The 55,407-nt window shown below is 43.6% G+C and carries 48 protein-coding genes, 3 tRNA genes and 3 pseudogenes; 42 read left to right on the forward strand and 12 right to left on the reverse strand.

Annotation, left to right across the window (positions count from 1 at the left end; genetic code table 11):
- Positions 1 to 95 precede the first annotated feature (95 nt).
- The 6 genes from ACQRBN_RS11300 to ACQRBN_RS11325 all read left to right on the forward strand — a co-directional run bounded on the left by ACQRBN_RS11300 (position 96) and on the right by ACQRBN_RS11325 (position 4,738).
- Positions 96 to 167 (forward strand) — tRNA-Asn (locus ACQRBN_RS11300).
- Positions 168 to 250: 83 nt separating this feature from the next.
- Positions 251 to 1,480, forward strand: a complete 1,230-nt coding sequence (locus ACQRBN_RS11305; protein ID WP_427739100.1) for an MFS transporter — start codon at positions 251 to 253, stop codon at positions 1,478 to 1,480.
- Positions 1,481 to 1,583: 103 nt separating this feature from the next.
- Positions 1,584 to 2,834: a DUF1015 domain-containing protein gene (locus ACQRBN_RS11310; RefSeq protein ID WP_427739101.1), complete on the forward strand. Its 1,251-nt coding sequence runs from the start codon at positions 1,584 to 1,586 to the stop codon at positions 2,832 to 2,834.
- 152 nt (positions 2,835 to 2,986) lie between these two features.
- Positions 2,987 to 3,310, forward strand: a complete 324-nt coding sequence (locus ACQRBN_RS11315; protein WP_427739102.1) for a PadR family transcriptional regulator — start codon at positions 2,987 to 2,989, stop codon at positions 3,308 to 3,310.
- A 5-nt stretch (positions 3,311 to 3,315) separates the two neighbouring features.
- Positions 3,316 to 4,080, forward strand: a complete 765-nt coding sequence (locus tag ACQRBN_RS11320) for a permease prefix domain 1-containing protein (RefSeq protein WP_427739103.1) — start codon at positions 3,316 to 3,318, stop codon at positions 4,078 to 4,080.
- Positions 4,081 to 4,186: 106 nt separating this feature from the next.
- Positions 4,187 to 4,738: a helix-turn-helix domain-containing protein gene (locus tag ACQRBN_RS11325; protein ID WP_427739104.1), complete on the forward strand. Its 552-nt coding sequence runs from the start codon at positions 4,187 to 4,189 to the stop codon at positions 4,736 to 4,738.
- Positions 4,739 to 4,975: 237 nt separating this feature from the next.
- On the opposite strand, the gene ACQRBN_RS11330 is transcribed toward ACQRBN_RS11325, so the two are convergent.
- Both ACQRBN_RS11330 and ACQRBN_RS11335 read right to left on the reverse strand, forming a co-directional pair.
- Entirely contained in the window at positions 4,976 to 5,560 is a 585-nt protein-coding gene (locus tag ACQRBN_RS11330; protein ID WP_427739105.1) for an AAA family ATPase, read from the reverse strand.
- Positions 5,557 to 7,032: an MATE family efflux transporter gene (locus ACQRBN_RS11335; RefSeq protein ID WP_427739106.1), complete on the reverse strand. Its 1,476-nt coding sequence runs from the start codon at positions 7,030 to 7,032 to the stop codon at positions 5,557 to 5,559. The genes ACQRBN_RS11330 and ACQRBN_RS11335 overlap by 4 nt, the downstream gene beginning before the upstream one ends.
- Before the next feature lie 378 nt (positions 7,033 to 7,410).
- Here ACQRBN_RS11335 and ACQRBN_RS11340 point away from each other — a divergent pair, with 378 nt between their 5' ends.
- From ACQRBN_RS11340 to ACQRBN_RS11350, 3 genes are all read left to right on the forward strand, one after another.
- Complete coding sequence (locus ACQRBN_RS11340; protein ID WP_427739107.1) at positions 7,411 to 8,595, forward strand: DUF3810 domain-containing protein; 1,185 nt, start codon at positions 7,411 to 7,413, stop codon at positions 8,593 to 8,595.
- Positions 8,596 to 8,673: 78 nt separating this feature from the next.
- Complete coding sequence (locus ACQRBN_RS11345; protein ID WP_427739108.1) at positions 8,674 to 9,429, forward strand: hypothetical protein; 756 nt, start codon at positions 8,674 to 8,676, stop codon at positions 9,427 to 9,429.
- A 45-nt stretch (positions 9,430 to 9,474) separates the two neighbouring features.
- On the forward strand, positions 9,475 to 10,101 hold the full coding sequence (locus ACQRBN_RS11350) for a DUF1847 domain-containing protein (RefSeq protein WP_427739109.1): 627 nt from the start codon (positions 9,475 to 9,477) through the stop codon (positions 10,099 to 10,101).
- A gap of 37 nt (positions 10,102 to 10,138) precedes the next feature.
- On the opposite strand, the gene ACQRBN_RS11355 is transcribed toward ACQRBN_RS11350, so the two are convergent.
- From ACQRBN_RS11355 to ACQRBN_RS11365, 3 genes are all read right to left on the reverse strand, one after another.
- The gene (locus tag ACQRBN_RS11355) at positions 10,139 to 10,693 is read right to left on the reverse strand and encodes a hypothetical protein (RefSeq protein WP_427739110.1); all 555 of its coding nucleotides are present in this window, start codon (positions 10,691 to 10,693) and stop codon (positions 10,139 to 10,141) included.
- A 281-nt stretch (positions 10,694 to 10,974) separates the two neighbouring features.
- Complete coding sequence (locus ACQRBN_RS11360; RefSeq protein ID WP_427739111.1) at positions 10,975 to 13,173, reverse strand: DNA topoisomerase III; 2,199 nt, start codon at positions 13,171 to 13,173, stop codon at positions 10,975 to 10,977.
- On the reverse strand, positions 13,170 to 14,504 hold the full coding sequence (locus ACQRBN_RS11365) for an MATE family efflux transporter (RefSeq protein ID WP_427739112.1): 1,335 nt from the start codon (positions 14,502 to 14,504) through the stop codon (positions 13,170 to 13,172). The genes ACQRBN_RS11360 and ACQRBN_RS11365 overlap by 4 nt, the downstream gene beginning before the upstream one ends.
- Before the next feature lie 163 nt (positions 14,505 to 14,667).
- Here ACQRBN_RS11365 and ACQRBN_RS11370 point away from each other — a divergent pair.
- From ACQRBN_RS11370 to ACQRBN_RS11420, 11 genes and pseudogenes are all read left to right on the forward strand, one after another.
- Positions 14,668 to 14,739, forward strand: a tRNA-Glu gene (locus tag ACQRBN_RS11370).
- A gap of 63 nt (positions 14,740 to 14,802) precedes the next feature.
- Positions 14,803 to 14,873, forward strand: a tRNA-Cys gene (locus ACQRBN_RS11375).
- Positions 14,874 to 15,688: 815 nt separating this feature from the next.
- Entirely contained in the window at positions 15,689 to 15,937 is a 249-nt protein-coding gene (locus ACQRBN_RS11380; RefSeq protein ID WP_427739113.1) for a TetR family transcriptional regulator, read from the forward strand.
- 167 nt (positions 15,938 to 16,104) lie between these two features.
- A pseudogene (locus ACQRBN_RS11385) lies at positions 16,105 to 16,403 on the forward strand (NAD(P)-binding protein); the annotation flags it as partial.
- A 15-nt stretch (positions 16,404 to 16,418) separates the two neighbouring features.
- Positions 16,419 to 16,580 (forward strand): annotated as a pseudogene (locus ACQRBN_RS11390) (NADH-quinone oxidoreductase subunit L); the annotation flags it as partial.
- Positions 16,575 to 16,820, forward strand: a complete 246-nt coding sequence (locus ACQRBN_RS11395) for a 4Fe-4S dicluster domain-containing protein (RefSeq protein WP_427739145.1) — start codon at positions 16,575 to 16,577, stop codon at positions 16,818 to 16,820. The pseudogene ACQRBN_RS11390 and the gene ACQRBN_RS11395, both read left to right, overlap by 6 nt.
- A gap of 307 nt (positions 16,821 to 17,127) precedes the next feature.
- Complete coding sequence (locus ACQRBN_RS11400; RefSeq protein ID WP_427739114.1) at positions 17,128 to 18,135, forward strand: LacI family DNA-binding transcriptional regulator; 1,008 nt, start codon at positions 17,128 to 17,130, stop codon at positions 18,133 to 18,135.
- A gap of 13 nt (positions 18,136 to 18,148) precedes the next feature.
- Positions 18,149 to 22,465 carry a carboxypeptidase regulatory-like domain-containing protein gene (locus ACQRBN_RS11405; protein WP_427739115.1) on the forward strand — a complete coding sequence of 1,439 codons (4,317 nt, stop codon included), beginning with the start codon at positions 18,149 to 18,151 and terminating at the stop codon, positions 22,463 to 22,465.
- A 204-nt stretch (positions 22,466 to 22,669) separates the two neighbouring features.
- On the forward strand, positions 22,670 to 23,707 hold the full coding sequence (locus ACQRBN_RS11410; RefSeq protein ID WP_427739116.1) for an XdhC family protein: 1,038 nt from the start codon (positions 22,670 to 22,672) through the stop codon (positions 23,705 to 23,707).
- A gap of 133 nt (positions 23,708 to 23,840) precedes the next feature.
- The gene (locus ACQRBN_RS11415; RefSeq protein ID WP_427739117.1) at positions 23,841 to 25,160 is read left to right on the forward strand and encodes a Na+/H+ antiporter NhaC family protein; all 1,320 of its coding nucleotides are present in this window, start codon (positions 23,841 to 23,843) and stop codon (positions 25,158 to 25,160) included.
- A 60-nt stretch (positions 25,161 to 25,220) separates the two neighbouring features.
- Positions 25,221 to 26,045 carry a purine-nucleoside phosphorylase gene (locus ACQRBN_RS11420; RefSeq protein WP_427739118.1) on the forward strand — a complete coding sequence of 275 codons (825 nt, stop codon included), beginning with the start codon at positions 25,221 to 25,223 and terminating at the stop codon, positions 26,043 to 26,045.
- A gap of 132 nt (positions 26,046 to 26,177) precedes the next feature.
- Here ACQRBN_RS11420 and ACQRBN_RS11425 read toward each other — a convergent pair whose 3' ends face one another.
- Positions 26,178 to 27,551 carry an NAD(P)/FAD-dependent oxidoreductase gene (locus tag ACQRBN_RS11425; protein WP_427739146.1) on the reverse strand — a complete coding sequence of 458 codons (1,374 nt, stop codon included), beginning with the start codon at positions 27,549 to 27,551 and terminating at the stop codon, positions 26,178 to 26,180.
- 254 nt (positions 27,552 to 27,805) lie between these two features.
- Here ACQRBN_RS11425 and ACQRBN_RS11430 point away from each other — a divergent pair, with 254 nt between their 5' ends.
- Complete coding sequence (locus ACQRBN_RS11430) at positions 27,806 to 28,291, forward strand: MGMT family protein (RefSeq protein WP_427739119.1); 486 nt, start codon at positions 27,806 to 27,808, stop codon at positions 28,289 to 28,291.
- A gap of 242 nt (positions 28,292 to 28,533) precedes the next feature.
- On the opposite strand, the gene ACQRBN_RS11435 is transcribed toward ACQRBN_RS11430, so the two are convergent.
- Positions 28,534 to 28,668 carry a putative holin-like toxin gene (locus ACQRBN_RS11435; protein WP_427739147.1) on the reverse strand — a complete coding sequence of 45 codons (135 nt, stop codon included), beginning with the start codon at positions 28,666 to 28,668 and terminating at the stop codon, positions 28,534 to 28,536.
- A 111-nt stretch (positions 28,669 to 28,779) separates the two neighbouring features.
- Between ACQRBN_RS11435 and ACQRBN_RS11440 the strand changes: the two genes are divergently transcribed.
- The 6 genes from ACQRBN_RS11440 to ACQRBN_RS11465 all read left to right on the forward strand — a co-directional run bounded on the left by ACQRBN_RS11440 (position 28,780) and on the right by ACQRBN_RS11465 (position 35,087).
- Positions 28,780 to 29,232 carry a LytTR family DNA-binding domain-containing protein gene (locus ACQRBN_RS11440; protein WP_427739120.1) on the forward strand — a complete coding sequence of 151 codons (453 nt, stop codon included), beginning with the start codon at positions 28,780 to 28,782 and terminating at the stop codon, positions 29,230 to 29,232.
- Positions 29,222 to 29,692, forward strand: coding sequence for a DUF3021 family protein (locus ACQRBN_RS11445; protein WP_427739121.1), 471 nt, complete (start codon positions 29,222 to 29,224; stop codon positions 29,690 to 29,692). Before ACQRBN_RS11440 ends, ACQRBN_RS11445 begins: the two co-directional genes overlap by 11 nt.
- Complete coding sequence (locus tag ACQRBN_RS11450) at positions 29,670 to 30,548, forward strand: ATP-binding cassette domain-containing protein (protein ID WP_427739122.1); 879 nt, start codon at positions 29,670 to 29,672, stop codon at positions 30,546 to 30,548. The genes ACQRBN_RS11445 and ACQRBN_RS11450 overlap by 23 nt, the downstream gene beginning before the upstream one ends.
- Positions 30,549 to 30,569: 21 nt before the next feature.
- The gene (locus ACQRBN_RS11455; protein ID WP_427739123.1) at positions 30,570 to 31,358 is read left to right on the forward strand and encodes an ABC transporter permease subunit; all 789 of its coding nucleotides are present in this window, start codon (positions 30,570 to 30,572) and stop codon (positions 31,356 to 31,358) included.
- A 266-nt stretch (positions 31,359 to 31,624) separates the two neighbouring features.
- On the forward strand, positions 31,625 to 32,923 hold the full coding sequence (locus ACQRBN_RS11460; protein ID WP_427739124.1) for a DUF6070 family protein: 1,299 nt from the start codon (positions 31,625 to 31,627) through the stop codon (positions 32,921 to 32,923).
- 37 nt (positions 32,924 to 32,960) lie between these two features.
- Positions 32,961 to 35,087, forward strand: coding sequence for a penicillin-binding transpeptidase domain-containing protein (locus ACQRBN_RS11465; RefSeq protein ID WP_427739125.1), 2,127 nt, complete (start codon positions 32,961 to 32,963; stop codon positions 35,085 to 35,087).
- 56 nt (positions 35,088 to 35,143) lie between these two features.
- Here ACQRBN_RS11465 and ACQRBN_RS11470 read toward each other — a convergent pair whose 3' ends face one another.
- The 3 genes from ACQRBN_RS11470 to ACQRBN_RS11480 are packed head-to-tail and all read right to left on the reverse strand — an operon-like array spanning position 35,144 to position 37,635.
- Positions 35,144 to 35,422 (reverse strand): hypothetical protein, encoded by a 279-nt coding sequence (locus ACQRBN_RS11470; protein ID WP_427739126.1) that lies wholly within the window; start codon positions 35,420 to 35,422, stop codon positions 35,144 to 35,146.
- Complete coding sequence (locus ACQRBN_RS11475; protein WP_427739127.1) at positions 35,409 to 37,253, reverse strand: BlaR1 family beta-lactam sensor/signal transducer; 1,845 nt, start codon at positions 37,251 to 37,253, stop codon at positions 35,409 to 35,411. Before ACQRBN_RS11475 ends, ACQRBN_RS11470 begins: the two co-directional genes overlap by 14 nt.
- A gap of 1 nt (position 37,254) precedes the next feature.
- Positions 37,255 to 37,635, reverse strand: coding sequence for a BlaI/MecI/CopY family transcriptional regulator (locus ACQRBN_RS11480; protein WP_427739128.1), 381 nt, complete (start codon positions 37,633 to 37,635; stop codon positions 37,255 to 37,257).
- A 65-nt stretch (positions 37,636 to 37,700) separates the two neighbouring features.
- On the opposite strand from ACQRBN_RS11480, the gene ACQRBN_RS11485 reads away from it, so the two are divergent.
- The 5 genes and pseudogenes from ACQRBN_RS11485 to ACQRBN_RS11505 all read left to right on the forward strand — a co-directional run bounded on the left by ACQRBN_RS11485 (position 37,701) and on the right by ACQRBN_RS11505 (position 43,386).
- Positions 37,701 to 37,856 carry a hypothetical protein gene (locus ACQRBN_RS11485; protein WP_427739129.1) on the forward strand — a complete coding sequence of 52 codons (156 nt, stop codon included), beginning with the start codon at positions 37,701 to 37,703 and terminating at the stop codon, positions 37,854 to 37,856.
- A gap of 11 nt (positions 37,857 to 37,867) precedes the next feature.
- Positions 37,868 to 38,872: pseudogene (locus ACQRBN_RS11490) on the forward strand (ABC-F family ATP-binding cassette domain-containing protein); the annotation flags it as partial.
- Between the two features lie 417 nt (positions 38,873 to 39,289).
- Positions 39,290 to 41,821 (forward strand): glycoside hydrolase family 3 protein, encoded by a 2,532-nt coding sequence (locus ACQRBN_RS11495; protein ID WP_427739130.1) that lies wholly within the window; start codon positions 39,290 to 39,292, stop codon positions 41,819 to 41,821.
- 126 nt (positions 41,822 to 41,947) lie between these two features.
- A complete protein-coding gene (locus tag ACQRBN_RS11500; RefSeq protein ID WP_427739131.1) occupies positions 41,948 to 42,229 on the forward strand; it encodes a hypothetical protein in 282 nt (93 codons plus the stop codon).
- A 113-nt stretch (positions 42,230 to 42,342) separates the two neighbouring features.
- Positions 42,343 to 43,386, forward strand: coding sequence for a helix-turn-helix domain-containing protein (locus ACQRBN_RS11505; RefSeq protein WP_427739132.1), 1,044 nt, complete (start codon positions 42,343 to 42,345; stop codon positions 43,384 to 43,386).
- Between the two features lie 113 nt (positions 43,387 to 43,499).
- On the opposite strand, the gene ACQRBN_RS11510 is transcribed toward ACQRBN_RS11505, so the two are convergent.
- The gene (locus ACQRBN_RS11510) at positions 43,500 to 44,150 is read right to left on the reverse strand and encodes an SdpI family protein (RefSeq protein WP_427739133.1); all 651 of its coding nucleotides are present in this window, start codon (positions 44,148 to 44,150) and stop codon (positions 43,500 to 43,502) included.
- On the reverse strand, positions 44,147 to 44,419 hold the full coding sequence (locus tag ACQRBN_RS11515) for an autorepressor SdpR family transcription factor (RefSeq protein WP_427739134.1): 273 nt from the start codon (positions 44,417 to 44,419) through the stop codon (positions 44,147 to 44,149). Before ACQRBN_RS11515 ends, ACQRBN_RS11510 begins: the two co-directional genes overlap by 4 nt.
- A 486-nt stretch (positions 44,420 to 44,905) precedes the next feature.
- Between ACQRBN_RS11515 and ACQRBN_RS11520 the strand changes: the two genes are divergently transcribed.
- The 10 genes from ACQRBN_RS11520 to ACQRBN_RS11565 all read left to right on the forward strand — a co-directional run.
- A complete protein-coding gene (locus tag ACQRBN_RS11520) occupies positions 44,906 to 46,078 on the forward strand; it encodes a tyrosine-type recombinase/integrase (RefSeq protein WP_427739135.1) in 1,173 nt (390 codons plus the stop codon).
- Positions 46,079 to 46,149: 71 nt separating this feature from the next.
- A complete protein-coding gene (locus tag ACQRBN_RS11525) occupies positions 46,150 to 46,314 on the forward strand; it encodes a hypothetical protein (protein WP_427739136.1) in 165 nt (54 codons plus the stop codon).
- 78 nt (positions 46,315 to 46,392) lie between these two features.
- Entirely contained in the window at positions 46,393 to 49,038 is a 2,646-nt protein-coding gene (locus tag ACQRBN_RS11530; RefSeq protein ID WP_427739137.1) for an InlB B-repeat-containing protein, read from the forward strand.
- Positions 49,039 to 49,057: 19 nt separating this feature from the next.
- A complete protein-coding gene (locus ACQRBN_RS11535; RefSeq protein WP_427739138.1) occupies positions 49,058 to 49,246 on the forward strand; it encodes a hypothetical protein in 189 nt (62 codons plus the stop codon).
- Between the two features lies 1 nt (position 49,247).
- The gene (locus ACQRBN_RS11540) at positions 49,248 to 49,988 is read left to right on the forward strand and encodes a hypothetical protein (protein WP_427739139.1); all 741 of its coding nucleotides are present in this window, start codon (positions 49,248 to 49,250) and stop codon (positions 49,986 to 49,988) included.
- Positions 49,985 to 50,275: a PqqD family protein gene (locus ACQRBN_RS11545; protein WP_427739140.1), complete on the forward strand. Its 291-nt coding sequence runs from the start codon at positions 49,985 to 49,987 to the stop codon at positions 50,273 to 50,275. Before ACQRBN_RS11540 ends, ACQRBN_RS11545 begins: the two co-directional genes overlap by 4 nt.
- 153 nt (positions 50,276 to 50,428) lie before the next feature.
- Positions 50,429 to 51,097, forward strand: coding sequence for a response regulator transcription factor (locus tag ACQRBN_RS11550; RefSeq protein ID WP_427739141.1), 669 nt, complete (start codon positions 50,429 to 50,431; stop codon positions 51,095 to 51,097).
- Positions 51,085 to 52,095, forward strand: coding sequence for a sensor histidine kinase (locus ACQRBN_RS11555; RefSeq protein WP_427739142.1), 1,011 nt, complete (start codon positions 51,085 to 51,087; stop codon positions 52,093 to 52,095). The genes ACQRBN_RS11550 and ACQRBN_RS11555 overlap by 13 nt, the downstream gene beginning before the upstream one ends.
- 129 nt (positions 52,096 to 52,224) lie before the next feature.
- Positions 52,225 to 52,935 (forward strand): ABC transporter ATP-binding protein, encoded by a 711-nt coding sequence (locus ACQRBN_RS11560; RefSeq protein WP_427739143.1) that lies wholly within the window; start codon positions 52,225 to 52,227, stop codon positions 52,933 to 52,935.
- Positions 52,922 to 55,407, forward strand: a 2,486-nt coding sequence (locus ACQRBN_RS11565; protein ID WP_427739144.1) for an FtsX-like permease family protein, incomplete at its 3' end; no start/stop codon positions are given. The genes ACQRBN_RS11560 and ACQRBN_RS11565, both read left to right, overlap by 14 nt.

The raw sequence follows: 55,407 nt of genomic DNA on the forward strand, positions 1-55,407 counted from the left end.
ATGGATGAAGAGTATTTCTTATATGCAGTTTTCAGGGTACATGGAAAAAGTCCTTGCAAAAGCATTTGTAAAGGACTATAATTGAATAGTGGTATTCCTCGATAGCTCAATGGTAGAGCACACGGCTGTTAACCGTGGGGTTGTTGGTTCGAGCCCAACTCGGGGAGTTGAAAGAAGACCTGTAGACTTGATTGTTTACAGGTTTTATTTTGCCTATATGTTTAGTGCGGAAAATAAGGAGGACGATGACATGATTCAATTATTACTTGTGATTATTTATCTTGCTTTTATCAGCCTTGGGCTTCCGGATTCGCTGCTGGGTTCCGCGTGGCCGACCATGTATGGGGAGTTAGGGGTTCCGGTATCTTATGCAGGAGTGATTTCTATGATTATCTGTATAGGGACGATCATATCCAGTTTGCAGAGTGACCGTCTGACGAAGAGGCTTGGTGCAGGGAAAGTGACTGCGATCAGCGTTGGTACGACGGCGGTGGCATTATTCGGCTTTTCAATCAGCCATTCTTTCCTGGCATTGTGTTTATGGGCGATTCCATATGGGTTTGGTGCAGGAAGTGTGGATGCGGCGCTTAATAACTATGTAGCGCTTCATTATGCAAGCCGGCATATGAGTTGGCTGCATTGTATGTGGGGCGTGGGGACGACGATTGGACCATATATTATGGGTGTTGCACTGACTGGCGGTTATAGTTGGAATGTGGGGTATCGGTGTATCTCTGTTATGCAGGTTGCTCTTACATTTGTATTGGTGATGAGTCTGCCATTGTGGAACCGGAAGGATGCGGCTGATGCAAAAGAGTCTAAGGAACAGGCATTATCGTCTGGAAAGGGGATCTCGTCTGGAAAAGAAAATGGAGATGCCAAGAAGAATTCCGCTAAAGAAGAGCCGCTTTCTTTGAGTCAGATTGTAAGGATTCAGGGCGCAAAAGAAGTAATGTTTACTTTCTTCTGCTATTGTGCATTGGAATCAACTGCGGGGCTATGGGCGAGCAGTTATCTTGTGCTGCAGTGTGGTCTATCCACAGAAAAGGCGGCAGGTCTGGCAAGTATGTTCTACATAGGGATCACAGTAGGGCGCGGGATTAATGGCTTTCTTACATTTGGCTTGAGTGATACATCTCTGATCCGGCTTGGACAGGGAATTATTGCGTTGGGGATGCTGGCGGTGCTGGTTCCGGGTGGAACTACATTAACTTTGATTGGGCTGGTATTGATCGGATTAGGATGTGCGCCCATCTATCCATGCATCATTCATTCTACGCCTGTGCATTTTGGTGCGGATAAATCGCAGGCAATCATTGGGGTGCAGATGGCAAGTGCATATGTTGGAAGCTGCCTGATGCCGCCGTTGTTCGGGCTGATTGCGAATCATATCAGTGTGAGACTTTTTCCGGTATATTTGCTTGTGATCTTAGTTGTGATGATGCTAATGCATGAGCGGTTGATTAGGAAGACTCAGTAGACTTCTGGATAAGCAGATTAAAAGGTATTTGATATATAAGCTTGTCTTGGTTTATAATGGTCATAGAACTATTCAGAAGATGTGAAGGGAGAAAGAGTTAGCCATGAGTACATTTATGCCAGCTGATATATTGCTGCCACAGGTAGATTCGATGGAGAGATGGTCTGTGATTGCATGCGACCAATTTACATCACAGCCAGAATACTGGGAAGAGGTGCGTGAATATGTCGGTGATGTGCCGTCTACGCTTAATATTATCCTGCCGGAAGTACAATTAAGTGGTGATTATAGTAACCGTGTAGAGGAAATCAATCATACTATGCGGCAGTATCTGCAGAATCGTATTTTTAAGGAGTATAGCGATGCTTACATATATGTAGAAAGAACCTTGGTGGATGGTTCGATCCGTAAGGGCGTAGTAGGTGCAGTAGATCTGGAGGAATATGATTATAATATTGGTGCGGATTCCAGCATACGTGCAACAGAGAAGACCGTTATAGAGCGGATTCCGCCTAGAAAGAAGATTCGCCAGAATGCGCCGCTTGAGCTGCCGCATATATTACTTCTCTGTGATGATGAGAAGAAGATGCTGATTGAATCGGTTACAGAGAGCAAAGAATGCCTGCCTAAGGTGTATGATTTTGTTCTGATGGAGGATGGTGGGCGCATATCCGGATGGCTGTTACAGGGAGAGGCTGTGGAAGCGTTCAACCAGAGGCTGAAAGAGTATGAGGAAAATATGCGGGACAAATACAGGAATCTGGGTGACAGTGCGCTATTGTATGCGGTTGGCGACGGCAATCATTCTCTTGCTACGGCGAAGGCATGCTATGAGGAGTTAAAGACCAAGTATTCGAATGATGAAGTACGGGAACATCCGGCAAGATATGCATTGGTTGAACTGGAGAATATTCATGACAGTGCGCAGCAGTTTGAGGCGATCCACCGGATTATCAAAGGGACAGAACCGGAGAAGATGCTGCAGTGTATGCAGAAGGAGATCTGTGCAGAAGACGGATATCCGGTTACCTGGTATGCAGGGAAAGACAGTGGGACTATCTGTCTGGATAGAAACAAAGGGGAGATGGCGGTTGCGGTATTGCAGTCATTTCTTGATTCATATCTGAGCAGCCATGTCGGTGAGATTGATTATATTCACGGTGATGAGGTGTTGCGAGGGCTGGCGGATGAAGAAGGTGCGATTGGATTCTTGCTTCCGGTTATGGAGAAGGGACAATTATTTCGTGGGGTGATTACGGATGGAGTGCTGCCAAGGAAGACGTTCTCTATGGGGGATGCGAAGGAGAAGCGGTATTATCTGGAGGCAAGGAAGATTGTAGAAGTTAGGTTGTAGTATTGCTAAAAAGGGAAATCATGTGCTATTGTGTGATTTATTTCATGCAATAGCATTTTTAGGTTGACAACTATCGATAACCGATATATATTGAGATATGATATATATCAATATATATCAATATATGAAAAAAAGAAGAAGGGGATGATTGTATGACGATTGGAAGAAATTTTACTTCAGGTAACAATGCCATGTTGATATTGCAGTTGCTGTCGGAAAAAGATATGTATGGCTATGAGATGATCGAAACCTTATCAAAACGTTCTAATAATGTATTTGAACTGAAGGTGGGGACGCTCTATCCGCTGCTGCACAGCCTGGTAAGCGCAGGATATCTGGAGGACTATAGTAAAGAGGTGAACGGGAAACTTCGCAAATATTATAAGATTACTGCAAGCGGAAGATCATATCTGGAGAAAATGGTTAAGGAGTGGATCATCTATGCAGATGCTGTATCTGGTCTGGTAAGGGGGTAGAGGTTATGAACGAAGAGAAATATTTGTTACAACTGACCAAGCAGATTCATGATACCGAAATGAGGAATGCGATTCAAGAAGAGTATGCGGCGCATATTGAAGATTATAAGGAGGTTCTCATTGAGGGTGGCATGGATGAGTTAAAAGCAGAGGAAGAAGCAGTAAGGCAGATGGGAGATCCGGTGGCAGCAGGGAGAGACATTGACCGGATCTACAGGAAGACGATTGACTGGGGAATGATCAAATGGTTTATCTTTCTTAGTGTGGTAGTGGTGTTGGCGAAATTATTCTTGCCGTTGGAAAACGGATTCATATTCAAGGGAATTCCGGCGGTAGTTAACAACGCTATCGGAGGTTTTCTGGTGATATATGGGCTGATCTTGTCCTGGGTAGAGAAGTACAATGATTGGGATTTGTTCTATTCTTATGGAAGGGACTGGTATGGAGGTTATGTTACGAATAGCGGTCTTATCCTGGCGATAGGTGTCTGGTTCCTAGGGAGAGGCGTGCAGATTACAGTGTTCTGGATCGTATTGCTGTTCGTTGTGCAGACAGTAGAGCGTGCCTGTGTGACATTGTGCAGGCATAAGAAAGAGACGGAACTGCTGTGGGAGATTGGGTTTGCGGATACGCCAATCACATATAAGGGGAAAGGTACGATTCGGAATAAGAAGATGAAGGTTGCGACGAAAGCAGAGGAGATTCCTCAGGGAGCGCCGATTATGGTGGTAGGGCTGGAGGGATTTAAGCCGATTGTGGTGCAGGTATAGGAAAGAATACGGAAACAGGGCAGGGAAACTTGTCCTGTTTTTATCTTGCAAATATACGCAAATATGCGTATAATAGTTAAAACAGTTTTATTTTGGAGACACTTTAATGAAGGAAAATAGAATGCCAGATATAAAAAAAATACGGGAAGCAAAAGGTCTGTCCAGAAGGGAAGTGGCAGATGTCAGTGGAATTAATCTAAGATCATTGCAAGATTATGAACAAGGGCATAAAGATATCACAAGTGCGAAAGCCGAGACAGTGTATCGGCTGAGCCTGGCACTGGGCTGCACGATGGAGGAACTAATGGGAATTAGACCGGCTTTGCCTGAGAGTGAGGGGAGATGGACTCGTAAGGGGAAAAGCCGATTATATGCGTATTCTGTTGAATTCCTAAAGTTACAGGATCGAATGAAAGCACAAGAGATCTATTCTTCAAGGCATCATGTACATGGCAGATGGGAGATTCATGGAGAGGAGTGTATTCTTGCATTCTGTTTCCGGGGTGAGATTGTAAGGATTCCTTTTGAGGCGGTATTTTCAGAGAAGACATTACCGTGGCTGGTTGATGTGGCAGAGATGAGGATGGATCATTATATTGAAGAATTATTGTTTCAGGAAAAGTATGGCAGAGGGGGAGGGAAACTTTGGGATGAATAGTGTAAGAGCATATTATCTTATGCATCGGCATTTTAATAATTTTGGTGTACTTAGAAATTGTTGATGGAGGATATTGATTATAACAATCGTGGAGAAGATGTATTGGTCGGATATGGGAAGAAGATAGAATTGTTAGAAAGATTCCAGGAAGGGGAACGGCTTTGGCAAAGATAGCGGTGGATTAATACCGCCCGCTATCTTTGGTCTATACAGTTAGCCTAAAAGATACACAAAAGTCTAATATAATCCTGCGATAATCTCCACGCATTTTTCAATCCCCAGAACTCCGCTGTTCAGCGTAATATGATAGTTCTGTATCGCACCCCATTTGTGATCGGTATAGAATTGATAGTAAGCGGCACGTCTCTTATCCTTGTCTTTCAGACGTTTCTCAGGAGTAACATCGCTTTCTCCATACTGTTTTACGATACGTTCAGCACGTTTATCAAGGTCGGAATGGATGAATACATTCAGGCAGTTGGCAGAATCCTTAAGGATATAATCTGCACATCGCCCTACGATTACGCAGGATTCTTTTTCTGCGAGTTCGAGGATTACCTTGCGCTGTGCGAACCACAGGTCATCTTGTGTGGAATGCCCGTTGAAATCCCGGTCAGAGAATGCGCTGGCAAGCCAGCCTCTGTGGGAGGAGTATTCACCGCGTTCTTTGATGTATTCTGCAGCGAAGCCGCTTTCTTCGGCAATCTTTTCAATCAGTTCGTGGTCATAGCATGGAATACCAAGTTTCGCGGCAACTTCTTTGCCGATGGTTCTTCCGCCGCTGCCGAATTCACGGCTGATGGTTATAATTCTGTGTGTCATCTTGCTCCCTCCTTGTTAAGTCTGGTTGATGTGTTTATTATTGATGTGTCGGCAGTTGTCTCAGCAGCAGATGCTTCCTGGTCTGTGCTTAGTGTCTTATATGTGTATGCAATTACGATTGCAGAGATGATGAAGGTCAACATGTCTGATACCGGCATGGAGTACAGTACGCCATTCAGCCCGAAGAAACGTGGCAGCAGCAAAGCGAATCCAACACCGAATAATACCTCACGCACCATAGAAAGCATTGTTGAGAGGAATGCTTTTCCGATGGACTGAAGATAGATGAAGGCAGCCTTGTTGACGGTAGCCAGGACCATCATGCACAGGTAGATACGGAAGCATCTGATCGCGAATTCGGTGTAGTAACTGCTTTCGTTAGCGGCACCGAAGATACCGATCAACTGTTTTGGCAGCAGTTCTACAATCAGAAGTGCTACAGCGCCGACGAACGCTTCTGCGATCAGAAGACGGGTCAGCAGACCTTTGGCACGGTCTTTTCTTCCGGCACCGATATTATATCCAACGATTGGGATACAGCCGGCTGCCATACCTACGGAGATGGAGATGACAATCTGGAAGAATTTCATTACGATTCCAAGGACGGCCATTGGAATCTGGGCATATTCAGTCTGGCCGAATATCGGATCTTTTGCACCGTATTTTAACGTCATATTCTGGATTGCAGCCATGGCAGCAACTAGGGAGATCTGTGACAGGAAACTACAGATACCCAGCGGAATGTATTTCTTTACGAGTCTGCCGTGGATGCCGAAACTGCTCTTTTCAAGCTGGATTGCCTTCATGTGGCACAGGTACCAGATAGACAGTACGGCAGTCAGTATCTGACCTGCTACGGTAGCCACAGCGGCGCCCATCATCCCCCATTTGAAGATGAAGATAAAGATAGGGTCCAGGATGATGTTGGTAAATGCACCTGCAAGTGTAGAGATCATGGCGAATTTCGGGCTTCCGTCGGAACGGATAATCGGATTCATCGCCTGACCGAACATATAGAACGGTACGCCAACAGTGATCCAGAAGAAATATTCTTTGGCATGATGAAAAGTCTCATCATTGACACGTCCGCCGAATACGGTCAGGATCTGTTCCTGGAAGATCAGATAGATTGCAGTCAGTATCAGGCTTAAGATCACACATAAAAGCACAGCGCTTCCGATACTCTTATGGGCATCTTCTTTTTTGTTGGCTCCAAGGCTGATACTTACGAAAGCACAGCATCCGTCGCCAATCATAACGGCGATCGCCAGAGCAACAACGGTCAGTGGGAAGACGACGGTATTAGCGGCATTTCCGTAGGAACCGAGATAACTTGCGTTTGCGATGAAGATCTGGTCTACGATGTTGTAAAGGGCTGCTACCAGCAGCGAGATGATACAGGGCACTGCATATTTTTTCATCAATGCCCCAATAGGTTCTGTTTCCAAAAAAGTGTTTGATTTTTGGTTCATTGGTTTTTCCTCCTTAAAATTTGAACAAATTCCTGCAATAAATAAACAGCGTGACGCCAAAGAAGCTGGATTTATGCACTTTGGCTACACGCTGTTTTGTTCAGAGTCATGATCCTGGAGGGAATATGCCTCTGTAATGGTATATGATTGCAATAAAAAAAGCGTGTGGTGTCAACTGGATTTACGCAGTTAATGCTACACGCTGTATTAGTATAATAGCAGTTTTGGCGGGGAGAGTCAAAGGGTTTTTTATAAAAATATGGGTGCTGTATGGTTCGTGGTTGTGCAGTGGACGCAGTTCTGACCAAGCGCGAAGTGTAATGCATGTGGTAGTAAATCCATATTTTGTATGGTAGAATGGAAGGGGAGTGAATTAGGATGGGGCAGAAAAAAGTGGAGAAGGAAGAGATAGAGAGGGAAGAGATAGAGAAGGAAGAGATAGAGAAGGAAGAGATGGGGAAGAAAAAGATGGAGCAGATGAGGAAGTGGGAGAGGGGAAGAATCGTGGTGAGTGGGGGCTTGATTGCCTGGGCGGTGGTGCTGAGCCTGGTTGCCAGGGTGTCGCAGGGGTTTGCTCAGTGGTATAGTGTACATCTGTACTCGGTGTGGGTGGAGACTGTTGGGAGGTTTGCGGGGCTGGTTCCTTTTTCAGTGTCGGAGGTTCTGCTGTATGTGTTGATATTGGGGATTTTTGTGACGGGTGTAAGGCTTGTTATCAGAGGTGTCAGGAAGAGGGCTGGAAGACGGGAAGTGTATCACTGGTGTTTGAATCTGGTGTTGATTGCGGGGATCTTGTTCTTTTTGTATGTGGTGAATTGTGGGATTAATTATCACCGGGTGTCTTTTGCGGAAGGCGCGGGAATCCGGGTAGAGGAATATTCGGCAGAGGAATTGAAAGAAGTGTGTCAGTGGCTTACGGAACAGGTGAATTCATATAGTGGCCAGGTAGAGCGGGATGGGGATGGAGTGATGGTTCTGGACGTGCCGCTTCAGGAGAATACAGTAAAGGCTATGGAGGGACTGCAAGAAGAGTATCCGCAGCTTAAAGGATATTATCCGCGACCGAAGGGACTGATGAATTCATGGATACTTTCGATTCAGAATCTGACGGGGATCTATCTGCCATTTACCATAGAAGCCAATTATAATCAGGAGATAACGGATTACAATATCCCATTTACTGCCTGCCATGAGTTGTCTCATCTGAGGGGATTCATGCAGGAACAGGAGGCGAATTTTATTGCGTTTCTTGCCAGTAGCAGTTATGAAGAAGAGGCATTCAGATATAGCGGGTATCTGATGGGATGGATTCAGTGTATGAATGTATTGTATAAGATAGATTATGATGCCTGGGAAGAAGTAAGAAGTGGGTTATCAACGGAAGTAGAACCGGATCTTAATGCGAACCGGGAATTCTGGGCGAGATATGATGGCGCTGTGGCAGAGGTTTCTAACAAAGTGAATGATACATATCTTAAGGCGAATGGGCAGGCAGATGGCGTGAAGAGTTATAACCGGATGGTGGATCTGATTGTGGCATGTTATATAGAAGGAAGATTTTGATAAGACACTGGAAGAAAAAAGACATTAGAAGAGAAACTACGCATAGAAGTTACACTGGAAGAAAAGGAACTGAGGAATATGGAGAAGAAAAATACATTGAAAGAATGGGTGGAAGGGTTCATTGTAAAGTATATCGAGGAATATCCGGATAGGAACTTTGGTCCGAAGATATGGCGGACGCCGCTGGTCGGATATGCAGATGCGAATCATCCGTATATTAGGCGACTGCCGGAGATTGTTATGCCGGAGCATAGTCTGCCGGAGGATTTCCTGGAGAATCCCAGGATTATTATCTCGTATTTTGTTCCATTTACAAAAGAACTGGCACAGACGAATGTCCAGGTGGCGGGGAATGCCGCATCTAAGGAATGGTCGGAGGCATACAGTTATACGAATCATATGATGGGAGAATTGAACGAACAGTTGGCAGAGGAACTTCGGAATATGGGGTATCGTGCCGCAGTTCCGAAGTGGGAGACGAATCGTACGCTGCTTAAGAGTAACTGGTCTCAGAGGCATATTGCTTATGTGGCGGGATTAGGCACATTCGGGATCAATAATATGCTGATTTCCAGAAAGGGATGCTGTGGACGTTATAATTCGATCGTAACCGATATACCCGTTGAGGCAGATGTGCCTCTGGAAGAAGAAAACTGCCTGTATAAGAGTAGAGGAATCTGCAAGAAATGTATCCGAAATTGCTTCTCCGGGGCTTTGACGGTGGAGGGATTCGACAGAAGGAAATGCCGGGAGACCTGCAGCAAGAACCCGGAAGGCGTGTGTGGAAAATGTGATACCAATATCCCTTGTGCATTTACAGCACCGGGGAAATGACAAACGAAATCATTGTTATAGGAAAATAAAAGGAGGAAGAATCGTATGGAAGAAATGAGACGATCATGTATTGATTGTGCAACACAGAACTGCAATAAGATGGACAAGACTTATCCGTCTTTCTGTCTGACGACAGGCATGGATGAGGAAGTGCTCCAAGAGGCAATGGAGTGCTATCAGGAAGAGCCGAATCATAAGGCGATGGTGGCAGCAGCGGAGGTAGAGTTCGAACATTATTGCCAGTACACAAGGGTGGAAGAGATTATGGAATTCGCACGTAAGATTGGCGCGAAGAAAATCGGGATTGCAACCTGCGTGGGACTTCTGAGAGAAAGCCGGACGCTGGCGGCTATTTTTAGAAAACATGGTTTCGAAGTGTTCGGAATCGGGTGCAAAGCAGGAACTCAGAAGAAGACTTCTGTGGGAATCCCGGAGAAATGCAATGGTGTGGGAGAAAATATGTGCAATCCGATTCTGCAGGCGAAGATGCTGAACAAGGAGAAGACAGATCTGAATGTGGTGGTTGGACTGTGCGTAGGGCATGACAGCCTATTCTATAAGTATTCGGATGCGCTGGTAACCACAGCAGTGACAAAGGATCGGGTACTGGGGCATAATCCGGTGGCAGCGTTGTATACGGCAGATTCTTATTATTCGAAGTTAAAGGAATAGTTATTTACCTGGGATGACGCATTAATGCGGCATCCCTTTATTCCAGAATCTCCAGGACACGCTGTTCCGGAATATTACATTGCTTTGCGATATCACATAGGGGAGAACCGGCGGCTGAGAGTTTGAATATTGTCTTGGCAAGATTGATGCCCGCAAGTTCGCCTTTTTTGATGCCCGTAAGTTCGCCCTTTTTGATGCCCGCAAGTTCGCCTTTTTTGATGCCCGTAAGTTCGCCGACCTTCATACCCTCTTTGATTCCAAGTTCTTTCGATTCTTTTAATTCATCAGCAAGTAATTCAAGTAATGCATCACACATCTTATTTACCTCCTCCATTTGCTCCCAGTTTGCACGTGTAATCAGATCCATAACGGTCTGATGATAAAGGGAAGATTTATTAGGTTCATAGTGTTTTATCAATTCCTGTATTATATTCTGTTCTTTTTTTACAATCAGTATATCCATGAGCAGAGGTTTTTTGCTGAGCGGGTATTCATCTCTGATATCAAGCGTATCCAACTCTTTCCCGAACTCAATACGAAGTGCGGCACCGAAAGCCGGATGCCACTGTAACTTTGCGGTGTGTGTCGGCATGAAGTGGTGGATTTCTCCTTTCAGTATAATATGTGATGTAATTTCGTACAACCAGGTATAAACTTTGATAATCATGCTTGAAAACCCTCTGATAAAGAGGAAGATTCATGATGAATAATGGATTCTGAAATGTTGAAAATACGAATCCAGATATTAAGATGATAGCATATCCTCTACTTTCGATTCCTTCAAAAATCAGTATAAGAGTCGACAGTAGAGGATATACGTTGCTAAAGAGCCCGGAGAAAGCATTCGGACGCAGATCCTGTAAGTAGAAAAAATTACAGTTTTATCCCAGACAATGCATCCGCAAATGCCGTATTAATCGGTTCTTCTTTCTGTTTCTTCAGATATTTCTGTACATCTTTTTTAGAGACTCCTGCCCCCTCTTTTTCTCGTCTTGCCTTGAAAGCAGAGAGTTTCTCTTTATAGCCGCATCCACATACGAAGGTCTCTTCGTCACCCTTTTTGATAAGTTCCATTTTCTTATGGCAGTTTGGACAGCGGGCGTTGCTTAGTCTTGCGATGGTCTCGCGATAGCCGCAGTCACGGTCCTGACAGACTAGAAGCCGGGCATTCTTTCCGTTGACGGCGAGCATCCGTTTGCCGCATCTTGGACATTTGGTGTTGGTCAGGTTGTCGTGGCGGAAGGTGCCATCGGCGGAGCGAATCTCGTCAATGAGTTCTTGGGTGTAGCCTTGGATCTCCTGGATGAAGACGGATTCTGTGTGTGTGCCTTTGGCGATATCGGATAACTGCATCTCCCATTTTGCAGTGAGTTCCGGCTTTTTCAGATATTCAGGAACTAACTCCAGAAGTTGCTTGCCTTTGGAGGTAATCAGAATCTCATTGCCCTTTTTCTCAATTAAGAAAGAATGGAAGAGTTTCTCTATGATATCGGCCCTTGTGGCAACGGTTCCAAGGCCTCCGGTCTCGCCCAGCGTTTTTCTTGCTTTGGCATCTCCTGATTCCATGTATTTTACCGGATTCTCCATGGCAGTCAGCAAGGTGGCTTCAGTGAATCTTGCGGGCGGTTTGGTCTTGCCTGTAGTAACGGTGCTGTTAAGGATCGGGAATTTCTCACTCTTCTTTAAGGATGGAAGTGGCTGCTCGGCAGTTTTCATATAGGTTCCATCATCGGAAATGTCCTCATCGCTGTCGGTATCGAATCCTCCGTCATATACGGTCTTCCAGCCCGGGGAGAGGATGATCTTACCCTTGGCAAGGAAGTTCTGTCCGGCAGCAGTGGCTTTCATGGTGGTCTGCTCATATTCAAAAGCAGGATAGAGGACGCTGATAAAACGACGTACAACCAGGTCGTAGATCTTGCGTTCTTCGTTACTCATATGGTCCAACTGGACGAACTCTTCCGTCGGGATGATTGCATGGTGGTCGCTGACCTTCTTATCATCGACAAAGGATTTGCTAGTCTTAATCGGAGCCTTTAACAGTTCTGGGATGTATTTCTTATAAGGACCGGTATTGCAGGCTTTCAGGCGCTCTTTGATGGTTGGAACGATGTCTGTTCCGATATAGCGGGAGTCGGTTCTTGGGTAGGTCAGAACCTTATGGTTCTCGTACAGGCGCTGCATAATGTTCAGTGTTTCTTTGGCGGAGAAGCCGAAGCGTTTATTCGCATCACGCTGAAGTTCTGTCAGGTCGTATAGACCCGGGGAATAAGTCTTTTTCGCGGACTTTTGAACGTCTGTGATCGTAAGAGACTGTCCCTTAAGGCTGGACTCAAGATCAGTGATAAACGCCTTCTGGAAGGAACGCATGTGTCCATTCTTCGTATGCTGCCAGGTCCATTTTACCGATCCGGCTGTTAAGGTAAGCCCATAATATTCTTCCGGCTTGAAGGAACGGATCTCTTCTTCCCGGCGGGCGATGATAGCAAGGGTAGGCGTCTGTACGCGTCCGCAGGATAACTGTGCGTTATACTTGCAGGTGAGCGCGCGGGTGGCGTTGATTCCGACCAGCCAGTCAGCCTCGGCGCGACTTTTTGCCGCATGATACAGGGCATTATACTGGCGTCCGTCTTTTAGGTGGGTGAAGCCTTCACGGATAGCTTTGTCCGTTACGGAGGAGATCCAGAGCCTTTTGATCGGCTTATGGCAGCCGGATTTGTCCAAAATCCAGCGTGCGACTAATTCTCCTTCACGTCCGGCATCGGTAGCAATGATGATCTCGGATACATCTTTTCGGAATAACTGAGTTTTTACATTATGATATTGTTTTGAAGTCTGTTTGATGACGACCAATTCCCATTTCTTAGGAACCATAGGAAGATAAGACATGTTCCATTCCTTGAACTTCTTATCGTATTCTTCTGGGTCTGCCAGGGTTACAAGGTGTCCCAGCGCCCAGGTAACGATATACTGGCTTCCTTCGATGGCTCCGGGGAGGTTCTTATGACAGCCAAGGACTCTGGCGATATCCCGGGCAACGGATGGTTTTTCTGCTAAAACTAATGATTTCATTTCGTCAAATTTCCTTTCTGTAGAAAATGATATGCTGTAATACAAAAAACAGATGAGAACAGCGAACCTGCCGGGGAGGCAAGTCCCATGGCATACAGTGTGGACGGGAAGAACACGGAAGCCAGATAAGCCCCCGGAACCCGGATTAATACAGCAGAAAGCAGGTTCTGTATAAATGAGATGAATGCTTTGCCGTAAGCACAGAAGTATCCGCAGAAGCAGAAATGTATCCCGGCAAATGCGCAGTCGAAGATATAGGTCTTCAGATACTGACTTCCCATCTCGATAACAGATGCATCTCTGGAAAAGAGCCGCAAGATTGGTACTGCCCATATCTGGCAGATGAATGCAACTATGAGACCGAAGGAAAAGCAGATTCCGATTCCATAGCGCAGAACCTTCTTACTTTGCTCGTGCTGTCCTGCTCCGGCATTCTGGGCAGCGATTGCAGATACGGAGGACAGCATGGCAGAAGGAACCAGAAAGAAAAAGCCGATTAATTTCTCAACGATTCCAACGCTGGCGGCGACAATGATTCCGCGATGATTGGCAATTGCTGTAATAATCAGGAAAGAGATCTGTATCACCCCGTCCTGAATGGAAATAGGAATTCCTACTTTCAAGATAGATAATAAGGTTGCTTTCTCAAGGTGCAATTCATGTCTGGTAAATGGAATGCCAAGGTTCATCTTGCGCAGGGCAATCAATGAACTGATCACGCTGATTGCCTGGGCGATAATCGTTGCAAGCGCAGCGCCTGCTGCACTCATATGAAATGGCCCGATGAATAGGATATCCAGAAGGACGTTAACTACTCCGGCTATGGCAACGAAATACATCGGGCTTTTGGAGTCTCCCAGACCACGAAAGATGCTGCTGATTACATTGTAAGCTGTAATAAAGGGAACGCCGGCAAAGCAGATCAGAAGATATTGTCTGGTCTGGCCGACGGCTTCCTGAGGGGTAGAGAGAATCAGGATGATTCCATTTACCGACAGGATAAGAATTGTAGTTGCAGCGACAGCGAATCCGGCGAATAACAGAATGGTGTTGCCGATTCCTTTTGCCGCGAGGTTGGAATCTTTTGATCCTATGGCTCTGCTGATATTGACGGTTGTTCCCATGGCCAGTCCTACGATGATAACGGTCAGCATATGTGTAACCTGACTTCCGATGGATACCGCGGAGATTGCATCCGCACCATTATACTGCCCGGTAATGAATAAGTCTGCCAGACCATAAAAGGTCTGTAGAAAACAGGACAGAAGATAGGGCAGGGAAAAAGATATCAAGTTACGCAGCATATTTCCTTCAGTTAGATTTCTTTGCATTGTGTAGCCTCCATGAATGTGGATTTATCGATTCTTCGTAATGAAGTTCTTGTATCATAACAGGTACTATTATAACATTGGGAAAATCAAGAAAAAAGGGCTTGCAAAAATATCTTAACTATGATAATATAAATCTCGGTCACGCGTAAGAAGTGTTTCATATGGCTCCGTGGTCAAGCGGTTAAGACATCGCCCTTTCACGGCGGTAACACGGGTTCGATTCCCGTCGGAGTCACTCGAGCCAGATGGCTCTTTATATAGAAGCAATCAGATCTGCAAAACAGATTTGGTTAAATATGGCGCCATAGCCAAGTGGTAAGGCAAAGGTCTGCAACACCTCTATCACCAGTTCAAATCTGGTTGGCGCCTCTTGAAAAAGCCCAGAAAATCAAGGTTTCTGAGGCTTTTTTTACTTTCAAAATTATAAAAAATCAACTCTGAAAAATAAGGTGGCAGATGTTTATACAATCAGTGCATCTACCGGATTTGCATTCTTTTCGCTGTCTGTATGGAAATAATAATGTTTTGTAACGGAACGGAAAAGAGACGGTACTATTTTGTGGATTTAAAACCCTCTTCTGCGAAAAAAATTATACATGAGAATATTTTTTACTTACCCAAGGGAAATTACCGTAGTATAGAACAAACAAAGTGGAATATTGATAATGCGCCAAAGTTGTTTGAAGATTTATTTGCGATTTCTTATGATAAGATTATTCTGAACATAGTAAATACATATGATTTTCAACGACCAACCTATACATTAAGTTGTTTGTTGCCTCCAGAAGTGTAGAGTACTTATCATGGTTGGGGTGGGGCTGTATTGAATCATAGATGGGGATATTCCCCGCAAGATCTGATGCCCTCAGTAAACGAATATGGTCAATAAGACAATAGCATCTACTTTGGCGAGGGGATGCTATTTCTTATTATGTCGATTATCTATGTAGGTCAAAGCCGCAAAAATTACCAATAGTAAAGTCAGAACTTCCATTGTATTTATGGGCATCACCCTCTTTCTAAAAAATAGAGGGCAAAATCGAAATGCATCCATCCTTCTGATTCAATGATACCTGTTTAGTATAGCACGAGGCGTTTTGGGAGCAATAAGTTCAAAAAGTACCTCCACAATTATTTCGGAACAGTGGTACATGAAAACGAACCGATTGCGATGGAGGAGAAGAATGTCACAAGCACCATTGACCAAGAAAGCATTAGCAGATAGTCTGAAAGTACTGCTACGTGCGACATTATTTGATAAAATATCTGTTTCGGATATTTGTGAAAATGCTGGCACGAGCAGACGGAACTTTTATTGGCATTTTCCGGATAAATACGCACTTCTGGTTTGGATCTATGATGAAGATTTTTGTTCTATTAATCCCCATTATGATGAATGGGTGCTGCAAGACTATTTTTTTTGGTATCTGTGATTTTTTGTATCGTGATAGGAAATCACTACAGTAAAGCCTTTTTAGTGGCTGGGCAAAACTCTTTCAGAGAATTGTATCAAAGAATAATAGAATATCGGAAGAAAATGAGGAAATATGGGATATCAAAAAACTACAAAAGAAGAATTAGAAGCTTTTAAATAACTCAGAGAGGCACTTGCGATCATGCAGTCTCTATCGATGCAGTGAAGAAGTTTATTACACAGCAGGATTTAGTGGCGGCCCGGCTGGTCTTTCCTGTGCATTCTATCTAGCGGAGATGGGATATTATCCTACAGTATTTGAAAAGAATGAGAAGCCTGGTGGAATGATGATTTATGGAATTCCATCATTTAAGTTGGAAAAGGATGTGGTAGAGGCCGAGATCGATATTTTGCGCGAGATGGGAGTAGAATTCCAGTGCGGTATGAATGTTGGTACTGATATTACTGTGGAAGAGTTACGCGCATAGGGATTTAATACAGGCCTTAAATGGAGCGGTGCATACAAAGTTGATTCTGAAGAGAAATACGTTGTGTGTAATACAGATGAGGGCGAATCAGGTACCTATAAAGATAGAACCATTATGGAGAATGACCCCCACACGGTATTAGAAGGTGTTCTGATCTGTGCGTATGCGATAGGTGCAAAAGAATGTAATGGATGTGGAGTGTGTGCAGAAGTCTGTCCGGTAAATAATATTACAATAAAAGAAGGAAAGGCGATACATGGGAATCAGTGTGCTGCCTGCTATGCCTGCCTGCATTGGTGCCCACAAAAAACTACAAAATTGAAAGTACCTACATTAGGAAATAGACTGCAATACCATCATCCGGAAATTACGCTACAGGATATAAAGCGAATAAAGGGGGAAGAACTCCGATGAATTGCAACTGACAAATGAAGAAGCAGAACAGATGACGGGGTGAGCAAAGAATATGACGGGCTGGAGAATTATAGGGTGTTGAAACTCTGAAACAGAACTTGATCGAAAAGCAGATGGTTTTATACTGGAATTAAAAGTCGATCACACTATTGCGCAATTGTTGCGCATATAATAGCCTTTTATATAAAATGTGTAAAAATTAAGTGATAAAATATTGTTTATTATAAAGAATTGACGGAAAAAGATTATAATATTAGAATTTATATGAAGTGAGTTAGTAAATATAAAGGGAGAAGAACTGTTAAGTGTGGGAAATGATAAGGTTACAATAGACAGCATAGCACAGGCATTGGGGTGTTCAAAAACTACTGTATCAAGAGCCATATCGGGAAAGGGAAGAGTAAGCAAGGAGACTAGAAAGCGTGTGCTGGATTACTGTCGAGAATATGGCTACAGATCAGGCAGTGTGTCCAAAGCGTTTGATTGTTCCAGAACATATAATCTTGCTGCTGTTCTGCCTGCGGATCAGGAACTTCAAGAGATACCCTTTTTTCCAACTTGTTTGTTTGGAATTTGTGAATGGGCAGCAAAGCAAGATTATAATGTATTTGTTGTGTCAATAGAAAAGAATAGATTGACACAGCTTCAGAAGATTATTGAAAAACGCAAGATTGATGGAGTGATTCTAATGCGGGCGCTGGTAGAGGACTCTGCGGTGGAATACTTACTTCGGAATAAAATACCGTTTGTTCAGATCGGGGATACAAAAAATGCATCTACTATTCATGTGGATCACGACAGTGTGCGAGCCTGTAAGGAAATGACCGAATTTTTACTAGAGAGAGAGATTCAAAGAATTGCATTGATTGGGGGTGACATGGGAAATATTGTTACACAAAAAAGGCTGGCTGGTTTTTATGCTGGGTTTACACTTTTTCATAAAGTTCCGAAAGATAAGCTGATTTATCTGAATTGTGATACAAATGCGAAGGTGTATGAGGCCGTTGAGCAGATTGTGGAGAACTGTGCAGAATGTATTGTCTGCATGGATGATAAAATATGCACTCAGGTTTTGAAGAAACTTGATAAAATGAGGATATTGATTCCGAGAGATCTTGAAATTGTATCTTTTTATGATAGTTTGGCGCTTCAGAATTATTCTCCGACAATTACAGCGTTAAAATTTGACGAAGAAGAACTTGGGCGAATCGCCTGTGAGAAGTTGATCGACAGGTTGGAGAACGGTGGGGAAGAGTCAATATTGTTGACAGAGTACAGCATGGAATTGCGGGAATCCACAAAGAAAATTATTTAAGAGGAGTTAAGGTATGAAAGGAAAAGGATGGAAAAGATTTGTCAATGGAATAATGGCATCTTTGATGGCAGTGTCGTTGACAGTGGTTTCTCTGCCATTGGAGTCACAGGCGGCTTCGACAGAGAAACAGGAACTTTCGGATGAATCAAAGAAGATTCAGAACGATATTTTCTGGGAAGATATGGATGGAAATACATTGTATTCTCAGGGTGGCGGTATCTTTAAATTTGATGATACTTACTATTGGTATGGGGTGAAATATAAAAATGCGCCTAATTATGTCAATAATCCGACAAAAATTTATAATTCCGGTGATACATATTCTGATTTTGAGAGTGTTACCTGTTATAGTTCGACAGATTTGGTAAACTGGAAGTTTGAGGGAGATGTTGTCACAGAAGCAGATGTCAGTTATCGTGATGAGATGGAAGGTGTAAAGGCATCCTGGTTTGGAAGACTTGGTGTGGCAAAAGTTGGAGAAAATTATGTCATGATGGTACAGCATGAATGTGCTGATCCGGATGATTCTCTGGATGCTCTTGAAGGTTACACGGAGCCTTCCGGTCAGAAGGGGTGGAGCAAACAGGTTCTGGTATTGACATCGGATTCGCCAACGGGAGAATTCAAATGGAATCAGCGTATCAATATGCTGCCTTACACGGGAGGTACGACAAATACCGGTGATCAGACCGTATTTACAGATGAAGATACCGGAAAATCTTATCTGGTATATTCCTATGGAGTGGGAAGAGGAAAAATATTCCTTGCTGAGATTGAAGATCAGGGAAATGGTAAGTTTGGTTTGTCCCTTGAAAAAAATTACATGGTATATAGTGGAGCAGGGCGTGAAGGTGACTGTATGTTCAAATATAATGGTGCCTACTATATATGTGCGTCTGACTTATATGGTTGGAATGCATCTCATGCTTATTATTTGAAATTAGACAGTCTAGAGGATGACTATTTAAAGAATCGAACAACCAGTACATCTATGAATCTTATGGATGGATGTAGCGATGATTATTGTCATGTAACTCAGACCGGATTTTTCTATACGGTACAGGGGAGTAAGAAGGAAACGGTTATTTTCTGTGGTGATCGTTGGGCAGAGTTTGCTGGAAATGGATTGGGATTCAATCAGTGGTGTCCACTGTCTTTCGATGAGTCAGGTGCACCGTATTTTAATTCTTTAAGTAGTTGGTATCTGGATGAAGCAACGGGTACGTGGAGTGTGGCTGAAGATAACAATTATGTGAAAAATGGAAGTTTTGATGCGGACCGTATCAGTGTGACTGCATTGACGGGATGGACAAATAGTATTACAGTTGGAAATTCGCCAATTAAGAACAGTGGAAATCGTACAACAGGAAAATATGGCCTTGCGCTGACGGATACAGTAGATTTTGATTGTTCTATTTCTCAGATAATTCAGTCTTCACCGTATGTAGAACTTCCAGATGGTGTATATACATTGTCTGCTAAAGTGAAAAACAGTGGAGATTTTGAAAATCTTGAAATTTATGCAGAGGCAGATGGGCTGAGAGCAAAAGCAGGCATTAAAGAGGCAAATAGTGAATGGACAACTGTAACATTATCAGATGTTAATGTGGCAGGCGGTAAAGTGGAGATTGGCATTGCTGCAAAAGGAGCGGCAAATGCATATTGCTATATTGATGATATCATGTTTATAAGAACAGGAGATGCATCAGAAGAATCAGGAATCATTTCTGGAAGTATCCAGTCTGACATAGCAGGAAAAACACTTACGATTGCGGCGGTGCAGACTGACGGAACCGCTGCATACACTTATGAAACAGAGTTGACTGAAGGGGAACAGAACTTTACACTTGGTCCAATAAAGGCTGGAAAATATTCTCTGTCTGCATCTTCCTATGGATGTAAAGTGGAGGCAGAAGGCACAGAGGTGGCAGTTGTTTCGGGACAGACTGCATCTGGAGTGGTATTCCGTGTTGAAAATAATATGGGATCTGTAAGAGGAAAGGTCGTAAATGGAACTGGAGAAGTTATTCCAGATGTGACAGTGACGTTGTCAAAGGGAACATTGGAAAAAGATGCTGTAACAGATGCTAACGGTGAGTATGTATTTTCAGATGTAGAGGCAGGCGAATATAATCTTTCATTTGAAAAAACTGGATATGCGTCAGAAGGAAGCGTAAAAGTTACAATTGAAAAAGGGAACACTGTGACACTGGAGAATCAGGTGCTTGTAAGAAGTACAGGCATCATATCCGGAAAAGTCTATGATGCTTCGGGAGAACCTGCAGCAAATGCAACGGTAATGCTGAGAGGCTGCGAATCCATCAGTGATACTACCCGTGTTAGTGTTACGACAGATGAAAATGGTAGGTATACATTTTCAGATGTGGTTGCAGGAACTTATGCGATTACTGCATCAAACGGAAAGTGGGATACGGATGTTAATGCAGTTTCACAGAATGTAGAAGTAGTTCCTGGCGAGACTGAAGATGTGAATTTGGATATTCCATCTGAGATTACGATTGTAAACGGTGGTTTTGAAAGTGGTATGGATTCAAATCGTCAGCCGAAAGAGGGATGGGATAGCACAGGTTCAAGCGGTAGAGCATCTAATGAAAAGAATCGTGGTCATGTATACGCAGGAAGTTATGGATATACAGTGTGGACTTCCAGTGCATTTACGGTGGGAGTAAGTCAGAAAATTACTGGTCTTGAAGATGGAATATATGCAGTAAATGCTATGGTGGCGGCAGGATCTTACAGTGATTCAGATACGTTATATCTGTTCGCGAAGAATGACGATGGAACTATTATTTCTAAAGAAAACGTACCTCTCACAGTCGCTACCTATAACAGTAAAAATTGGGAGTTGATTGGTCTGACTGTGGAAGTGACGGATGGCACTTTGACTTTCGGTATAGAGGGAAGTCTTCCGGGAGGAGCATGGGCGAATTTTGATAATTTCAGAGTTGGAAAAGTCGAAGGAAACGCAGTAGTTGAAGTTGATAAAGATGAATTGAAAACAATAATTTCTGCTGTTCAGACTTTTGATACATCTAGTTATACAGCAGGTTCCGTAAGCGAGTATCAGTCGTTAGTTCAGACAGCGCTGACAGCGGCTGAGAATGTAATGAACAATAGTGCTGCAACACAGGATGATGTAAATACGGCAGTATCAGCATTGAATGAAGCATTTACGTCAGCAAAAGAAAAACTTGTGACATTGGAAGCAAAGTTGGCACAGGATATTGCGGACAGCATCAAAGATGTAAAATCACAGGAAGAGTATACTGAGGAAAGTTGGAATGCATATGAAGAAGCACTGGAGGCAGCACAGGCACTTCAGAGTAGCTGCGAACTGACAGAAGAGAAACTGAATGCAGCAATTACGGAACTACAGAAAGCAGTAGCCAGTTTACAGGAGAAAGCACCAATTGGAGATAAGACGGATCTGGAGAGTCTGATTGCAGAAATTAAGAATTTTGATACATCTGGCTATACAGCAGGTTCTGTAAGCGAATATCAGTCGGCAGTTCAGACGGCGCTGACAGCGGCTGAGGCTGTAAAAAACAATAATGCTGCAACACAGGAAGAGATTAATGCGGTAGCATTGGCATTGAAAGAAGCATTTGTGTCAGCAAAAGAAAAACTTGTGGCATTGGAAGTAAAACTGGCACAGGATATTGCGGACAGCATCAAAGATGTAAAATCACAGGAAGAGTATACCAAGGAAAGTTGGGGTGCATATGAAAAAGCACTGAAAGCAGCACAGGCACTTCAGGGAAGCAGCGATTTGACAGAAGAGAAATTGAATGCAGCAGTCGCAGATCTGAAGGCAGCAGTATCAAAATTAGCAGAAACTGCAAAGCCAAGTGATAAGGCAGCATTAGAGAACTTGATTACAGAGATTAAGAACTTTGATACATCCACGTATACTCCAGAATCTGTAAGCGAATATCAGTCAGTTGTTCAGGCGGCCTTGGCTAAGGGGGAAGCGATTATGAACAACAGCGATGCGACCAAAGAAGAGGTTGATGAAATTGTCAGTGAGTTAGAGTCAGTTTTTGCATCCGGAAAAGAAGTATTGAAGAAAGCAACTGTTAATCCGAAGCCAGATGACGGTAAAGGAGATCAGTCGGCTACACCGGATGACGGCAAAGATAAGACTCCGGCCACATCCAATGCAGATAAAGGGGATACAGTGAATAATACTTCTGGTAAGACGGCAGCAAAGACCGGAGATACCAATTCATTGGTGTGGTTTGCAGCGATTGCGGCGGCAGCGACAGTAGTTGTGTGCATAACAGGACTCAGAAGAAGAAAAAGACAGTAGTAAAAAGACTTAAATTTGAAGTTTTGAAATTAATAAAGATGTAGATTGCGCCCGGTTATTCGTTAGAATAATCGGGCGTTGTTTGTAGACATTAACTAAAACTATGGCAGTATGTGATAGTTATACTTATTGACAATAAATTTGGGGCTTGGCTATAATAGAATTATATTTAGTTTGGATGAACTAATAGGAAGTGAATTAAGTATGCAGGACATATATCAGATGATAGCGGAATACAGAGAACAGGGCTTATGCACCCTTGCCACCGTTATGGAGGGAGAATATATCGGTGAGAAACTACTTATTTGCCAAGGAGAACCAGTCTGTCAGACAAAAGAAAACGGATTGCTGCAGAGACATTTGGATGAATTAAAAGCGATCGAAGAGAGTGGAATCGTCAAATTAGATGGAATAAGAGTGTTTGCAGAACTGTTTGGAGGTACAGCGCGTCTGGTCATCTGTGGCGCAGGGCATGTATCGATGCCGATCATTCAGTTGGGAAAGAGCCTTGGCTTTCATATTACTGTATTGGAAGACCGTCCAAGTTTTGCTGATCATGCAAGAAGAGCCGGAGCAGATACTGTGATCTGTGATACATTCGAGAATGGCTTGCTGCAAGTGGAAGGCAGTTCATCTGCCTACTTTGTAATCGTTACCAGAGGTCATCGTTACGATACATTATGTCTGAAAAGTATTATAGAAAAGAAGAATGCGTATATAGGTATGATGGGAAGCCACCGCAGAGTGGCGATGGTGAAAGCGCAGTTAGAAGAAGGAGGAATATCCGGAGAAATGCTGGATGCCGTACATGCTCCGATTGGTCTGGCGATTGGCGCAGAGACACCGGAAGAGATTGCTGTATCCATCATGGCAGAGATCATCCAGTGCAAGAATCAGAAGAAGCATACGGAAGGGTATCGGGATGAGATTCTGGACGCATTGAATTTTAAGAATGCAGGGATTAATCAAGTGATTCTGGCAGAGATCATGGAGCGTAAGGGATCTGCTCCAAGGAATATCGGTACCAAGATGGTAATCGGACAAGATGGAAGCCTGACGGGAACGATTGGCGGTGGCTGTATGGAGGCAGAAGTAATCCAGGCTGCCAGACAGATGTTGGCGAATGATGCTTCTGATTATCAGATCAAAGAAGTGGATATGACGGCTGCAAGTGCAGAAGAAGAGGGAATGGTGTGCGGAGGAACGCAGTTGGTTTATCTTGAGAAAAGGTGTCGTTCATAAAGAAGGAGATACATGGATTTGAACTGCCCTAGAATAAAAAACTTTTACGGTATGTTAGAGTATGGTACAATATATTATGCATAAATTGGTATGTACTACATTGCAAATCTAAGAAGAATGAGAGGAAACACTTATGAAAAAGAGTAATCCAAAGGCGTTATTGCCGATTGCTGTTTTCCTGGTATTGTATCTGGGCCTGGGGATTGTGTTCGAGTATGTGATGAAGATTCCAATGGGATTCTATAATATCCCGATTGTCATTGCATTTCTGGCGGCGATTCTGGTGGCATGTCTTCAGAACCGGGAGTTGAAGTTTGACGACAAACTTGAAGTTATGGCGCAAGGGATGGCAGATAAGAATATCATTACGATGCTGCTGATCTTCTTAACCGCAGGTGCGTTTGTCGGTGTTGTGGGAAGAAGCAGTGCAGAGAGTGTGGCGTATTTTATGCTGTCTTTAATCCCGACAAAGTATGCGGTTGCCGTATTGTTCGTGGTGGCATGTTTCGTATCTACGGCTATGGGAACCTCGGTGGGAACCATTACGCTGATTACGCCAATTGCAGTGGCGGTGTCTGCGGCATCAGGATTCGACTTGCCTTTGTGCGTGGGCTCTGTTATGGGTGGCGCTATGTTCGGAGATAATCTATCCTTTATCTCAGATACTACAATTGCAGCATGTAATGGGCAAGGCTGTGCGATGAAGGATAAGTTCCGGGAGAATTTCGGGATTGCGTTTCCTGCGGCATTGGTAACATTGGTGCTGATTCTGGTATTATCTCTCCGCACGGATCTGAGCGGGGCGGTATCACAGGATTACAACCTGATTCAGATTATTCCGTATGTTCTGGTTCTGATTGGCGGAATCATTGGAATCAACGTATTCGTAGTATTGCTGGTTGGTATTGCATCGGGAGCGGTGATTATGCTGGCAACGGGGCAGATTGCGCCAGTAGATCTGATTGGCAATATGGGTTCTGGTGCGGCCGGAATGTTTGAGACCAGTATGGTTGCGATTCTGGTGTCTGCTATGTGTGCGCTGATCCGGGAGTATGGCGGTTTTGAAGCACTGCTTTCTGCAATCCGCAGAGTGTTCAAAGGAAAGAAAGGCGGACAGCTCGGTATGGGACTATTGGTTGGAGCCATGGATATCGCTACGGCGAACAATACGGTTGCGATCGTTATGGCGAACCCGATTGCGGCAGAGATGGCTGAGGAATATGATATCACGCCGAGAAAAGCGGCATCGATATTGGACACATTCTCTTGTATCTCTCAAGGGGTGATTCCTTATGGTGCACAGATGTTGGTGGCACTGTCAGCAGCCAATGAACTGGGATATGAATTGTCGGCATTCGAAGTGATTCCGAAGTTGTTCTATCCGGGGATGCTGTTGATCAGTTCGCTGATATTTATCTTTGTGGTGCCGGGGAAGAGCGAGAAAGCGAAATAGTAATCCGTAAAATCCTGACTGAGAGCAGGGTGAAAAATGAATACCAGGAGGAGCAGTATCATGAAAGAATTAGAAATGATTCAGGCGTGTGTAAGAATCATACGTGAAAAGACGGACATAGTACCAGAGGTTGGCTTGATCCTGGGAAGTGGTCTGGGAGATTATGCAGACAGAATTGAGAATAAGGTGATTGTTCCATATAGTGAACTGCCGGAATTTCCCGTGTCTACCGTGGCAGGGCATATGGGACAATTTGTAATAGGAGAGATTAACGGAAGAAATGTAATTGCAATGCAGGGAAGGGTTCATTACTATGAAGGATATTCTCAGCGTAAGATTACAATGCCGGTACGCATTATGAAGGGTCTTGGAGTCGGGAAGATGATACTTACGAATGCTGCAGGCGGTGTGAACCGTAGTTTTAAACCGGGAACACTGATGATGCTTCAGGATCATATCAACTTTTCCGGAAATAATCCGCTGATCGGAGAGAATCCGAAAGAATTCGGGGCGCGTTTCCCAGATATGTCTAGCATATATTCCACAGAATATCGTGCGAAATTAAAGAAACTGGCAGCAAAAGAAGGGATTGAACTGGAAGAAGGTATCTATATGATGATGTCAGGTCCTTCTTATGAAACTCCGGCAGAGGTACGTATGGCAGGAATTCTGGGGGCGGATGCTGTAGGAATGTCAACCGTGCCAGAGGCAATCGTATGTGCCCAGTCAAGAATCTCTGTATTAGGAATCTCATGCATTACGAACTGTGCGGCGGGAATTCAGAATCAGCCATTGAATCATGCGGAGGTAGTGGAGACAGCGAACAGAGTAAAGGAAGAGTTCGTCAAGGTACTGGATATTGCTTTAAGAGAAGTAGTATTCTAGAAAATGGATTATGTGAGTCATCAGTAGAGAAACTGAAGACATATTACCTGTAGATGAATGAACAGGGATAACATGGGGAAAAGTTGCATTCGCAACATACCATCATGTTATCCCTGTTATCTTAGTGTATGCTTAGATTCCAGTTTCCGCTATATGCCGTGCAACATACACCCCGCTTGCGGATGCATGGGAAAGCGAATGTGTCACGCCGCTTCCGTCTCCGATGATATATAATCCTTTATACTTGCTCTCAAGATTCTCATCAATCTCCACTTCCATATTATAGAACTTCACTTCCACGCCATAGAGCAGAGTATCGTCATTGGCAGTTCCAGGAGCAATCTTATCCAGTGCATAGATCATCTCGATGATGCCGTCTAAGATACGTTTCGGAAGTACAAGACTTAAGTCACCTGGAGTAGCAGCCAGAGTCGGAGTTACCAATCCTTCCTGGATACGGCTTACGGTGCTTCGTCTTCCCCTGACCAGATCCCCGAAACGCTGTACGATTACGCCGCCGCCCAGCATATTCGAAAGTCGTGCAATGCTTTCGCCGTAGCCGTTGCTGTCTTTAAATGGCTCAGAGAAATGTTTTGCGACCAGCAGGGCAAAATTGGTATTCTCGGTCTGGTGTTCCGGATCTTCATAACTGTGACCATTCACCGTAACGATACCGTTCGTGTTCTCATTTACGACGATGCCGTAAGGATTCATACAGAAGGTGCGGACATTATCTTCGAATTTCTCCGTGCGGTAGACAATCTTGCTCTCATATAGTTCGTCCGTCAGATGTGAGAAGATCACAGCCGGAATCTCTACACGTACGCCGATATCTACGCGATTAGAGTGGGTAGGAATGTCCAAATCATTACAGACAGTCTCCATCCATTTGCTGCCGCTTCTTCCAACGGAGATGATACATTTCTTACAATCTGCGGATTCGTTCTTATAGTGGATGCGGTATCCATCTTCCAGACATTCTACACGGTCTACCGGAGTATGGAAGTAAAAATCTACTTTATCTTTTAATTCGTTGTACAGATTCTCAAGCACTACATAATTGATATCAGTTCCGAGATGACGTACAGAAGCATCCAGGAGTTTTAACTTATTCTGGATACAGATCTTCTTAAAATTCGTTCCGGCAGTAGAATACATCTTAGTGCCTTCGCCGCCATGAGACAGGTTGATCTCATCTACATACTCCATCAGATTAAGGGCGCGTTCTTTGCCAAGATATTCATAAAGCGTACCACCGAAATCATTGGTGATATTGTATTTTCCATCTGAAAATGCACCTGCTCCGCCAAATCCGTTCATGATTGCGCAGGTCTTACATTTGATACAGGATTTTACCTTGTCACCGTCAATTGGACAGTGCCTGTCCTTAAGTGGAAATCCGGCCTCGAAGACAGCAATCTTAAGCCCGGCTGTCTTTTGAACCAACTCATAGGCGGAAAAGATACCGCCTGGTCCTGCGCCGATAATAATTACATCATAGTTCATCATAATCACTCCTTGCTTTTAGTTAGTATATGGCAAAAAAATAACTCGCTATTCTTTGGTTGAAAGAATACGAGTTCTTATGTAGTCACTTCTCTTTTTCATTATAACGTTGAGGGGAAGGGACTGTCAATGAGAAAATGCATAACCAACAGAATCAATCTAAAATGTCAGATGAAAATTTGTTTGAAATAAATAAACCGTCTCATTGCATGAATGAATAAAATAGTCTATGCTTGAGTCAGGAGGTGACGGGTATGGCGAATGAAGATAAAAAAGATTTTAACGCGATGCTTCACAAGGATACGGATATGCCTAAGATACAGATTGTTAAGGATGAGGCTACGATTAAGAAATATGGCGGAGAGAGGATGTTCTTTGCACCGCCGATTACGTATGATGAGATTATGAAGACAGTGCCATATGGGAAAGTGATAACAGTTGGTGAGATTAGGGAATATCTTGCAAAGAAGAATGATGCAGATTTTACAGATCCGATCACAGCTGGAATCTTTGTGTCGATTGCGGCATGGGCGAGTTACCAGCGAACAGAAGATGAGACGCCGTACTGGAGAACTCTGAAAGCACACGGAGAACTGAACCCGAAGTATCCTGGCGGTGTCGAAGCGCAGAGAGAGAAATTGGAAGCCGAAGGCCATACAATTATTATGAAGGGCAGAAAGAACATAAAGTATTATGTCAAGGAGTATGAGGCGGTGCTTTTTGCAGACATAAAAGAGTAGGAGAGAAGTTATGTCAGTTTATGTGATGGCGGATATTCATGGAGAGTATGACAAATTTCTAGAAATGCTGGATACCATTCAATTTCAGGAGGAAGACTAGCGTGTCTGTGTTTGGATGCAATGGAAGAGTATTATATAGAGTAATGTGGCAGAGTGGGAAATATGACAGAATGTTGTCATTAGCCGAAAAACTGGTAAAATAAAAAAGTAAATAAATTTATTGTACTAACATTGTTGAATCATCAAAGCCTGCCTGACTTTCGTTTGTTGATCCTATCTATGTAGGCAAGCAGTGTTACTATGAACATACTAAAAGATATCATTAGAGACATTGCTTCGAATACAGTCCCTTCACACCACCTCCCTTTTTTGACAATATATCATGGGCAATGTTGCATTTTGCAAGAGAAAATGTGCACCTTAGAGGCATGTGCGTTGAAATAAAAAAGGGGTGTGGTATGATAGGAAATAAGAGAGGAAGATGCAAGATGAAGTTGACATTGGAGCGAATCGCAGATGGGGATGAGGAAGTGCTCATCCGCTATTATGAGATGAATGAAGAGATTGAAGTGATCGCAGGAATTGTGCGAGGAACGGGGCTTCGGATTCCGGCAATATGGGAAGGACAGACATTGCTGTTATTGCCGGAGTTAATCTATTATATGGAGAATGTAGATGGGGTCACATATGCATACTTGGAGGACAAAGTAGTACGGGTATCGGAGAGTCTGCGGACGCTGGAGTTGTGTTATGGGAAGCGGGGCTTCTTCCGGTGTTCAAAGTCGATGATACTGAACATATATAAGATTCGTTATCTGAAAAGTGAGCCATACAGTCGGATTCGGGCAACGATGGAGAATGGGGAGCAGGTGATGATATCCAGAAAATATGCGAAGGAATTGCGGCAGATTCTGAAGGGAGGTGCAAAGGATGAAGAGTAAATTGTGGAATCTATTGAAGAATGAGATTGTCATTGAGTATAAGGCATGTCTCTATTTTAGTTGCCTGATATCCTTTTATTGTGTTTATCTCCTTTGCCGTGGAGTCTATTCTGTCAGTATCCTTTCCCTGTGTGAGATGATTTTGATGGCGTATTTTGTAGGGTATCTTCAAATCTATGTATTGCATGATTTTGATGAGGCGGAGAAGTTCGGGAAGAGAGAAGCGACTTCGGCATTCTTATGTACCTGCATCTATGCGGTGATATCGGGAGTGTTTGGATGGTTTGAGGGAAATGTATGGGTAACGGTGTTATTTAGCGGATATATTTTCCTGTGTTATCTATGTGTATATCTGATTAATAAGATTCGGAGGAAGGTTGATACGGACAGGCTGAATGATATGCTGACGGCATATAAGAAGGAGGGAGAAGCGAGTCATGATGATGGAGTCAAAGAATAATATCAGGGAGTGTCGGGGAAATGAAGCAGACATAGCAATTGAGATCCGGGATGTTACGAAGACTTACGGAAAGCATCGTGGAATCAGTCATCTTTCGTTTGTGGTGCCAAAGGGAGATATCTTCGGATTCCTGGGACCAAACGGAGCGGGCAAATCAACGACCATACGCTGTATGCTTGGGATGCTGCATTTTCAAAAAGGGGAGATAAGGATACTTGGGATGGATGCAAAGAAGCAGACAAGGGAGATCCTACGCAAAGTTGGGTACATGCCTTCGGAGGCAATGTTCTATCCCTCCATGAAGGTGAAGGATGTCATTCGGCTGGCTGTAGAGGCAAGGAAGATGAACTGCGACAGCGAGGCAAGGAGAATCTGTGACTTGCTGGATGTGGATAGAGAGAAGAGAATCTCGGAATTATCGCTTGGGAATCGCAAGAAGGTTAGTATCGTGTGTGCCATGCAGCATCAGCCGGAACTTCTGATTCTGGATGAGCCTACTTCCGGATTGGATCCGTTAATGCAGGAAGTGTTTTTCAAACTGGTCCTGGAGCAGAATGCAAGAGGGACTACGTGTTTCTTGTCCTCTCATGTGCTGTCAGAAGTAAAGCGCTATTGCAAAAATGTGGCAATTATTAAGGAAGGGGAACTGGTGAAGTTGGATTCGGTAGAGAATCTGCTCCGGTCAGGAATCCGTCAGGTTAAGGTGTGGCAAGGCGGTCAGGAACGGCAATTTACTTATTCCGGGAATGCGAGAGAACTGATTCGGGAACTGGATACAATGCAGGTGGATGATGTGCTAATTGAGGAACCGTCGCTGGAGGAACTTTTCATACACTATTATCAGGAAGAAGCTTGAACTCTGAAAAGGAGGAAGAACATGACACTGTGGAAACATGAAATGAAAATGAATATAAAGTCACTGTTGATTTGGAGTTGTTGTATAGGAATTGTGAATTTCGGATGCCTTCTGTTATTTGAAAATCTTGCTGATACAATGGAGCAGATGGCAAAGTCCTATTCGCAGATGGGAAGTTTCTCTACGGTATTAGGGCTTGACCGCCTTAGTATCGCTACTATGGAAGGATTCTATGCGACGGAACTGGGGTTAATATTTGCAATAGGAGGAGCCATGTTTGCTGCGATGACGGGTGCTTTGATGCTGGCGAAAGAAGAGGAGGGACATACTTCGGAATTCTTGCACGCGCTCCCTTTTGGACGGAGATATATTATAAGATGGAAATATCTGGCGATGGTATCTGTGATTATTCTGTTCCAGATTATCGTTATCTTGTGGGAAACTTTGGGATTCGCGATAGCAGGGGAGATGCCGGAGGTACAGGAATATCTGTTGTTTCACGGGGCGCAGTTCTTCGTGCAATTGGAGGTGGGAAGCGTCTGTTTCTTGGTCTCGGCCGGAAGCAGGAAGAAACAGATTGGTGCAGCACTGGGGCTGGCAGTATTGTTGTATGTGGCGGACATGATGTGCCGGATTGTACCGGATATCGAGAAACTTAAGTATGCGACACCTTATTATTTTTCCAATGCTGCAGATATATTTACGTCAGGAAAAGTGGACTGTGGGATGCTGGGAATTGGTGTAGTGATAACGGCAGCAGCGTTCATGTGTGCGTTTGGTGTGTATATGAGGAAAGATCTGGCCGCCTAAAGTGATATGATAGAACTTGACATATAATTCTTACGAGTGTAAGATTAATAGAAGGTCAAATTACATAAAAGTATTGCAGAGTATGTTTTACAATTGGACATACAGCGCGAATTTTAAGATCTTAACGGGACGTATGCCCTGAAATCTTACAAATGTAAGATTTGAAAGAAAGGAGAAGATGCAATGAAAATTATGAAGTATTATAAAAAGTTATATCTTACACTGGTATGTGAAGAGGCTATCGGATGAAGAGTGGGAGGATTATTATGAGGACATGTAGATATAAAAGAATTCTGATGATGGGAGTATTGTCTGGGATTGCCCTGGTATTATCTGCATGCGGGAGCGGAATCATACGGGGAGCAAGCCAGACGGAAGGAAGTATGGAAAATCGGGAAGGAGCATCGGGAGAGGATAACTATGATGTCCAATTAGATGAAGAAATCTGGGAGAAGGGGTATGATCTCCCGATTGATCGGGCAGAAGAAAAAGAAGCCCGGGAGGATTGTAAGAAAGCCCTTGTATATATCGGGGAAATGTATGAAAATATAGATAGTAAATCAACAAAAGAGGAAAATAGTGATACGGATCATGCAGATGTGTTCTCTCAGACAATCCTGGAGAAAATAAGCAATACGCTGGGACAAAAAGGCATTCCGGTCGCTATCTCTGATTCCCCTCTTGGCGGTATGCTGAACTATGAGAAGATGGATCAGTTTTTAGAACGGGCATCAAAAGGGGAAGAATGTGAGGAAGTATTATACGAGATTGATCTGGATGGTACAGTCAGCAGGAAGAAATATTCTTTTGATGGGAAGGATATGTATGTACTGGACTGCATAGGATTATGGAGTAAAGAAGAGATAGGCATCTCCATGATCTCCTATACTAGGCTTAAGGAGTGGGAATATACAGACCGGGGATGGTTCCGGTATGAATTATGTGTTCCGGAACCGCCGGTGCTTACAGAAGTTATGGAAGGAAGCGTATTAATAAGAATCACACCGATGAAGGAGGAGTTCAGGGCACTGACAGAGAAATGGCTGCTCCCCATTGGATATCGCGGGAATAATCTGCTGCGCTCCGAGTGGGACGCAGATCATATGGAACAATTGGATTATAATGGGTTATTTGAATATCTGTATTTTCTAAAATACCAACATCGACTAGATAGTGAGCAGTATATGAACGGTATTCCGAGAGAAGAATTCGAAGGATTGCTTACAGAATATCTGCCGGTTACCGCCGAAGAATTGCGGCGGTATGCAGTCTATGATGACGAAACAGGGCGATATGCATGGGCAGGAGCGGGCTGTACTAATTATACTTCCAGTATATTTGCAGTTTCAATACCAGAGATTACTGCAATTACGGAGAATGCGGATGGAACAGCGACCTGGACGGTGGATATTGTGTGTGAGATATTAGGTCAGGAGTCTGTGATCCGCCATCAGATTACAGTACGTCTGGGAGAAGAGGGGAAACTGCAGTATTTGAAGAATCATATCCTGGGTGATGGAATGGCAAGAATTCCGGAATATACTTATAGATGTAGAGGGGATTAAGGAGTATCAGGATAGAACAGGAGGTTGAAATGAGTAAATGAAAGAAAAATCCAAACAAACAAGGGGAAAAGGAAGTGGGAGACCAGGCTGGGTGATCCCTGCGATGACGATGGTATTGATTGTGCTGCTCATTATAGCAGGAGTGTTGCTGTTCTTGCGAATTCGATCAAACGAAGAGAAACCACAGGATGTTTTGGCTGAATATATGAATCACATTCCAAAGGGCGAATACGAAGAGATGTATGCAATGCTGGATCTGGAAGAGTCGGGGAACATTAATCAGGAGAATTTTATCAAGCGTAATTCCGGTATCTATGAAGGAATTGAGATACAGAATATGAGACTCGAGATTCTGGAGGATTCAGAAGGGGAGAAAGATCCGTTACTGGTGAAGTACCGTACATCCTTTGATACTGTTGCGGGCAATCTTAGTTTCGAATCAGAGGCGCATTTTACAAAAGGGGAGGAAGGATATAAACTTGCGTGGGATGACAGCCTGATCTTTCCGGAATTAACTGAGACAGATAAAGTCAGAGTGTCCACGATACAGGCGGAGCGCGGCAGCATCTTAGATCGGAATGACCGTGTTCTTGCGGGAAAAGGGACGGCGTCGTCCGTAGGAATCGTGCCGGGAAAATTAGAAGATAGAGACGGTGCTATTCAGGCAATCGCCGAATTACTGGAAATGACGCCGGAGACGATAGAGAACCAATTAGGCGCACAGTGGGTGAATGATGAATCTTTCGTCCCGCTTAAAACAATTCCTAAGGTAAATGAATTGGAAGTTACGGCATTAGAGCCGGATGAGACAGTCTTGAAGGAACAAGAGAGGCAGGAGGCTTTGCTTGCGATTCCGGGAGTGATGATCTCGGATGTAGAAGTGAGACAATATCCGCTGGGAGAAGCGGCAGCACATCTGGTAGGATATGTGCAGAATGTCACGGCTGAAGACTTGGAAGAGCATGTCGGGGAGGGATATAATGCCAACAGTGTGATCGGAAGGAGTGGAATCGAAGGGCTCTTCGAGAAAGAATTGAAGGGGACTAACGGATGTGATATCTATATTGAAGATGAGAATGGTGATCGGAAAGCAGGGCTGGCAAATGTATCTGTCGTGGATGGGGAGAATATAAAACTAACCATTGACGCATCCATCCAGTCTGCATTATATGAACAGTTTCAAACGGATAAGAGTTGTTCCGTGGCGATGAATCCTTATACCGGAGAAGTGTTAGCGCTGGTGAGTACTCCGTCTTATGATAATAATGAATTCATCATGGGAATGTCAGATGCGAGATGGACTTCGCTGAATGAGGATGAGCAGAAGCCGCTGTATAATCGTTTCCGTCAGGTATGGTGTCCGGGATCGACATTTAAGCCGATTATTGCGGCGATTGGACTGAAGTCCGGCGCGATTGATCCTTCAGAAGATTACGGAAGTGAAGGACTCAGTTGGCAGAAGGATGAGTCATGGGGAGATTACCATGTGACGACGCTCCATACCTATTCGCCGGTTACATTGGAGAATGCGCTGATCTATTCTGATAATATTTATTTTGCCAAGGCGGCGCTTAAGATTGGCTCTGAAGAATTGGAGAATTCCTTGAAGGCTCTGGGATTTGGTGAAGAGATTCCGTTTGACATTAAGATGTCCGTATCTCAGTATTCCAATCAGGAGCATATTGATGCAGAGGTTCAGTTGGCAGACAGCGGTTACGGTCAGGGCCAGGTGCTGGTGAATCCATTGCATCTGGCGTGCCTGTATACGTCATTTGCCAATCAGGGAAATGTAATAAAACCGTATCTTGTGTATCAGGATCAGCCGCAGTCAGAGATATGGCTTGAGGGAGCCATCCCGGAGGATGCTGCGAATACGGTGCTGGAAGGATTGAAGAAGGTAGTAAATGATCCGAATGGAACGGGATATGCGGCACATAGAGATGATATCGCTTTGGCAGGAAAGACTGGAACTGCTGAGATTAAGGCATCCCAAGATGATGTGAATGGAACGGAATTAGGTTGGTTTGCAATATTCACAGGGCAGGATGTGGCGAAACCGGTATTGGTTGTGAACATGGTAGAAGATGTGAAGGACAGAGGCGGCAGTGGATATGTCGTCGGGAAGGATAAAGTGGTGCTGGACGCATATCTGAATGGACAGTAGAAAGGATTAATGCCCTGCCATAGTCTTTTGGAGGCTGCGGCAGGGCATCAGACTGTTTATTGATTCGAATGGAAGGATTTCCATATTTTCAGAAGTTCTTCCGGTGTTCCATCTGGGTTGGCCGCTACGATGTCATAGAATTCCCGCAGTTTTTCGGGAGTTTCTTCCAATTCATCTGCGGTATCTTCCAGGTTCTTTCCCTTAAGGAACTTTTTCTGAATCTGAGCAATCAGAGTAGATGCGATGCCATCATTCCAACCCTCTTCCCAACCCTCTTCCCTGCTTGTTCGACGAATTTCCTGTACATCATATGCTTCAAAACTATCGAATAACATAGGAAATCTCCTTTTCCTGCCACATCCCAAGATCTGACAACACACTAAGCGCAATATCCGCAGCATTCTTTCCGGTAGCATTCTCATCAGCCTGGATATTGACGGCAAAGAAACAAGTGTGTTCATTAGATTCAACCAATCCCACAAACCACCCATTGACATTCTTCCCATCAACCATTCCAGTTCCGGTTTTGCCGTACAAGGAAGCATCGGCAGAAGAAGAAAGGTACAGGGCATCTTTAACAGCATCAATATGATCCTGTCTGAATCCCAATTCATTGTTGTACAGTCCTTTAAGCAACTCAACCTGCTCTGCCGGAGAGATCTTCAAAGAGGATTCCATCCAGTACGAGGAAAGTTCGCCGCTGGTGTCCCGATTACCATAGTTAATATCTTTGAAAAATTCCTGAACTGCCAAGGCGCCGGCCTGCTGGTCAATTGTCTGAAAGTACCAGTTCGCAGAGTTTTTCATTGCTGAATCTAAAGTCTGATCTGTGTTCCAGGCATCAAACGGATATGAAGTTCCGTTCCATTCTATCTTAGAGTGTTCGGGAGTAATGATACCGGATTCCAGACCAAGCAGAGCATCATAGATTTTGTAAGTGGAGTCCGGGGATATGCGTTTTGTCGCCATAACTTCATTGTATAGTTGCCAGTGATCGGCAGCACTGTCGTATAATACGAAACTTCCCTGATAACCTTTGAAGTAAGAATCCAGATCCAGGGAAGAGACGGTGCCGGAGTCTGGCCGGAACTTGCTGGTATCAGATGAGGAGGCATTTGCTGACAGGAAAGGCAGGAAACCAAGGAGAAGAACTATGATCAGGCAGTAAACAATCAATCCCTTCATCCTTTTGGAGAATGTCAACGGCTGGTAGGAAGCGATATTCAGGATGCGTCTTTTCATCTGTTTCATGTCCCCTCCCAGTCCAGAGGCGAAGTGGAATGGAGAACGGGAAAGTGTCTCTGCAAAGTGAATGAGTGTATTGCCGTAATCAATGTGATCACATTCATCAAGCATTGCCAGTACGGAGGAGTCACAGGCAATCTCCCGGTCATTTCGCATCTCCTTTATAGCATACCAGATCAATGGGTTGAACCAGTATATGATTCCTGCAAGATTGGTTATCGCATTTGCAAGTGAATCATGATGTTTATAGTGCTGTAGTTCATGGAGAAGCATATACCGCAGATCTTTCTTCTGATAATCCGTGCCGAGATCTGAGATCAGATGGATTGGAAGATAGATGCGAGGCTTGAATATGCCGGTCATAATGGGCGTTTTTATGAATGCGGTGCTGTATATAGGAATATCTTTGGTGATTTCCATCTCCAGGCAGCAGGATTCAAACAGATTGCGGACATCTTCGCTCTGAAGCGGTAAAGCGGATTGGCTGATGCGATGAAACTGCATTAGAGACCTAAGTGTCAGCAACAGCATAATCAGCATACCGCCACACCATATGGTCAGAAGCAGATATCCCAATATGGAGGGAGTTCTGCCACTGACAGAGATCGCAAAATCATTCATCCAGTTCGCAGCAGTAGTCTGAGGAGCGATATTGACCGTCTGCTCGGTCGCAATGAATGAGTCAGAAGAGTACGCTTTCCAATACGTGATTTTGCCGACCCATGAGATTAATTGTGCCAATTCGGGAAGGTGTAACGGTATGAATGGAACTGCAAGCAAGAAAAGCGGCAGATACCATAAGTTATATTGGATTCTCCCGGATAAATGGTTCTTAAGCACTCTTTTGACTACTAGAATCATGCAGATAAAGAGAGCAATCAGTATATTGCAATAGAGAAAATGAATGAAGAATTGCACCATATCAATCCCTCCTGGCCTTGCCGGAAAGAAGACTGCGAAGAGAGTCAATATCTGACTCAGACAAACGGTCATTCTCAAGATAGGCAGAAAGCATAGCAGTAATATCTCCATTATAATAGCGCTTCAGAAAAGAAGAACTCTCTTGACGGACATATTCGTCTTCTTTGACTAATGGTGTGTAGACGAAGACGCGGCTTTGCTTCTCGTAGGTAAGGGCGCCCTTTGTGACCAGACGCTTCAGCATGGTCTGGATGGTCTTAGGGTTCCAGGAGGTTGTACGGGTTAGGCGCTCCGTGACTTCATTCGTGTTGATGGGAGCGTATTTCCATATAATCTTCATTACTTCGTATTCGCCTTCTGATATCTGGGGCAGTTTATGCATAATGGGTTCCTCCGGAATAAAATCTTACAAGTGTAATAAAAATATTATACCTATTTGAGGGAGGAATGTCAACGAAGTCTATAGATGAGGTGTTCGGGAAGGAGGAGCGGGGGCATGCAGCATTTGGTATGAAGGGGAGTATTGATTCTGGTGTCAGCGGTATCCGGTATTGCACCTTTCTCCAGGAATATGATATAGTAAATGCTGACTATATAGAATGAGGTGAAGAGAGATGAGTATTTTAAATGTTGAACATCTGACACATGGTTTTGGGGATCGTGCGATATTCGATGATGTTTCTTTTCGTCTTTTAAAAGGTGAGCATATCGGTCTGGTCGGTGCCAACGGAGAAGGAAAGTCTACTTTTTTCAATATTGTAACGGGAAAATTAATCCCGGATGAAGGAAAGGTGGAATGGGCGAAGAAGGTGAGGGCTGGTTATCTGGATCAGCACACAGTCCTTGAGCCGGGGATGACGATCCGTGACGTGTTGAAATCAGCGTTTTCCTATCTGTTTGAGTTAGAAGAAAAGATGAATCAGATCTGTGATTCGCTAGGGGATGCAGACCCGGATGCGATGGAAGAGATGATGGAGGAGTTGGGTTCGATTCAGGATACGCTGATGATGCATGATTTCTACATCATAGATTCTAAGATAGAAGAGGTTGCACGTGCGCTGGGGCTTCTGGAACTAGGGCTTGATCAGGATGTTACGGAACTGAGTGGAGGTCAGCGGACGAAGATTCTGTTGGGCAAACTTCTCTTAGAGAAGCCGGATATTCTGCTGTTGGATGAGCCGACGAACTATCTGGATGAGGAGCATATTGCATGGCTTAAGAGATATCTTCAGGAATATGAGAATGCATTCATCCTTATTTCTCATGATATTCCCTTCTTAAATGAAGTTGTGAACATTATCTATCATATGGAGAACCAGGAACTGAACCGCTATGTGGGTGACTATGATCATTTCCAGGAAGTTTATGCAGTAAAGAAGGCACAGTTGGAGGCTGCTTATAAGCGTCAGCAGCAGGAGATTAAGGAACTGAAAGACTTTGTGGCGCGTAATAAAGCCAGGGTCTCTACCCGTAATATGGCAATGTCCCGTCAGAAGAAACTGGATAAGATGGATGTGATTGAACTGGCAGCCGAACGTCCGAAGCCGGAATTCAACTTTAAGGTGGGAAGAACGCCTGGAAAATACATATTTGAAACAAAGGATATGGTGATAGGATATTACATAACCGAACCTTCGCCTGTTCGCCACCACTTAGGACTCGCACCTGACTCTCGATATGCTTCGTTGTAAGACCGCATTTGGCAAGAGCGGAACGCACTTCATACTGGGTAAATGACGGGAATTCCCCCCAGATCTCTTCGATGCAGGTAGTCTTATCTGGATGTAGATGCCAAGGATGAACTGAAACGTGCGTTGCTGGAATATAGAGGAGGTGTGCTTCTTATCTGCCATGAACCGGAGTTCTACAGAGATGTCGTGTCAGAGGTGTGGGATTGCAGCAGATGGACGACGATGAATCCGGACTTGTTGTAGGGGAAGATGTCTGGTGAATAGCGATTTATTATCGGTATCTATATTGGAGGAACAATGTTATAATACGATTATGAAATAATATATGTTCGGGAGGTAGCGAGAATGAGAAAAATAAAAGAACGGACATTATCAGGGACAAGGAATCCTAACCCGGCAGAATATGAGCAGGCGCACCGCCTGTTAGCCCGCAGGGCTGCCGCTGAAGGAATCGTCCTTCTTAAGAATGAAAAGCAGATACTTCCATTGGAAAAAGGAAGCAAGATAGCCCTCTTTGGAGCAGGCGCCGGCAGGACGATCAAAGGTGGTACGGGTTCCGGTGATGTGAATGAAAGGGATAGTGTATCTATCTATGATGGACTGGTGAATGCCGGATATCAGATTACGAATCCAAAGTGGGTACAAGTTTACGAAGAGATGTATACCAGTGCCAGATGTGCATGGAGGGATGAGATTCTTAACAATGTAAAGAATGGATCAATGCCGTTTTTCGACGTGTACTCTACAACACCGTTTTATCTGCCGACAGGTCCGAAAGCGGAGTCTTCAGAGGCTGATACGGCAATCTATGTGATCAGCCGTATTGCAGGAGAGGGCAGTGACCGTTTTAATCAGGAGGGCGATTATCTTCTAACAGAAGAAGAGAGAGTCATGTTAAAAGATATCTGCACCGATTATAAGAAGGTAATTATTGCGGTCAATACGGGTGGCTTGATCGACCTTTCTTTTCTGGATGAGTATTCTAATATCTATGCAGTGCTTCAGATTGTACAGCCGGGTATGGAAGGAGGCAACGCATTTGCGGATATTATTAGCGGGGCATCTGTGCCAAGTGGAAAACTGGCGGACAGTTGGGCATACCGCTATGAAGATTACCCGAGTGCAGCGACATTCTCCCATAATAATGGAAATGTGAATGAAGAATATTATGAGGAAGGTATCTATGTGGGATACCGCTACTTTGATTCTTTTGATGTACCGGTGCGCTATAGTTTTGGATATGGAATGTCTTATACGGATTTTATGGTGGAAACTTTGGACGTGTGCGTAAGGGAAGAGGAACACGAAAAACAAGAGTCTGTTATGCCGGAAGTTATAATCACAGCGAAAGTTACGAATACAGGGGCGGTATACTCCGGTAAGGAAGTGGTACAAGTCTATGTATCTGCACCGGAAGGAAAGTTAGAAAAGGAATACCGCAGGCTCTGTGGATTCGCTAAGACAAAAGAACTTGCGCCAGGAGAAAGCCAGGAGGTAGAGATCTCTTTCGCGGTTGATCAGATGGCGTCCTATGATGAGGAAGAGGGAGAATGGATTCTGGAGCCTGGATATTACGGAATCTGGGTTGGAACGTCCCTGAATCAAAGTGAATTAAAGGCAAGGCTTTCCCTTAAGCAGGAGAAGGTGCTTACAAAAGTAGATCATATCTGTCCGCTGCAGGCAGAGTTGAATGAGTTGAAGTTTGCAGAAGCGAAACGAAGCTCTCGTTACAATGAATGGGTAGAGGCGGGAGAGCGGCAAGGGCTTCCTGTGATTGCGTTAGATCTGACAGGAGTTACAACACAGGTTATCGATTATTCAGATGTGCCGGAGAACGAAGAAGACGAAGCAGTACAGTTAGTAAAACAACTCGATGTTGAACAGTTCATCCAGTTAGCCACCGGAGATCCGGGAAAAGGACAGGGAAGCAATCTTGGCTCCGCAGGAATCTCTGTTCCGGGCTCTGCAGGAGAGACCAGTTCCTGTGCGGCATCTGAAGGAATTGCCAGCATCGTGCTTGCAGATGGTCCGGCAGGACTTCGGCTGAATCAATCCTATCATGTGAAAGATGGGAAGATTGTAGCGCCGCCATTTGAAGCCAGCCTGGAGCATGGATTCTTCTGTCCGGATCTTAAGCAGGAAGGAGATATCTATTATCAGTACTGTACGGCGATTCCTGTCGGTACGCTGCTTGCACAGACCTGGGATGTAGAGTTGATTGAAGAGATCGGAAGAATGATCGGGGATGAGATGCAGCGTTTTGGCGTTGATCTGTGGCTTGCGCCGGGCATGAATATTCATAGGAATCCTCTTTGCGGAAGAAACTTTGAATATTATTCCGAAGATCCGCTGATTAGTGGCAAGATTGCTGCGGCTATGACATTGGGAGTTCAAAGCGTGGCCGGATGTGGCACGACGATTAAGCATTTTGCATGTAATAATCAGGAAGATAACCGGATAGGATCGAATGGCATTATCTCAGAGCGGGCATTGCGAGAAATCTATCTGAAGGGATTCGAAATTGCGGTGAAGGAATCACATCCGATGTCAATTATGACCAGTTATAATCTGATCAATGGAGTCCATGCGGCGAATAATTATGATATCTGTACCAAGGCGGCAAGGAAGGAATGGGGATTCGATGGCGTGATCATGACAGACTGGACGACGACAGAGCAGGGACCTGACTGTACCGCAGCAGGATGTATGCGCGCGGGGAATGACCTGGTAATGCCGGGACAGTTCTCTGATCACGAGAATATCCGGAAAGAATTGGCGGAAGGAACGCTTACGGAGAAAGAACTGCGGGATTGTATTGTCAGACTGGTGCGGGTGATTCTGCGGTCAGGGCAGTATGAACTGCCAGCGCATCCGTAGAGAACTGCTGGCGGCAGTTTTTATCTGGAGGAAGAGGGCGCAAGACGAGAGGTTGTATCAGAAGATATCGGCTATGTATTGTCTGCGCCAACCGTACCGGAATTCCTTACAGGGAGGGAATTGGGATTGAAAGTATTCGCCAATGTACTGTCCGGAATAGGGGAGGTCATAAAGGCATTTTTGGGGAAATTACTGTATTTTTTGATTATGATTGTAGGCGCTTCTTTTTTGTGCCGGTCTGTGGTACCTCAGGTGGATGCGAATGAGTTGTTCCTTCTTCTGCTGATTGTGGCTTATGGACCTCCGCTTTTTGGGATGTGTGGTGTATTGTGTTGTGGCGTGTGTGCTGATCTATCGGCTGGCACCGAAGACATTCAATATTCGACAGAGATTTTGAGCAGTTGTTAATTTTATTGAAAATAAGTTAACAACTCGTCAATTGTCCCCAAGCGTCATATCTGCTATTTTTATATTAAGCAAAGACCAATGCGTGATTAAAACAGCGATTGGAGGATGGGATAATGAACTTAGGTGAAGTGATAAGGACATATAGAAAAGAGAAGCAGATGACACAGGAAGAGATGGCAGGATATCTAGGCGTGACAGCCCCTGCGGTGAATAAATGGGAGAAAGGAAACTCATTTCCAGACATATCGTTACTGGCACCGATAGCAAGGCTTCTGGGAATCAGTACAGACACGCTGTTGTCTTATGAAGAAGAATTAACGGATCGGGAGATCAACCAGATTACGGAGAAATGCTGTGCTATGATGAAGTCGGAAGATTATGACGCGGCATTTTCGTGGGCAAGTAGCAGACTGCAGGAATATCCAAGTTGTGAGAAACTGATTCTCACGCTTGCGAATATATTGGACGGATATCGAACAATTCTGGCAATAGATGAGCCGCAGAGATATGATGAGAAGATTCGGAGCCTATTTATCCGTTTGCTGTCAAGCAAGGATGATTCTATTGTACAGGCAGCAGCTCTATCATTATTCTATGATTCGCTTGGCAAAGAGGAATATGAAAATGCGCAGGAATATCTGAACCGGATTCCGGAACAGGGATTCAATCCCCGGAGGGGGCAGGCGCTTCTGATGCAGAGAAAGGGAGATACGGAAGAAGCCTACAGACTGTATGAGCAGCTGATTTTTCAGGCATATAGCGAGATAGGCACATCGCTGGCAGGAATCTTTTCTATGGCGATTGCGGAAGAAGATATGGATAAAGCGGAATACATTCTGGAGAAGAAGAAACTGGCACAAGTTCTGGAGATGGGAAGATATATGGAGACTTCTTATGAACTGGAACTGGCAATGTGTCGGAAAGATAGGGAAAAGACAATCGAAGTGCTTTCTAAAATGGTTCATAGTATCAGAGAGATGGATGAATATAAGAAGTCCAGATTGTATGAGCATATGCAGTTTCATGACGGGGGAATCGACCACATTGCGTTTGTGTTGAAGAAAGGGCTTCAGGAGGCTGAAGAGATGGGTTTTGTACGAGAGGATGCAAGATACCGGAAGATATTGGAAGAGTTAGACGGAATGGTTGGAGAATAGTAAGGTTGAGGAAGAAATATTACGATAGGTAAAAGAGACAGATTATATCTTTGAAGGTAGAGGCGAGATGTGCTGGAAATGTACATCCTGCCTCTTTTAAGGTGGTTCAGATGCTATTTTTTGTTTTTTCTCAGATATAATACAAGGGAATAGATGACAGGTATGCCAATTGCAGCAACAAGGCACACGGCAAGCATCCAGTTCCAGTGAAGCAATGTATTGAGTATGAACAGGATTCCAATGATCACATACAGCCACCCTGCCAGGCGGTGCGTCCGATTCCAATTATCTTCATCCGACAGTGTCCAGGGAATCTTAATTCCCACCGTAAAATTCTGGCGGCATTTTGGCAGATAATTCCCCATAATGATGAAGATTAATCCCATCAGCAGATTAACGAAGAGAGCGGAATTCATCCAGACGCTGATCGGAGATCCCAATGCATAACCGTAGATTGCAGCAGCGCAGATGATAGAGCATAGCGGGCATATCCATATAATCAGGCGATACATCTTGCTGCTGATATGCTGGTGCTTCGGATCAATTGCAGTGGCAAATACGCAGATAAGATGCACTGCCAGCAGAAACAAAGGAAGCCCTAAGACGGCAAAAGTCCGGCTGCTCCAGCCATTTGCTTGGTTTTCAAAGTTAAAATGCGTTGCCATCTTTTCCGGCAGTTGATTCCAATTTAGAATGCCAAATAAGATTGGCAGCAGAGTTACAATGCAGGTTATCATTATCATGTTTCTATGTTTCTTAATCATTCTTGTGTTCCTCCTTTCAAATCGGAAAGCCATACCATAAGTTCCTCTACCACAGAGGTATTTAGTTCATAATAGACGTAATTCTTGTATTTGGACTCATATACAAGATCGGCTTTTTTTAGAATGCTTAGGTGATAGGATATCGTTGCCCCTGTCATGTCAAAATGACTGCCAATCTCTCCGGCGGATAATTTCCCCTGCTTTAGTAGCGTTAGGATCTCGCGCCGGACGGGATCGGACAGGGCTTTAAAAGTCTGTCCAAAACTCAATACACATCCCTCCTGATCTTTCTTTGGTATTTAGAAATATTTCTAAATAGATAATACATCAAAGACGCTTGGAAAGCAATATCTATTTAGATTTTTTCTAAATAGAATGCGGATATAAAAAATCCTTGCAAACCTGTTAATTATGGAAATGCAAGGATTTTTATACATTATAATTATAGAACAGATTTAACAGAAATAATTAATGAAAATGATAGGAATAAACTACTCCGGTTTTATTTTCGTATTCCAAATTAATCTACTTTAGTTCTTATAGTAGAGCACTATATGAGTAGCCAAATGGTATCGCTCAAACCTATTGCTCCTCTTTAATCATACCATAATTTGTGACATTGTCAACTGAATAAACGGCTAATTTCTTCTTTTTGCAGAACCTAATTTTAAAACAAAAAATTTATTTGTGGTCAATATATTGGTCATGATAGTTTCTACCATAAAAACAAAAATATAAAAAGAAAGGATTTGATAATGATGGGAAGACGTGGCGAAAATATTAGAAAAAGAAAGGATGGTCGCTGGGAAGCGCGAATACTCTGTAGTTATAATTCCGATGGAAAAGCCAAGTATCATTCGCTTTATGGCAAATCATATTTGGAAGTAAAAGAAAAACGAAACAAATTACTCGGAAATCAAATGGCAGTTTATGAGAAAAGTATTTATAAGAGCAACCAAAAAGTTACCTTTGGTTGCATAATGACTGAATGGCTAGATATCCGGAAAGATTCAGTGAAAGAATCAACTTACGCACATTATGTTAATCTGGTAGAAAAGCACATTCTTCCAGAACTCGGGGAATTATATTTATCTGCGGTAACATCAGGCATTATTGACACTTTTCTAAGAAATAAGTTACACAGCGGAAGACTAGACGGCAAAGGTGGTCTCTCTCCGAAAACAGTTGCTGACATTCGCTCTATTTTGCTTCTTGGATTAGAATATGCGAAACAGCAACAGTATCCCTGTATTGTAAATAATAAAGTGTTTTATCCCAAAAGCCAACAGCCAAACATCAAAGTTCTCACAAGAGAAGAGCAGGTCAAATTAGAAAAGGTGCTATTCCAACATCCTGAGCCGTTAGAATTAGGAATTATTACAACTTTGTACGGGGGATTGCGAATTGGTGAAATATGTGCTCTTCAATGGAAGGATTTTGATTTCGAAAGCGGGATAGTAAGTATTAATAAAACAATAATTCGTATTCAGGATTTGTCTCCTGGTGCTTCCAGAAAAACCAAAATTTTGATTGATTGTCCCAAGACAGAGCAGTCCAATCGCATTATCCCTTTGCCCACTTTTATTTTTAATTTTTTGAAAAAATATCAAATGGGTCCAGAGATATATGTGCTCACAGGAACAAAAACGTATCTAGAACCTCGTGTGTGTTTGGAAAAATATAAGAAGATTCTTGTTAAGGCCGATTTACCGTCATTTTCCTTTCATGCTTTGCGTCATACATTTGCCACACGTTGTGTAGAAAGTGGATTTGACACAAAATCTTTAAGTGAAATTCTAGGACACGCTAATGTAAATACAACATTGCAAAGATATGTCCATCCTTCTATTGAGTTAAAGAAAGAACAAATGGAACGATTAGAACAGATTACAATTCGGGGTCAGAATAATGGTCATAAGAATATTTAATCCTTAAAAATCAGGCTATTTGTTGTTGTTTTTCATATAGTGCTCTACTTTAAGAGTAAAGGGGGATCAGTTTGGAACGTCAAAAGAAAACATGGGTCTCTCCTCCTTGTCAATTCCATCCGGTCGGTTCTGCGGAATATAATCGGCTCATAGCATTGATGGAAGCAGAAGAGGGATTGGATGTTAAGAGCAAAAGGAGAAATTCAGAAACAAAATGCGAATCTGCAATTCAATAACTATTATATGTCAGAAAACGAGTAATTATTCATAATTTTATTGCAGTCGTATATAAAATGATATTAAGGAGGTAGATGATGAAAAAGAAATTAAAACAACTGGCATCTGTGTTAATTGCGTTGGCTCTGTTAGTCACAGTAATTCCTGCGACAGCATTGGCAGACGATTATCCTGTGAATTACATAACTTATCATGAACTTCGCGTGCCAGTAGGCTATAGTGGGGAAATGGAATTTAACTTTGCGTATAATAATGCAAATTATCAAATGCGAAATATACAATGCTCAAGTGATAATGCTGGCATCGCCAATGCTAACTATAGAATGGAGGATAATAACTACACAGCAGTTGTAACAATCTCTGGTGTGTCGGAGGGCACGACGGAAGTCGATCTTGTTTATACGGTGGGTCGAAATTTGGTAAAAGGTGAAGCTATTACTGTAACGGTATACACTCCTCCTGTAATGAAACTGGATGTTGGTGGGCAGGATGACTTTATCAGTCAGATATATTATGAAAACACTCCTTTTGACGCAGGGTATATTACCATGTCCGAAGATCCTCATGTGATTGATGGTGCCGGGAACATTTCCGTAAGTACCTATAACAATAGTGATAGGTACAACATTAATTACGGAGGAACTGCTTCTGTTGCTTATACGGTGACCGGTACTCAGGAGGGGGCTGGCAATGTCAAGTCTGAATATGGTTTTTATGCAACCGATTCTAACGGCTTTACGGAGTTGCATATGTTTGTTGATGTATTGAATGTTGAAGTGGCTCCGAACATTATTTGCCATGAACTGCGTGTACCTGTTGGTTACAATGGTGAGATTGATCTCACCTGTTTCGAGGGTGATGGATATTTAACGCCATCTAATCTGACTGCTACAAGTGCAGACACAGGAACTGCGTCTGTCACATCCGAGGTCACAACCGTTGAAGGTATTCCGGCTGCGGCAGTGACAATCGAAGGTGAAAAGGTTGGTAATACACAGGTAACTGCCGAATATGATGTAACAGATTCCAACGGTGCACGAAGACATCGTACAGAAATCATTAACGTGGAAGTTTATGACGCCCCTGTTATGGAACTTGAAATCAATGGCAGTGATGAGTTCGTAAGCCAACTTTATTATGAGAATTCTCCTATTGGTGCTGATGAGATTTATTTTGGTGAAGAACCCCATGTGCTTGGTGACGAGGGTGTCATCTCCATTGATCATTATGCTGATAACCAGGCATACAACATTACATATGAAGGTACTGGATCTGTCGGCTTTTCAGTAATTGGTAATAAGGCGGGAAAGGATACTGTGAAGTCGGAATATGCTTTTTATGAGAATGATGCTAGTGGCAATCAGACGATTCATATGTTTGTTGATGTACTGAATGTTACTGTTAAGAAGCCGGAAACATTTACGCTCGTTCATTCTTCTGATGGGACGAAAGAAGATTTGTCAATAGAGGAATATTGCTTTCCAGATTATGTGAAGGAAGGGTATCTTTACGGGGGCTTCTATAAAGATGCAGAATTGACACAGCCTTATACAGAGGAAGAACTCGATGAACCTGGCATCTTTACTCCCGAAGCTGGTACAACAATTTATCTAAAAGAAGTAAGTGAAGATTATCTTGGTATTAAGAGTGTATATACAACCACCAACAGAAATAATATGACAGGTACCGGAGAATTATATTCTGTATTCCTTTATACAGCTGTCGATAATAAAAATTACCAGGAAGTCGGATTTGTACTGGATGGAGATTTTGATCATCTGGCGGGCAGTAAGACTGTTTACAGTGGATGTAAAATTACTGAATTTGGAACTAATAAAACAGTAGCGAATTATGGTTTGAAAGATATTTTTAAAACATTGAATCAAGGATATTTGGGAGTTCATGAAATAAAAACTCTGCAGGATGGAGATACGCTTGAGGTTTGTCCATATTGGATTACGCCCGATGGTGTGATGGTACATGGATTGAAGGATCGGACTCTTACAGTTGAAACGGAAAGTGATAAGAAGAAAGTTACTGCTGTAGATAGTGAATGCACTAATAGGGGTGGCGATATTATGTCACTGGACAGAGTATTCAGTACGTTTAGTTTAGATGTGCAAGACTGCTATGTAACACAGCCAGAGAATGAAAAGGTGAAAATTACCAAAGTAGAGGGTGATTCTTTCTCTATTCAGGATGTTACCGAACCTAATATGTCTGGCAAAGTGACTTGTGAAGAGAAAGAAGGGCAGATTTTCGCGGGCTGGTATACAGATGATAAGTTCGCTGCTCCTGCTGATTTTAGTAATGTGACAGAAGATATGACTGTATATGCAAAATATATTTCCAGCGATTATTTAGCAGTAAAGATACAAGAAGTAAAATCTCGTGGCATCGTAACCCAGATAAAAACATTTACTGCCGTGGACGGTAAGAAGAATTATGCAGAAATTGGATTTATGTACAATGTTGCGGGAAATGCCTCCAATGTAATTGCTACAAAGACTACAACCAAAATCGGAGGAAAGAACGCCGCTCAGTTATTTGGTGAAAATGTCGAAAGTTCTGCACCTTTATATTATAATAATCTGAATGTTGAGGGCTTAGAAAAGGGCAGTGAAATTACGATTACCCCATACTGGATAACAAAGGATGGGACAACTGTAACCGGTCCGGCCAGATCGTTTATCTATCAGACGAAAAGTGTAACTGTTAAATAGCAAGAAGGGAGAGAAAATCATGGCTTATTATGATCCAACGTTGGTTATACCTGGCGAGCCGTTTCCAGGGATAGTGCCGAGCGGCGGTGGTGTGTCCGAGCCTTTCAGTCTGCGTGGTGGGTATACATACATCCCATTATCTGACGGACGAACGGCTGTTGTAGATGAGAATGGCATTGTTCTTGAAGTGGGTTATATCGAAGACTAGTATGGAATCGACGATTGTATGTTTGGCAGGAATTCCGCTGCAGATTGATTTTTTAGATAGTCAGGCAAAAAAATACTTTGATTCATATCTTGATCTTACGTCTAAGCCTCTTGCACGGATTGGATTATCTCAAGAAGAATTCAAGATATTCCGAACATGTTATGATAAGAAATTGCCGGATCATTATGTAGAATATTGCGAATTGGTAAGCAAGGCTTCGACTGCGTTACTTCCTTATGGACGCTGTATATTTCATTCTACAGCGTTCCTGTGGGAAGATAAAGCATATTTATTTACGGCTCCCAGTGGAACTGGGAAAACAACTCAATATTTACATTGGAAATATTTGTATAGAGATAAAGTATCTATATTAAATGGAGATAAGCCTATATTAGAGTTGACACCGACAGGAGAATTTTACATTCATTCTTCTCCGTGGAAGGGAAAAGAGGGATTCGGGAGAAATACTTCTGCACCGTTGGCTGGGATTGTTTTCTTGGAGCAGGGGTATAAGAATTCAATTCGTCTTCTTCATCCTCAGGAAATAGTATTGCCTTTTCTTTATCAGTTTCTTATAGATGCACAAACGATTGAAGAACTTCGAATGCTTCTTAGGATGGAAGAAGCAGTGCTGTTACATACCCCTATCTGGAAATTAACGAATCTTGGAGATGTTGCTTCAGCCAGATTATGCCATGATACTATTAAACAATATCAGACCAATAGGAGTAAGTTCTTATGAAATTAAACTTAGCAGCAAGAAAAGGAATTCTTTTGGAAAAGGTGTGTGGAAAGTATCTTTTGGTTGCTACTCGCATGGAACATGAATATTGTCCTTATGGAAGCCTTCTTAATGAGACAGCAGCATATTATTGGAATGTATTATGTGAAACCCAAGATGTGGAAGAGATTGTAAGTAGGGCAGCGGTTCATTTTAATGTTCCGCAGGAACTTGTACGCTTGGATTTCCTACGGTTTGTCGAGTGTATGAAAGAACAGGGATATCTTTACGAATCTGGATTAGAATGAAGTATCCTGTAATTGCGATATTTTATTGTTGACTAGAATTTTCATGGAAATTATCACGACACTGTGATTATTGTATAATTGCAGTGTTTTTTTGATGCTTGTATAATGAAAATATGAAAAAATACAGAATAATCATAGAATCAGGGGTATACAATGCAGAGGATATTAATCGTAGAAGATGACAGAGAATTGAATCAAGGTATATCTTACTCATTGAAGAAGGAAGGATATGCCATATCAGCCGCACATTCATTAAAAGAAGCAAGGGAGAGATTCTCAGAAGGACAAGCGGATCTTATCCTTCTGGATGTGAACCTTCCGGACGGCGAAGGTTTTGAATTCTGTGAATGGGTCAAAAAGAAGAATGACATCCCTGTACTATTCCTTACCGCAAGAGATCTGGAGGAGGATATGCTAAAGGGCTATGAACTGGGAGCGGATGATTATGTAACCAAGCCATTCTCCATGAACGTTCTCCAGAAGAAGATCGCGGTCATACTGAAACGCACGGAGGGCATCAATAGAAGTGTATTTGAGGATGGTTTTCTCAAGATTGATTTCGACAGGTCAAGGGTAGAAGTGCAAGGTCGGGAATGTACGGTAACTCCGACGGAATTCCGAATGCTTCGGCTATTTATTGAAAATGCCGGACAGTTGTTAACTTACTCGGTATTGCTTGAACGCCTGTGGGACAGTGGCGGGCAGTTTGTGGACAAACATACACTGGCGGTGAATATTAATCGTTTGCGAGGCAAGATTGAGGACGAAAAGCACAAATATATTTCAAATGTATATGGGATGGGGTATCAATGGTTGAGATAACATGGGGAACATTAGTGGTAATGATAATAGTGGCGCTAATCTGCGGAATCCTAATGGTAGTAGCATATGGGAAATGCTATCGGATGCAAAGGGATATTGATACATTCTCTGATCATCTGGAAAAATGTCTGGATGCCATGATTGCCGGACGAGACATCACAGAATATGAGCAGTTGGAGGATTCTCTGTGGGGCAAGATCTATGAGAAGTTGTGGAAGGTGAATCAGATCTGGAAGCGCCAGAGTCAGAATAATATAGAAGAGAAGCGGCAGATGAAAGAATTAATCTCCGATATCTCTCATCAGACGAAGACGCCCATCGCTAATATGAAGGTTTATCTGGATATTTTGGAGCATGAGAGTGCCGGAGCACTTATCGGAACTGATATTCAAAAGGATTATGAAGAAAATATTAATGAAAATGCAGGTGAAGGCTGGAATGATTTTCTTCAAAAGATGAAAGGGCAGACGGAGAAATTAGATTTTCTCATTCAAAGCATGGTGAAGATGTCCAGGCTTGAGACAGGAGTAATCGAGATTCGCCAGAGAAGTTGCAGTATCTTCGGCACATTAGGACATGCAGTGGCGGGAATCGTCCCGAAAGCGGAGCAAAAAGGAATCGGATTGTATGTGGATTGTAAGGAAGATATCACCGTATATCATGATCAGAAGTGGACGGAGGAAGCCATCTCGAATATTTTGGACAATGCGGTGAAATATACACCTGGGGGCGGTACTATATGTATATCGGCAGTGGTTCAGGAATTTTTTACAAAGATTAGCATTAAAGACTCCGGCAAAGGAATTGCAAGAGAACGGCAGGCTGAGATATTCCAGAGGTTCTACCGCGAGCCGGAGGTTCATGACCAGGAGGGAATCGGCGTGGGGTTGTATCTGGCAAGGAAGATTATTACGATGCAGAATGGATATATTGAAGTGAATTCTGAAGTTGGGAAAGGTGCGGAATTCTCAATATATCTTCCGAATGAGATTCGTTAAATTCCCAATAGGATTCACAGGAAGAGGTTGATAGGCGGAGAATCACAAGATTGTGAGAATCTTGGATTGGGACTGGTTTGTGATATTTCCTTGGTATGCTGTAAGCAGCACAGGAAAGGAGAGAAGGCTATGGAATCATGGATTGTAAAAACACAGGCACTGAAGAAATATTATAAACTTGGTGCAAATACAGTAAAGGCTTTGGATGGAGTGGATTTCTGTGTAAAAGAAGGAGAATTCGTTGCCATCGTTGGCAAATCGGGGAGTGGAAAGAGTACGCTTCTGCATATGGTTGGCGGGTTGGATGTACCGACTGGCGGTGAAGTGTATGTGGATGGAAAGCAGTTATCAAGACTAAGTAAAGAGAAACTGGCAATCTTTCGTAGGAGAAAGGTTGGCTTCATCTTCCAGAGTTATAATCTGGTGCCGGATCTGAATGTCTACGAGAATATTGTCCTTCCGATTGAATTGGATGGAGGGCATATTGATCGGGAATTTGTAGAAGACATCATGGAACTTCTGAAATTGCAGGAGAAGAGGGAGGCGCTTCCGCATACTTTGTCTGGCGGACAGCAACAGAGGGTCGCGATTGCCAGGGCGCTGGCATCAAAACCCGCCATAGTCCTTGCAGATGAGCCGACTGGGAATCTGGATACGGCAACCAGCCATGATGTGCTGGGGCTGCTTCGAATGGTGGCGAAGCAGTATCAGCAGACAATCGTGCTGATTACCCATGATATGGACATTGCGCAGATGGCAGATCGGATCGTACGAATTGAAGACGGCAGGATCGTGAATGCCCAGACGATGAAGGGAAGTGACGTATATGCTGGCGAATAATAACGGGCAGGTTATCACCCGGATGGCAAAGCGTTCCTTGATCAGTAATAAGCGCAAGAATGGGATCATGATGATTGCAATTATGCTTTCGACTTTTATGTTGTTCAGTATCTTTACAGTAGGCGTTACTTTTTTGAAAATGCAGAGGCAGCAGGACATCCGTACGAAGGGTGGGGAGTTCGATGCTTATATCTATGGAGGATATACAGAAAAGCAGAAAGAGATCTGTAGGAAGAATCCGGCGGTTGATGCCGTAGGAGTGGAAGGAATGGCAGGCTGGGCAGTGGAGACGGAGGCAGATGATACGCTGCATTCTATTTTTATCTGGGCAGATGACACCAGATGGAATGTGATGAAGAAGCCTGCGATGGGGGAAGTTCGGGGCGTTTATCCGCGAAAGGATAATGAGGTGATGGCAACGAAAGATGCTCTTGAGGACTGTGGCCTGGGTGATCTGGATGTGGGAGATACATTTCCCATTACTTATCAGGACAACAATGGAATCCATACCAAGGAACTGACCATATCCGGTATGTGGGAAGGGTATGGAGATACCGAGATATTCTATGTGTCACGCTCTTTTTTTGATCAGTCGGGATATACATTGGAAGATTCGGGGCGAGGCTTCTTATATATTCATTTTCGGTCATTTCTGGTATCGGAAAAGACCAGAAATGCATTAGAAAGCAGTTTGAATCTTGGGAAAAAACAGCATTTTATTATTACTTCTTATGCAGAACGATCCATTCAGATCCTGGCGGGGCTTGTGGGGTTGGTAGGGATTACCTGTCTGAGTGCGTACCTGCTGATCTATAATATTCTGTACCTGTCCGTAGCAGGGAATATCCGGTATTATGGGCTGCTGCAGACGGTGGGGATGACGGGGAAGCAGATCGACCAGTTGATGAAGAAGCAGATGCTTCTTGTGGGAACCATAGGGATAGGAGGGGGAATGATGCTTGGCATGGCAGTGTCATTTCTTCTGATTCCAATGGTGGTGAGGTCGCTCGGCATACGTACCGGCTCGATTTCGGTTGTGTTTCATCCGGCAATTTTCTTTTTGAGTATTCTGGTGGCTTCGATTACGATATGGCTGGGATGTAGGAAACCAGCGAAGATTGCAACTGACATCTCTCCTGTGGAGGCGCTGGGATATCGCCGGATCGCTGATAAGAAGAGTTACCGTAAGACCCGAAGGGGAGGGCTTTTGTGGCGGATGGCAAGAGAGCAGTTTGGCAGAGACAAGAAAAAGACTGCGGTGGTGGTGCTGTCCCTTGCGGCAAGCCTGTCTGTGTTCCTCTGCCTGATTACGCTGATTGAGAGCCAGGGACCGAGAACCATTGTATCAAATTATATGGATGCGGATATGGTTATCAGCAATGACACGCTGTATAAGGAAGATATGAATGACTGGGCACGACTTATGGATGCAGATTTTATGAATAGGCTGAAAGAGAATGAGGGGATTCAGGAGGTACATTTTATGCTGACCGAGCGGATTGTAGTTCCCTGGGAGCCAGAGGTGGCAGAGCCTTGGATGCGGGAAATGTACGAGGTGTGGTATGATGACGCTTCCTATGATGAAGATGTGAAGGAAGACTATATCGCGCATCCGGAGAAATACTATTCTTATATGACGGGAATCGACGAGACGGAGTTTGACTATTTGAACAGTACATTGGAGACATCGGTGGATAAAGAAGATTTCCTAGCAGGAAAATGCGGAATTCTATACAGGAATGGTCTGTCATTTGATATGGATATGCTGAAGGGAAAGAAACTGAACTGTTATCTCTACAACGAGGCGGATACATTATATGAATTCGCAATCGCCGGACTGACAGACGACATATATTATGCACACATGCTGGGGAATACGCCGACGATCATTGTCAGCAACGCATTTCTGAAACATATTGCGGATGATCCATACGTGGTTAAGGCGAATGTACAGTATGTCAAAGAATATGACGAGACTGTGGAACAAGAGATTAAAGATATGATACAGGAAAGCCCTTATGCCAAATCATTCAGGCGCGATTCAAAGATTGACGAGATGAAGAGAGTGGAGGATGCTCAGGGGAATATGATGGGGGTTGGAATCGGAATTACACTGATCCTTGCCCTGATCGGTATTATGAATTACATCAATACGGTGTCGGGCAATATTCAGAGTCGACAGATGGAACTTGCCGTGATGGAGAGCGTGGGAATGACGGAGAAACAGGTAAAGGAGATGCTGTTAAGGGAAGGAATTCTCTTTGGGGCAAGTTCTCTGGCGCTGATGGCAACGGTTGGGCTTGGCGTGACTTATGTGATCTATCAGTCCATGAATTATATGGATATAGCGTTCGAGGTTCCGGTGATTCCGGTGGGGATCATGGTCGTATTCGTGGTAGCGGTGTGCATGGGAGTGCCGCTGGCAGCGTATCGGATTCTGACGGGAGAGAAGACTGTTGTAGAGCGGATTCG

This window comes from Bariatricus sp. SGI.154 (assembly GCF_050313795.1).
In the GTDB taxonomy this organism is placed as follows: Bacteria; Bacillota; Clostridia; order Lachnospirales; family Lachnospiraceae; genus CAMBRQ01.

Excerpts from the sequence above, each read along its gene's own strand:
- ACQRBN_RS11305 (WP_427739100.1), top strand. The coding sequence starts at position 251 with ATGATTCAATTATTACTTGTGATTATTTATCTTGCTTTTATCAGCCTT.
- ACQRBN_RS11310 (WP_427739101.1), top strand. The coding sequence starts at position 1,584 with ATGAGTACATTTATGCCAGCTGATATATTGCTGCCACAGGTAGATTCG.
- ACQRBN_RS11315 (WP_427739102.1), top strand. The coding sequence starts at position 2,987 with ATGACGATTGGAAGAAATTTTACTTCAGGTAACAATGCCATGTTGATA.
- ACQRBN_RS11320 (WP_427739103.1), top strand. The coding sequence starts at position 3,316 with ATGAACGAAGAGAAATATTTGTTACAACTGACCAAGCAGATTCATGAT.
- ACQRBN_RS11325 (WP_427739104.1), top strand. The coding sequence starts at position 4,187 with ATGAAGGAAAATAGAATGCCAGATATAAAAAAAATACGGGAAGCAAAA.
- ACQRBN_RS11330 (WP_427739105.1), bottom strand. The coding sequence starts at position 5,560 with ATGACACACAGAATTATAACCATCAGCCGTGAATTCGGCAGCGGCGGA.
- ACQRBN_RS11335 (WP_427739106.1), bottom strand. The coding sequence starts at position 7,032 with ATGAACCAAAAATCAAACACTTTTTTGGAAACAGAACCTATTGGGGCA.
- ACQRBN_RS11340 (WP_427739107.1), top strand. The coding sequence starts at position 7,411 with ATGGGGCAGAAAAAAGTGGAGAAGGAAGAGATAGAGAGGGAAGAGATA.
- ACQRBN_RS11345 (WP_427739108.1), top strand. The coding sequence starts at position 8,674 with ATGGAGAAGAAAAATACATTGAAAGAATGGGTGGAAGGGTTCATTGTA.
- ACQRBN_RS11350 (WP_427739109.1), top strand. The coding sequence starts at position 9,475 with ATGGAAGAAATGAGACGATCATGTATTGATTGTGCAACACAGAACTGC.
- ACQRBN_RS11355 (WP_427739110.1), bottom strand. The coding sequence starts at position 10,693 with ATGCCGACACACACCGCAAAGTTACAGTGGCATCCGGCTTTCGGTGCC.
- ACQRBN_RS11360 (WP_427739111.1), bottom strand. The coding sequence starts at position 13,173 with ATGAAATCATTAGTTTTAGCAGAAAAACCATCCGTTGCCCGGGATATC.
- ACQRBN_RS11365 (WP_427739112.1), bottom strand. The coding sequence starts at position 14,504 with ATGCAAAGAAATCTAACTGAAGGAAATATGCTGCGTAACTTGATATCT.
- ACQRBN_RS11380 (WP_427739113.1), top strand. The coding sequence starts at position 15,689 with ATGTCACAAGCACCATTGACCAAGAAAGCATTAGCAGATAGTCTGAAA.
- ACQRBN_RS11405 (WP_427739115.1), top strand. The coding sequence starts at position 18,149 with ATGAAAGGAAAAGGATGGAAAAGATTTGTCAATGGAATAATGGCATCT.
- ACQRBN_RS11410 (WP_427739116.1), top strand. The coding sequence starts at position 22,670 with ATGCAGGACATATATCAGATGATAGCGGAATACAGAGAACAGGGCTTA.
- ACQRBN_RS11415 (WP_427739117.1), top strand. The coding sequence starts at position 23,841 with ATGAAAAAGAGTAATCCAAAGGCGTTATTGCCGATTGCTGTTTTCCTG.
- ACQRBN_RS11420 (WP_427739118.1), top strand. The coding sequence starts at position 25,221 with ATGAAAGAATTAGAAATGATTCAGGCGTGTGTAAGAATCATACGTGAA.
- ACQRBN_RS11425 (WP_427739146.1), bottom strand. The coding sequence starts at position 27,551 with ATGAACTATGATGTAATTATTATCGGCGCAGGACCAGGCGGTATCTTT.
- ACQRBN_RS11430 (WP_427739119.1), top strand. The coding sequence starts at position 27,806 with ATGGCGAATGAAGATAAAAAAGATTTTAACGCGATGCTTCACAAGGAT.
- ACQRBN_RS11440 (WP_427739120.1), top strand. The coding sequence starts at position 28,780 with ATGAAGTTGACATTGGAGCGAATCGCAGATGGGGATGAGGAAGTGCTC.
- ACQRBN_RS11445 (WP_427739121.1), top strand. The coding sequence starts at position 29,222 with ATGAAGAGTAAATTGTGGAATCTATTGAAGAATGAGATTGTCATTGAG.
- ACQRBN_RS11450 (WP_427739122.1), top strand. The coding sequence starts at position 29,670 with ATGATGATGGAGTCAAAGAATAATATCAGGGAGTGTCGGGGAAATGAA.
- ACQRBN_RS11455 (WP_427739123.1), top strand. The coding sequence starts at position 30,570 with ATGACACTGTGGAAACATGAAATGAAAATGAATATAAAGTCACTGTTG.
- ACQRBN_RS11460 (WP_427739124.1), top strand. The coding sequence starts at position 31,625 with ATGAGGACATGTAGATATAAAAGAATTCTGATGATGGGAGTATTGTCT.
- ACQRBN_RS11465 (WP_427739125.1), top strand. The coding sequence starts at position 32,961 with ATGAAAGAAAAATCCAAACAAACAAGGGGAAAAGGAAGTGGGAGACCA.
- ACQRBN_RS11470 (WP_427739126.1), bottom strand. The coding sequence starts at position 35,422 with ATGTTATTCGATAGTTTTGAAGCATATGATGTACAGGAAATTCGTCGA.
- ACQRBN_RS11475 (WP_427739127.1), bottom strand. The coding sequence starts at position 37,253 with ATGGTGCAATTCTTCATTCATTTTCTCTATTGCAATATACTGATTGCT.
- ACQRBN_RS11480 (WP_427739128.1), bottom strand. The coding sequence starts at position 37,635 with ATGCATAAACTGCCCCAGATATCAGAAGGCGAATACGAAGTAATGAAG.
- ACQRBN_RS11485 (WP_427739129.1), top strand. The coding sequence starts at position 37,701 with ATGTCAACGAAGTCTATAGATGAGGTGTTCGGGAAGGAGGAGCGGGGG.
- ACQRBN_RS11495 (WP_427739130.1), top strand. The coding sequence starts at position 39,290 with ATGAGAAAAATAAAAGAACGGACATTATCAGGGACAAGGAATCCTAAC.
- ACQRBN_RS11505 (WP_427739132.1), top strand. The coding sequence starts at position 42,343 with ATGAACTTAGGTGAAGTGATAAGGACATATAGAAAAGAGAAGCAGATG.
- ACQRBN_RS11510 (WP_427739133.1), bottom strand. The coding sequence starts at position 44,150 with ATGATTAAGAAACATAGAAACATGATAATGATAACCTGCATTGTAACT.
- ACQRBN_RS11520 (WP_427739135.1), top strand. The coding sequence starts at position 44,906 with ATGATGGGAAGACGTGGCGAAAATATTAGAAAAAGAAAGGATGGTCGC.
- ACQRBN_RS11530 (WP_427739137.1), top strand. The coding sequence starts at position 46,393 with ATGAAAAAGAAATTAAAACAACTGGCATCTGTGTTAATTGCGTTGGCT.
- ACQRBN_RS11535 (WP_427739138.1), top strand. The coding sequence starts at position 49,058 with ATGGCTTATTATGATCCAACGTTGGTTATACCTGGCGAGCCGTTTCCA.
- ACQRBN_RS11540 (WP_427739139.1), top strand. The coding sequence starts at position 49,248 with ATGGAATCGACGATTGTATGTTTGGCAGGAATTCCGCTGCAGATTGAT.
- ACQRBN_RS11545 (WP_427739140.1), top strand. The coding sequence starts at position 49,985 with ATGAAATTAAACTTAGCAGCAAGAAAAGGAATTCTTTTGGAAAAGGTG.
- ACQRBN_RS11550 (WP_427739141.1), top strand. The coding sequence starts at position 50,429 with ATGCAGAGGATATTAATCGTAGAAGATGACAGAGAATTGAATCAAGGT.
- ACQRBN_RS11555 (WP_427739142.1), top strand. The coding sequence starts at position 51,085 with ATGGTTGAGATAACATGGGGAACATTAGTGGTAATGATAATAGTGGCG.
- ACQRBN_RS11560 (WP_427739143.1), top strand. The coding sequence starts at position 52,225 with ATGGAATCATGGATTGTAAAAACACAGGCACTGAAGAAATATTATAAA.